Source organism: Listeria grayi DSM 20601 (assembly GCF_000148995.1).
Taxonomy (GTDB): domain Bacteria; phylum Bacillota; class Bacilli; order Lactobacillales; family Listeriaceae; genus Listeria; species Listeria grayi.
This window is the reverse complement of sequence record NZ_GL538353.1, coordinates 922,747-980,417: the sequence shown is the minus strand read 5'-3', so window position 1 is coordinate 980,417 and position 57,671 is coordinate 922,747. Positions and strand designations below refer to the sequence as shown.

Genomic DNA, 57,671 nt, shown 5'->3' with positions numbered 1-57,671 from the left:
CGTAAGCACTCCGCTCGCTGGAACTTGTTTCACTTGGACTTTGTACGTGATCGTTTGTTTCGCGCCACTTGCGAGGCTCGCGATCGTAGCTTCATATTTCCCAGCTGCCCACGCATCATCGGAGACGGCTTGGCCGTTCACTTTCGTGCTGCCTGCCACATAGCTCAGTTCTGCTGGTAATTGGTCACGGATCGCGATATTGTTCCACTTACCTCCGCCAGCTTCGTTGCCCACTTCGATTTGATACTCATACGTATCCCCAAGCTTCGCTTCTTGCACACTCGCTGTTTTCTTCAAGCTTGGTGTCACAGGGACATCCACTTTCTGATTATCTTCTGGAGTCTCATCGTTCCCCGGTACTTTTCCGGTCGCGATGTTCGTGATCTCCCCGCTCGCTGCTTCGCTGACGGTTACTTCAAAGCTCACACTTACTGGATGGCCATGAGTCAGTTTCTCTAGCACGACCGATAGGTTGTTCCCATCGATACCGCCATTATACGCTACCGCGTTTCCAGCTTCATCTTCTACTTTCAGACTTGCTTTATCCACGGTGAGTTCTGACGCGATCGCATCTTCGATCGTGACACCGCTCAGTTCTGTTCCGGCGATCTGGTTCGTTGCGACGATCGTATAACGCATCTTGTCGCCAACTTGAACGGTCTTGCCGTTTAGCGATTCCCCGGTTGGTGTTTCGACTGTTTTCTTCACGCCGAAGGCTCCACTTGGGATCCCCGCCGTGACGTCTACACTCGCTGGCGTTGCCGCTACAGCTTTTCCGTCACTTTGTTCCCCGGCGGCGCTGACTTCATTCGTAAGCACTCCGCTCGCTGGAACTTGTTTCACTTGGACTTTGTACGTGATCGTTTGTTTCGCGCCACTTGTGAGGCTCGCGATCGTAGCTTCATATTTCCCAGCTGCCCATGCATCATCAGAGACGGCTTGGCCGTTCACTTTCGTGCTGCCTGCCACATAGCTCAGTTCCGCTGGTAATTGGTCACGGATCGCGATATTGTTCCACTTACCTCCGCCGGCTTCGTTGCCCACTTCGATTTGATACTCATACGTATCTCCAAGCTTCGCTTCTTGGACACTCGCTATTTTCTTCAAGCTTGGTGTCACAGGGACATCCACTTTCTGATTATCTTCTGGAGTCTCATCGTTCCCCGGTACTTTCCCGGTCGCAATGTTCGTGATCTCCCCGCTCGCTGCTTCGCTGACGGTTACTTCAAAGCTCACACTTACTGGATGGCCATGAGCCAGTTTCTCTAACACGACCGATAGGTTGTTCCCATCGATACCGCCATCATACGCTACCGCGTTCCCAGCTTCATCTTCTACTTTCAGACTTGCTTTATCCACGGTAAGTTCTGACGCGATCGCATCTTCGATCGTGACGCCGCTCAGTTCTGTTCCGGCGATCTGGTTCGTTGCGACGATCGTATAACGCATCTTGTCGCCAACTTGAACGGTCTTGCCGTTTAGCGATTCTCCGGTTGGTGTTTCGACTGTTTTCTTCACGCCGAAGGCTCCACTTGGGATCCCCGCCGTGACGTCTACACTCGCTGGCGTTGCCGCTACAGCTTTTCCATCACTTTGTTCCCCGGCGGCGCTGACTTCATTCGTAAGCACTCCGCTCGCTGGAACTTGTTTCACTTGGACTTTGTACGTGATCGTTTGTTTCGCGCCACTTGCGAGGCTCGCGATCGTAGCTTCATATTTCCCAGCTGCCCATGCATCATCGGAGACGGCTTGGCCGTTCACTTTCGTGCTGCCTGCCACATAGCTCAGTTCCGCTGGTAATTGGTCACGGATCGCGATATTGTTCCACTTACCTCCGCCGGCTTCGTTGCCCACTTCGATTTGATACTCATACGTATCTCCAAGCTTCGCTTCTTGGACACTCGCTATTTTCTTCAAGCTTGGTGTCACAGGGACATCCACTTTCTGATTATCTTCTGGAGTCTCATCGTTCCCCGGTACTTTCCCGGTCGCGATGTTCGTGATCTCCCCGCTCGCTGCTTCGCTGACGGTTACTTCAAAGCTCACACTTACTGGATGGCCATGAGCCAGTTTCTCTAACACGACCGATAGGTTGTTCCCATCGATACCGCCATCATACGCTACCGCGTTTCCAGCTTCATCTTCTACTTTCAGACTTGCTTTATCCACGGTGAGTTCTGACGCGATCGCATCTTCGATCGTGACACCGCTCAGTTCTGTTCCGGCGATCTGGTTCGTTGCGACGATCGTATAACGCATCTTGTCGCCAACTTGAACGGTCTTGCCGTTTAGCGATTCTCCGGTTGGTGTTTCGACTGTTTTCTTCACAGTCAACGCGTTATCAGCCATTTCTGATTGAAGCGAAACTGTGTCTTCTACATTTTTATCTGTACCCCATGGATTTTTACCATTCATTACAGCTGTATTTTTTATTTCTCCATTGGTTGGTACGCGTTTTATTTTTGCCTTATAAACGATTTCAATATTGCTTCCACTGACTAATTCACTTGTCGTATACGTTAATATATTATCTTGGCTCCAAATATTATCTTTTACTTTTTGACCATTGATAGTTGTACTTCCTTTGACGTAATCTAAATCATTGGTTAGTTCATCACCTATATTTACTTCATTGAGTGGAGCCCCTTTTTCGTTGCTGGCAATGATTTTATAGGTGACGATATCGCCTAATTTATATTTAGCTGCTTTGTCTTCGATGCTTTTTGTTATTTTCGGAGTAGAATCGGATGCGACTTCTTGACTGTCCTCTTTAGAGAAATCTATTCCGTTATCTTTACCGTATGCTTCTGCTATGTTTGTCAGTGTTCCTTTTGCTTGATTCGTGACTTTCACGTCAAATTTCACTACATATTCAGAAGCTCCTGCAAGTTTATCAACGCGGTAGTCCAATTTTTGTCCATCGATATATTTATCTTCAATGGATTTGTCATTAACTTTTAAAGTACCCTTTACATATTCTAATCCTTGTGGAATTTCATCCGTGATTTGAATATCATCGACTTGTGAACCTGCAACTGGATTTTTTACTGTTAACTGATAAGTTAAAACATCATCAACATGGACATTCTGATTGTTGATATCTGTTCCATCTTTATCTAGGACATTTTTCTTCAGTTCAAAGTCCGCAAATGCAGTGATTCCCGCATTGATGTTATCTAAAACAAAATGGTCGGTCGTTAATTTTGAAGTTGCGGGTAGGACGTATGCATCTGTTAAATAATAGTCGCCTTCTTTATTGTTTTCATCAATTTTGCTGCTTGGGTCAGAGGCGTTGATCCCTTTTTTCGTGATGAAATAGTTTCCTGTATCTAGTTCTTTGGAAAGATCGAATCCAACTCGATAGTTTCCTTCATCTAAATGCTTGATAAGGTAGTTGCCATTTTCATCCGTTTTAAGAGAAGTAATATCATCGCCTTCTAGATTTTCTGTTATTTCTTCTAAGGAACCGTTATCGGATTCTTTGTACAACTTGATTGGAACATCTTTCAAGACGGTCTCACTAGCGCCTACTAAACCATCTTTATTCCCATCGATCCATGCTTTCCCTTGAATATCTCTATCGACAACTGCCGTCCGGCACATATTACCTTGTAGTTTAAGCCCATCGTCTGAGTTAGCTGTTACTGTATTTCGGTAAATATCACCGGAGGCATTCCCAGTAGGGGTGATATAAAATTCAATGAAGGCTTGTTGTCCACCTTGTTTGGAACTGCTGATCGGTCCTGGTATCGTATAGAAGACGGCGGTGGTTCCATCTGGGAGTTCTCCGCTTGTGTACTTCTTCCATCCATTTGCCTCACTTATATCAAGCTTATTAGGATCGGCATTCCGGTCGACTTTTTTATCTGTATAGAAAACTTCCATATCATCTGACGAGGTCTTGATTGCGGAAAGATGATAACTTCCGTTGATGACAGAGCCTAATTCTCCATTGCGCGGCAATACATCCAACACTTTAATATTCTTTTGTGGTTCATCTGTGCGAATATCTGTTGTTAATCGATAAACAAAGTTATCGCCTTGCTCTAATACTTTCTTGCTGACAGATTTCACGATTCCCCATTCTTTAAGGAGATCATCGCCGATTTCGACATAGCCATTTCCAGAGGCAGAAAATTTGGCTTGTGGAATATCGATAGAATTTCCGATACTGAATCTTGTGCTATCGCCGATCTCGTTTTCATCTAGCATTGCCGTGAATTTGAGAATGCTTCCTGAGCGATAATTTCCGAAGAGCTTTTCTGTCTGCTTATCGATGGTCCCTGTCCAAGTCAGGACCATTCTCCCATCTGTCAGTTCTTCCACCTTTGGTGTTTTGCTTGTCAGTTTAAGGAAGTCAGGAACTTTTACAGTGGACGCATCGTACGTCACTCCTTTTGGAAGCGTCGTTTTCAATACCACTGCTTTTTCCCCTATTTCGCCCGATTCCCAAGTCAAATACATTCCAACTGTAAAGGATTGATCGATTGTTTTTAATTTAAGTCCATTACTTGATGGCATTACACTATTTAAACTGATGTATCTCGGTTCTAGGAAAAAGTTTTTCTGGAAGGGGGCCTGCTTGCCGCCGGAAAAACCATTTGATACTCCGTCCCATTCATATGGAACTAACCCACTTGGTTTACTTGTATCGATTGCCTGTAACTTATTTCCTTGTTTATCATAAGAAAAACCAGAAGCAGCGACGGTGTATGGTTGGCCATCTTTTGATTTAGTACCACGTAAAAGGTCATCTTGAAATGTTCCTTTTATACCTATTGTAAATATTTTAGATCCTGAATCAGCGATCGTTACAGCTTTTCCTTTTGTATCATAGACAGCCATCACAGCTGATGCTCCTGTTGGTGAGCCGCTCCACTCATAGTCATCTTCTGTATAGGAATATACTTTTTCTGGCGAATAGTCATTCCCTTTTAATTTTCCGTATTTGAGTGTCGGGGTATAAATTGTACCATCTTCATCGACCAACTTAGTTGAATACTCTTGGGAAACACTCTTCCAATAGTCTTTTCCCGACATTTTGAATATAAAATGTGGGCTGATCCAGTTATTCATTAAAGAAGTATCTAAATACATGGTTTGCGTGTTTTCTCCATAGATGTAAGATAACCTCTCGGAAGTTCCTTTATTACTATTACTCATCACTCTGAAACGCTCAAATCTCAAGGGATCAACAGTGTCAAAGTCTATACGCTTTATCTGCCATGAGTCAATATATTTCCTTCCCACCGGTACATTCTTTTCTTCCCCTTGATAGCTAAAGCTAGCTTTAGTAGGAGCATATCGGAAAGTCATGATAGTATTGGGATCTGTTCCCTCTAGCGGGGAATAGATGATTGCCGTTGCCGTATTTATGACTGTATCCCCAAAATAACTGTTAAACTCAATATCTTTATAGTCCTTTATATCGTAGGTCACCAAAATATTTCCGTTGGGGAGATTCTCAATTTTGGGCATGCCATTTCCCTCGCGCTCGTTATACCCCATCTTTTTATATAAAATATCTGCCAAGTCATTTGCTTTATAGCTGTCAAAAGCTGTTGGCTGATCCAGCGAACCATTACGCATCAAACCATATCGATAAACATTCATTGCACTGCTGTTCTCCGGAACCTTAACCGTTCCCTTACTTCCAACCATGGAAGGGGTGAATTCTACTTTTACCTTACCAGTATCCGGCAGCGCATAACCAACACCCGACATGCTATTATTCGGTCCTGGTTTTGGTATAGCAGCAAAAACTGAGAAGCCCCCGATTTGCAAATATGCATTTGGCTTATCTTCCGTTTGGGTGATCGTGTTGAATTTTTCGCCGTCAGTGAATCGTGCATCTGCATACAGATTTGTAATAGGCTTAGCAGAAACCGTCAATTCTTTGTCAGTAGTTAGTTCTTTTGTATCCGGTTCAGCCACCGGAACACCATTTACTTTCATAATTTTGAGCTCTACTGTTGGTTTTGGCATTTTATGACCATTTGGCATAAAGCCAACGTTATAGCTAAAATCAAAGTACTTTGAACGACCTGTCTGGTCTAGTTTGATAGTTTGCTCATCTGTCACAAAATCTGTTTTCCCAGTTACAGCCGATTTATATGGTTTACCATTATTATCTACTACAGAGCCTAGGCCATTGATTTCTTCGACTGGCATTTTCAGTGTTGCTTTAACTTCGATATTATTATAGATTTCCCCATCATGCGAAGCAGTTGTGAGTGCGTAATGATAGGTTACTTTATCTCTACTACGAACAATGTCATTGTCTTTACTCGTATCTTCACCTGGATCGCCATCCTTACCGGTTGTGAATGGCGCTGTTCCGGATTCTACGCTCATTTCCTTTACATCAGAAAGATAGACCTGTTGTTCTTCAGCTGCTCGTGTTGAGATCTTTTTCTTTTTGTCTTTTTCTTCTTTTTTATCAGCAGTTTTATCTTCCTCTTTTGTATCTTTATCTTCTTTTTTTGCATCTTTTTCTTCGTCTTTAGATGCTTGTTCTTCTTTTTCTACAACTACTTGCACAGGGGCAGCTTCTTCTAGCGTGCCGTCATCTGCCTTGGTTGTAGCTTGGATTTCTCCTTTTTCTTCGTTCTCATTTACTTGTGCTTTTGCAGTAAGATTGATTTGTGCTTTTCTAGGAGTTGTGTCTTTTTCTTCAGTTTTCTCCTCTGCCTTTTCAGCTTCTGGCTTTTCAGCGGCTTGCCAAATAATCATCAGTTGATGATTTTCTTTCGCATATGCGATCGTCGCTTTATTCTGCACGTTATCTGCCTGCAGCTTTGCTTGATCTAATTCCACATTTTGCGGTAATTTGATAGTGACGGAACGATTTTTCGGATGGGTATCTTCAATCGCAACAGTGGTCTTTTCTGCTGCCTTTAAAGATAGATCCGTCAACTTTTGTCCGTTTTCGTTTTTCAATACCAATTCACTGGAGCGGCTATAATTATTTGCTTGCAATGTGGATTGGTTTTTAATAGTGTTTACTATTGACGTCAAACTTGGTTGAATAATATAAGCTATCATACCAAGCAACATAATCCATGTTACTACCTTTTTGTAATTCATTTTTGCATTTCCTCCTAGTCCAAAACAATACTTTACTTAAAGTACAAGTTATATATTTTATATTTTAGGGTCTTTTCAAGGACTAGGATGATGCACAAATTCAATTTTCCAGCGCATTTGTGACAAAATTATGTCTTTCATCACTAAAAAAGCAGTCGTTGCGAAATATATCCGCAACGACTGCCTTTTTTAGTTACTTATTCTGCATGTCTTCGTTCTTTTACTTCAAACATAGACTTCTGATAATTGAATCGAATACTCAGTATCACGCCTACTGCCATCATGTTTCCCAGCAAGGCAGAACCACCATAACTGATGAAAGGAAGTGGTATCCCTGTAATCGGCAACAGGCCGATGTTCATACCGACATTTTCCAATACGTGGAACATGATCATCATAACTACGCCTGTACAAATATAGGAGTAGAAAGGAACTTTGATGTCCAAGGCAACGCGAATAATTTGATAGATGAGCAAGAAATAGAGTGCTAGCAGAACGCTGGCACCAATGAAACCATAGTCGCCGCCGATCACTGTAAAAATAAAGTCATTGTGGTTTTCCGGGATTGCAATAGCATCATAGCCTGTTCCGTTCCCGCTGATCTGACCTGAACCGATCGCAGTCATTGCCCGCAACACTTGATACCCGCCGCCTTGCGGATCGTTTTCTGGATTGATCCAAGTGGTGATTCGTTCAAATTGATATGGCTTGAAACCTAGCCGCAAGAGCCAATCTTGGTGATTGATAACGATCCAGATCAATGTCGACCCAACCGCCAGTATGCTACCATAAAGCGGGACGATGATTTTCCATGTTATACCGGAAACCAAGATCATACCGCTCATAATGGCGATAAATACTAGTGCTGTACCTAAATCGGGTTGCAACATAATGAAAATCAAAGGAACAAGTGTAAAAATACCGATTTTAAGTAAAAGCCAACTATCGTAGGCAAATGTGTGTACTTGATACTTGCGGTTGTGGTCCCAGATGACTTTGGCGAGTACAATAATCAAAATTACTTTTACGATCTCAGAAGGTTGGATACTTCCTAGAAAAGGAATGATGATCCAACTTTTTGCTCCTTTTACTTCTTTACCAAATGCCAATACAAAGATTAATAGCAAAATGCCGAAACCATAAAAATAATATGCCCAGCCCAACAATCGTTCGTAATCTAGCTGCATCATGACAATGATGGCAAATGTACCAACCACGAACCACACGCCCTGTTTGATCACAAAGTTGGCATCGTATTGATTGTTTGTGATTTGCGCACTATAAATAGACACTAAACTAATGATTGCAAGCAACATCAGTGATAAGACCAGTCCATAGTCAATGCGTCCTGTTAATTTATTCTTTTCATCCATGATTTAACGCTCCTTACTGATGGGTTCTAACAACACATTTTCTCCCCAAACAGTTTCTAGATCCTGATCATTACAGCATTCATCTCTGAATTCACTCAAAAAAGATGAGCGAAACATTCTAATTGCAAAAATTCACACGCAATGCTTCTGTAAGTATACTTTTACATTATAATAGAGTTTCTATTGGATAGGAAGTATTTTCATCAATTTCTAATCTAGTTATTTCCAAAACGGGTAGAAGCAATTGGCTGGATAGATAATTTTCCTGCACGGGTACTTAGTTCCGCCGAAATGTGGAAAACTTCTTCTAATAAGGCTTCTGTAAATACTTCCTTTGGTGGTCCCACTTGCTTGATGGCTCCATCCTCACATACGATACAGTGATCACTGTATAATGCTGCTTGATTCAAATCATGCAACACAAGGATGATCGTAAGACCGTATTTCTCATTTAATTCTTTAAGGAGATCTAGAAGTTCTAGCTGATGAGCGATATCTAAGTAAGTAGTCGGTTCATCCAATAGGAGAATCGGTGTTTTTTGGGCAAGCGCCATGGCTAACCAAGCGCGCTGTCTTTCTCCCCCAGATAAGGTATGGATCGGACGATAAGCAAGCGCTCCGAGACGACAAACTTCAATCGCCCAGTCGATCGCATCTTCATCTTCTTTTTGCAAGCCACTCAAAAAAGAGCGATGGGGCACGCGTCCATAACTAACGAGATCGCGAACGACGACATCGATCATTCCTTCCGGCGATTGCGCTAGCATTGTCATTTTTTTGGCATATTCTTTAGCAGAAAAAGCAGTGATATTTTTATCGCCAAGCAGGATTTCTCCTTTATTTGGCGTCAATAAACGCATCAACAAACGAAGAAGCGTCGATTTGCCGGAACCGTTTGGACCGACTAGCGTTGTGATTTTGCCACTTGTTATTTGAAAAGAAATATCGTCCATGTGAAAATTATTTCTTCTTGAGAAGGATATATTCTTAAATGTGATCAAATCCATTAGGATACCACCCTTCCGCGTTTTAATAGGAATAAGAAGAATGGGGCACCGATGATCGCAAGCAGTATTCCCACTGGAAGTTCGATCGACCCAAACCAGCTTCTGGCTGCTGTATCGGCAAAACCGACTAAAACGGCTCCGCCAACTGCAGAGATCGGTAATAAGTAACGATAATCATTACCAATGATCAAACGGACGATGTGCGGTACGACAAGTCCGACGAAACCGATCAATCCCCCGACACTAACTGCCACGCCGCTTAGGAAAGCAGCCAGCATAATGATGAAAAAGCGGTGTTTTTCAACTGAATAGCCAAGTAACTTAGCAGCATCATCGCCCAAAAGCAGTACATTTGAGGAACGGATCGCAAAAATACTGAGTACAAATCCTACCAATAAATAAGGCAAAATAAGTTGAAAATGATACCAGCTTTTTCCAGATAATGTTCCAGTCAACCATGAAATCACGCTTTGTACACGATTGCTGTAAAGCACCATGATCCCGGAAGTCATTGCAGTGATAAAAGCATTGATCGCCACACCGGATAAAATGACTCGCAGCGGCGAGACGCCTCTATCCCAGGCCACTAGATAGATAAGTAGCGCCGTTCCAAATGCACCGATAAATGCTCCAAGTGGAACAAAACTACTAAAAGCCGGTACGACGATCGTCAGCACGATCGCAACCAGTCCTCCTCCTGCCGACACGCCGATCACACCTGGATCTGCCAACGGATTGCGCATGACTCCTTGCAGCAGACAACCGGAAATGGCCAAAGCTGCCCCTACTAAGAAAGCGATGAGCATCCGCGGCAACCGAAGATTCCAAATCAATTGATGCGAAAGATCCGAGCCGTTGCCGAAAATCGTTTTGACAGCATCAAGATAGCTGATTTTAACTGATCCGGTTGTCAATCCATAAAGAAAGACGACGACCAGTAAAAAGAGCACGGTGATCGCCGTGATGATTCTTCGTTTATGCCTCGGATCTTGTTTGCGGTCTAACGCCATTTCATTTTCCCACCTTATTGATTTCATTCTTCATCAGATCTAATGCTTCCGTGACACGAATTCCTGGGTTGGTACCAAATAAATCTGCTGGTAAAACAACGATATGATCATTTTTCACAGCTTTTGTTTGATTCCACGCTTTATTTTCTTTTAACTGCTTCCGAAATGCTTTTTCAGTATCTTTCGCATCGCCACCGTGGATCATCAGAAAAATAATTTCAGGATCGGCTGCAATGATTTTTTCTACATTAAGTGCAGCATATTGTGGAAAATTCTCTACCCCACGGAGATTTTTCGCAACATTTTCCCCGCCGGCCACTTCTAAGATATTGCCACTTAAAGAGGATGGCAATGCCGCATAATTGCTCCCCGGTGCGCCAAGGACCATTAACGCTTTTACATGTTTGCCAGCTTGTTCTTTTTTTACAGCCTCGACTTTTTTATCTAAGTCAGCTTGTAACTTTTTAGCTTCTGAGCGCTTAGCGATCAGTGATCCCAAAACACTGATTTGTTTGTCGATGTCTTGTAATGAATTTGCACCTGTTAAAATCACTTTCGTGCCGATTCCCTCTAAAGCCGGAACATCTTTCTGATTTTGCTCGGCACTTGCTACTACAACGTCACTATTCGTTGCCGCGATTCGTTCTAAATTGATATCATGCGTATTTCCGACTTCTTGCGCCTTTGCAGCTTTTTTCGGATGAACACCGCTAGCGTCTTGAGTTTGCCGACCAACGACAGTCCCTCCTAGTGCATAAATAATATTAAGATCACTATTTGTAAGGGCAACAATCCGTTTTGGCGGAGTGTCAAATGCAACATCTCTCCCTGTCATATCTTTTACAGTCAAAATAGCTTTTTGTGCGACTTCCTTTTTAGGAGAATCCGGCTTAGAAGTTTCCGTGCCAGTCGTTTTACCGCATGCTGTCAGTAAAACTGCTAAAACAGCCATTGTAAGCCAAATATAGCTTTGTCGCTTCATCACGTTCTCCTCACTTTCAGCAAAAATTCTTTCTTTATTATAACATGTCTAAATGAGAATTACTTTCATTTATTACAAAAAAAGAACTCACGCCAGGCGCAAGCTCTCCAAATCCAAAGTGTTTCGGCTCTGTTAATGTGTGAAGCCGTAAGTTCCTTGATTTTTATCTGCATGGTACAATACCCGTACATGTTCGAGGTTATGGATCGCTTCCTGGAAGTCTTTCGCAAACTCTTCAGCAACATTATACCCCAAATCAGCGCGGCAAACAAAACGTTGAACGATCGTATCAGATAAATTATCTGGAAGTGGGTAAGCAGGAACCTGCCAGCCTTTCATCAAAAGCTGATCCGCAAGATCGTATAATGTCCACTCCACATCCAGATCTGCTTTCATTTTATAACAAACGATCGGCAGATTAGCGCCTTCATGGATCACGTCGAAGTATCCTGTCTCTTTTACGATTTTTGCTAAGTAAAGTGCGGTATCACGTGTCCGTTCATGGATTTTTTTATAACCGGAAAAACCATAGCGCAGAAAATTATAATATTGACCAATGATTTGGCTGGCACTTCTAGAAAAATTGATCGCCATTGTCGGCATCGAACCACCCAAATAGCTAACATCAAAAACAAGTTCCCGCGGTAGGTATTCTTCTCCACGCCAGATGATCCAGCCTACTCCTGGATATACTAGCCCATATTTATGGCCGGAAGTATTGATGGAAACAACATTATCGAGCTGAAAGTCCCATTTCAGATCTGGTTCAACGAAAGGTGCGAACATTGCTCCGCTAGCACCATCGATATGGATCACTAATTCGTGATCATGTGTTTTATTGTAGCCAGCGACGATTTTATCCAATGCTTGGATATCATCAAACTCGCCTGTATACGTGATTCCGAGAATACCGACGATCCCGATCGTATACTCATCTACATAATCAAGCACCTTATCCGTATCTAGACGCAAATGTGCTTCATCCATCGGTACAACGCGCATATCGACATCCCAGTAGACACAGAATTTTTCCCAGCAGACTTGATAACCAGAGGAGATCACAAGATTTGGCCGTTGTTTCGCTATATCCAGACCTCGCTCCTCTGCTTTTTTCCGCCAGCGGAATTTCATTGCCAGACCGCCCAGCATACAAGCTTCGGAAGAGCCGACCGTGGAGGTGCCACTATATTTTTCCGCAGACGGTGCATGCCAGAGATCTGCTAAAATATTGACACATTTATTTTCTAATTCGGCCGTTTGCGGGTATTCGGATTTGTCGACAGCATTTTTCTCCAATGTTTCGGACATTAGCTTTGTAGCTTCCGGTTCCATATATGTTTGGCAAAATGTTGCTAGATTCTGCCTTGCATTCCCTTCATCCATCAATTCATCTTTGACCAACTGATAAGCGATCCTCGCTTCGATCGGTTCATCCTTCAACTTGTAGTTTGGGATGCGGATCTGCTCTTCTTCTGATGCGAAAAGCGGGACACGATAACTCTCCTTGCGCGTTTTATCTGATTCGCTATATAACATTGCCATACCTCCAGCCTAGTCTATATTTTCTTTACTAGATACCCTTTGGCTGAGGCATTAAACGGCTAGAACTGATCCGGCTCTTTCGTATCTCTTTCCATGACCCGGAAAATATGGATCGTTAGATAAACGCATTCATCACGGCTAAGCATCACTTGGTGCTGCGCCTCGAGATAATGATTGATTTTTTCCATACATTTAAAAGCCCGATTGTACTTGCGTTTCACATGTTCATACAAAAAATCATCTTGTGACTCTACCAATTCCCCGTTGATGATCCGCTGAGCTACGTATTGTAGATGCGTTACAAACCGAGTGTAATTCAAGGAGCTTTCATCTAAAACGACTCCATAGTGATATTTTACAATGCCTAAAATATCTTGGACGATATTGGTCATGACCACCGTTTGGTCGATTTGCTGCTTATCCACGCGGGCATTTACTAAATGGAGGGCGATAAAACCTGCTTCGTCTTCATCCAGCTCAACACCCGTTTCTTTTTGGATAAACGCCAATGCCTGTAGTCCGACATGAAACTCTTCGCGATAAAATCGTTTGATCTCCCACAATAGTGCATTTTTCAGATGAATCCCTTTTTTATATCTAGAAATAGCAAAATTAACGTGATCCGTGAGTGTCAGGTAGATATTTTCTTTCAGATCCGTTTCTAACTTTTCTTGAGCATACTGAACAATATCATCCGCCACTCGCAGATGCGCAAGCGGAATATCGCTCAATAGCTCCTTTAATTTCTCAGACAAGGCAGCCGTTTCCAAGATAAATGTTTTTTCGATCAGCTCCTCTTGAATAAAATCCCCCGTTTTTTTTTGAAATGCAATTCCTCGCCCCATTACAATCATTTCCTTTTGATCAGCAGTCTCAACGACGACAACATTGTTGTTCAATACTTTTTTAATTTGCATTCCGTACATTGCCTCCTTCAAAAGAAAAAAACCTAAACTGACCCAAAACAATGCGTCTTGGTTCAATCAAGGTTTTGCCTGCATAGCAGTAACAATCCTATTTGTGTTAGCATAGCATAAATAGAAAGCGGTTGCAATACTGTTTCTATTGCGAAAAAACTGCTTTTCAAGATATACTTATAAGCAAAAATAAAAAAAGGTGTGAATATCCATGAATATAGCTAGAAAACTGCTAGAAAATCGTCGCATTGAAGGGGAAAGAATAATTTTACGTCCGGTCACTTTTGCTGATGCAGAAGAAATGTATGCGTACGCTTCACACCCTGATACCACCAAATACATTTTTCCGCCTCATGAAGACCTAGAACGAACGATCGACGGGATCGCCGACTATTTCATGGCGGAACCACTTGGGAAATACGGAATCGAATTACGGGGAAACGGTGCCTTTATAGGGACGATCGATTTTCGTGTTAAAGAAAAAAGCCGTTCCGCTGAAATTGGATATGTCCTGCATCAAGATCATACTGGACATGGCTATGCAACAGAGGCAGGAAAGCTACTGCTTCGATTAGGATTTGAAATCCTTGGTCTTGAAAGGATCTATGGGCTTCATGATACAAGGAACAAGGCTTCTGAAAGAGTGCTCCAACGCTTGGGGATGACGCATGAAGGGATCTTGCGCAAAAATCGTTTTGAAAAAGACACTTTTGTGGATGATAGTTACTACTCTATTTTGAAAGAAGAATATGAAATCTAAAAAAGGCAGGAAAGAAAATCATGTGTTTTCTTTCTTGCCTTTTTCGAGTGAGAATGGATCTGTGATTTATTTTTATATAAAAATGCTAATCCATTTTTTACATTTTCCACGTATGGTTGATCGTGCTCATGGAAATAACATTGTTCACTGTAGATAACGTCTCGTTTCCTTGGTATTTCCATATCGAAAATACAATCAAATAAGCTACTACTAAAACCGCTACTACTAACAAAACCCTTTTCACCATCTTTATCGCCCCTTTTATCTGGTGACTCTCTCTAGCTTAGCAAACAAAAGTAAATAAAATGGAAAGAAAATGGAATTAATTATTAAGGTTATTTATGCATTATGATAAAATAAAGTGAACCACATCACAAAAAGGGAGAGGGAAAGAGATGATAACTTTAGTAATAATCGGGATGTTTATGTTTTTTATTGCCGGCATTTGGCTGATCGTCAATGCGATCCGGCACAGACCTAAGAAATGGCTAGTGATCTGCTTGCTTGCTGGTTTGTTATTTTCCACGATTGGATCCTTCAATGCTGCCAATGACGACCAGATTGTAGAAAAAGATCAGCAGATCGCAAAATTGACGAAGGAAAAGACCACGCTTCAAGCGGAATTGACAAGTACGAAAGAAGAAAATGCAGCACTTGTGGCGAAAGAAACAGCAAGGAAAGAAAAAAGCGAAGAAAAACAACGACAATTAGCAGAGAAAAAGCAAGCAGAGAAAGACAAGAAAGAAGCAAAAGAACTTGCAAAAGCCGAACGTGAGGCAAAGGCTATCGCAGCAAAAAAAGAAAAAGTAGCGAGAAAGCAAGTCCAGGCCGCAGAAAAAGAAAAACAAGAACAAGCTACCAAAGAAAAAGCAGCCGAAAAATCTGTAGCATCCTCCTCACAAAAGAGTACTTCTTCACCCAAGACGACTACTGCAACACCAGAAAAACACGGAGCGATCAAAGGAAGTGTTAATAAGATTTACCACGTTCCCGGAAGCACCTACTATGATCGTACTACAAATGTCGTACAATGGTTTAATACTGTAGAAGAAGCTGAAGCCGCAGGATATCGCGCTCCGAAACGATAATCAGCCGATTGTTTCTTTTTTAGTTTCATAATGATTATATCGAAAAAAGGAATCACATGAGAACACCATTTGAAAATGGAGTTTCAGTGATTCCTTTACTATTTCGACTTATATCTCAGACGCCAATGAATCCTCATTTATCACCGCAAACATAATACCAAGCGCGATCATGTTTCCAAGTACTGAACTCCCGCCGTAACTGATAAACGGTAATGGAATCCCTGTTAGCGGCATCAGCCCGATCACCATCGCGATATTTTCAAAAATATTGAAGGCGTACATAGTAGCAAAACCAGTCAGCACCAGCATGGAAAATGGTCGCTTCATCTGCATAGCTGCACTTACAATTTGCAAAAGAAATAGCATAAATATAAAAAGTAGCAAACTCACACCGATAAAGCCAAACTGGTTTCCGATCGTACTGAAAACCATATCTGTATGACTTTCGGGAATATACATAGTTGTTCCTGAAGCATGGTTCCCAGAGAGAGTTCCAGAGCCGATCGATTTTAACGAAAGATTGACCTGATAAGCGTCATTCGGATTATTTTCCGGATCCAACCACGCATAGATGCGGCGAAACTGATAAGGATGCAGTCCAACTTTTTCCAGCCAATCGACGTGCTTCAGTAGCACATAGCCAAATAGAAACACGCTGCTCAGCATTCCTATAATCAAGCCGCTGATCCACGTCGCAGATTTGATTGTAAAAAGCAGGATCACAAAAGCGGTAATTCCATATACGATAGTGGTTCCCAAATCCGGTTGTTTGAAAATCAGTAATAAAATGGGGATTCCTGCCAACAGCATGATCCCTTTCTGTTTCCATGACTGTTTTTCATATTTGATCGCGATATGAGCGAGTAGAAGAATAAAAAAGGATTTAAAGATTTCAGAAGGCTGGAGCGAAAAACCGGCAAACCGATACCACCTCCTCGCTCCATTGAGAACTGGAGCGAGCGGGTTCGGTATCAAAAGAATCAACAGAAAAAGCAGGACACCTCCATAAAAATACCAAATATTGCGGCGGATAAATGCGATCGAACATTTGGAAAATGCGATGCATACCACTGCGCCAATCACTAAGAACACAATTTGCATAAGCATAAAATTGGCACTGTATTGGTTGCTTTTTTCTGCTAAAGAAATGATATAACAGCTGATTAGAGCAAGTAAAACTGTCAGCATGATAAGATTTTGTTTGATTTTTTGGATTTTCGTCATTTAGTTGCCTCTTTCTACTATTCTGTCAGAGCCAATTATAGCAAATGACTAAGGGAAAAGATGTAGAGAAATATTGATGATTTTCATAAATTAAGGCAAAGAAAGGCTTAATATTTATTTAAGAACAACTGAATCAATTTAGGATTTCAATCTCATTCGCTATACTTTCAATTCCATTTACGATTTGTGAAACAGTTATCTGTGCTCCACGCACGGCATCATTCGGATTGATAGCTATAAAATAATATCCCGAAGCACTGGCATATGCACCATATTCTTTCCCGCCTATTTGAACGATCACATAAGCATTCGGACTGGCAATTCCAGAAACACTGTCTGCTCCTGCCCGAACTGTATTGATACTCGGTCTGCTAGGATACAATTGCACCGTTTTCTGCTCACTTCGTTTAGAAACTGGATCAATTGCGGTAACTAGGATGTTTTGCCCAGCCGAATATATACTTTCGATCGGAATAGCGAACAGACCGCTGCTATTTGCTTTGCCCTGATACAATCGGTCTTTGATCATGACCGTAACTGTAGCATTGGCAACTGTTCTACCACTGATTTCCCTATCTTTATCAGTAGCCATATTCACACCTAGCAAAAATTCTCCTTGAACAACCGAAGCATAAGCGGTTTCACTACGATCAGAACCCTTTACCGCATACACGGAGATATAAGTTCCTGCGGGATAGGTCTTATCCAGTCGAATCGTATATTCCCCCATGCTATTGCTATAACCTTCATAGTTATCCACGCCTATTTGGGCAATGATTTTCACATTTGCATCTGCTGTTCCTGTAACAACTCGGTCGGAACTAGAAACTGGCTGGATCGTGGGCTGCTTGATTTTTGCTTGGCTAGGGATGACTTTTACTGTCGTTTTCGAACTGCTAGTAGACCCACTTTGGCTGTACGCCTCCACTATCGTTCCTGCAGGGTAGGTCCTATTTAATCGGATATGAAAAGCACCCCGTCGAAGCATTTGGCAATGCTTGATAAACAGCTCCTTCGATCGTTACATACACAACCTCTGCATCTGGTGCGATCCCATCGATAGTGGTGTCTTTATCTGTGATCACCGAGAGTGTGGGAGCTACAAGTGTTTCTTTTTTTATCACCTTTGACTGTTCAAAAGCAGTCATCCTTGTTTCATTTTGACCAGCTACCTCGATATTACTTCCTACTCGATATTTTTTATTTAATTGAATGGTAAAATCGCCATCTTTATTAGGAAAACCCCAATAGAAATCACCATCGATCTTGAATTGTTCATGAGAAGCATTACCAGCACGCCCCCTTACAACTAGATCCTCATTCGTAACTGGCTGAATATAAGGTTTCTTCAGCGGATTCAAGTCTTTTTTTACATAAGTAGTGCTTGTTCGGTACCAAACCGAATCACAGGCAACGGTTATTTTAGCATTCACTCTCTCCTTCTGATCTAATGTAATGCCATAATAACCTGTGTTACTCGTTCGCGCACGATAGCTGCGATAGCTAGTTTGAATCGTGACGATACTGTTTGGTGCAGCATTTCCCAGTACAAAAACACTAGTGTCGTAAACCGTGTGGATCTCCACAGGATGAAAAGTACGGGGAGAAAGCTGCGCTGCTTTTGGTTCTGCTTGGAAAAGACTGATGACTAGCAAGAATGAGAAAAGAAAGATACAGACAAATAACCATTTTGGGTATTTTTTCATGAGAAACTCCTTTGTATGTATTTTATAATTAGTTACTTAAGTTCTTTTTTAAAATAGCATAAAAATATACAAACGGAGTTGGAGATTTATGATTCATGGATTTATTATGTGGCAAATCGGTGAAGAATTTTTTCAAAACTAATCATGAATACTCAAATAAAAAAGACAGGTTATCTTTTCGGAAACAGCTTTGTAAAGCCATTTCCGAAAAGATAACCTGTCTTGATCAAACCTAAAAGATGGAGACGGTGGGAGTCGAACCCACGTCCAGAAATATCGGCACTTGAGCATCTACGAGCGTAGTTGCCGTATTTGGATTTCGCATAGATGTCTGCCCGGCGACAGGCGTCTATCTAGCTAGTCTGATTATGCTCTTCTCGTTTGCCCCAGACGGAGACAAGCGAGCGTAACCCACTTAAAAGTGAGACCCTTACCGTAGCACATGGGTGATGCACGGAGGATCAGCTATTCAGACTGCTATTAGGCAGCGAAAGCTAAATTGTTGTTTTGTTTGCCAGTTATTATTGGCTTTGACGTTGATGACGGGGCCGATCCCCCCGGCTCGCAACTCAAGCTCGACCTATCCCTGTCGAATCCGTAACGTCCCCGTAGTAATAAAGTCGTACTATTCATTATATAAGAAAATGCCGAGAAATTCAATACTAGCCTATTTTTATTTAAAAGTTTCCAATCCATAATTAAAAGCAGTTGCGTTATGACGGCATCCATGCTATCATAAAGATAGAAACTGATAGCGAAAATGCTATCAAAAATACATCAGAAAGTGAAAACAACTTATATGGATAATAAAGTAAACTTCGACTATGTCACTCGAGCAGACGGGAGCAGTTACTTTGAAGAATTTCTTGCCAGTATTCCAGTAAAAGATCAGGCAAAACTATTAGCTACCATTCAGAATGTCCAACGCTTGGGACTGTATACGGCAGAACGAATGGAATGGATCAAAAAGCTGGATAAGAACGTGTATGAGATTCGTTCCAAAGTATCTTCTAACATTCAGCGCGCCATTTACTTCCAAGATGAAGGTACCTGTTATTTAATCACTCACGGCTTTACTAAAAAAGAAAACAAGACGCCTGCCCGGGAAATCATGAAAGCAAAGCGAATACGAAGAGAATATTATCTAAGTAGAAAATAATTTAAAGAAAAGGTCTGATCAATATGAGTAAGATTGATAAATTAATTGCGCAAAAAAGAAGAGAAAGTCCTGAATTTGATGGTGAATTCCAAAAAGAAATGGACCGTATGATCTCAGCGGTCGCTGTGAAAAGGTTGCGAGATGACTTGCACCTCACCCAAAGGGAATTTGCTAGTTTAGTAGGCAAACCGCAGTCCACGATTGCTAGGATCGAAAGTGGTGCTACGGAAGCTTCTATGGCGACGCTGCGGGAGATCGCAGAGAAAACAGAGAAGAAAATCGAGATCTTGTTTGTATAAAAAGCGTGCGAATATAATTCGCACGCTTTTCTTATTTATCGTTGTCTTTCTTTAAACGCTCGTTCAATATCACGTTTTGCTTCTTTGCGTTTCAAATCTTCGCGTTTGTCATATTTTTTCTTCCCTTTAGCTACACCGATCAAGACTTTTGCAAATCCATCTTTGATATAGAGCTTTAGGGGGACGATCGAATAGCCAGCTTCTTTTGTTTCGCCAATCAGACGGCTGATTTGTTTTTTGTGCAATAACAATTTACGAGTTCGAAGTGGGTCATGATTGAATCTATTCCCTTGGTCGTAAGGGCTGATATGCATGTTGTGTAAAAAAATTTCTCCGCGTTCGATGCGGGCGTAAGAATCCTTTAAGTTCACTCGTGCATTACGAACGGATTTGATCTCTGTTCCTTGCAAGACAATGCCGGCTTCAAAAGTTTCTTCGATTGCAAAATCATGTCTGGCTTTTTTATTTTGCGCAATTAATTTTCCTTCACCTTTTGGCAATGGTCTTCTTCCTTTCTGAGTCTAATGACGTTTTTTCTTAGTCGGTTTGCCTTTTGCCACTCCTTGATAAAAGGGTTTTTTCTTTTTCTTCTTTTTGCCTGGTTTTGTCGACCATTCTTCTTTTGGTTTCTTTTGGCCGTCTTTACCTTTATTCGTGGCATTATTTTTCTTTCGACCACTACCTCGACGACTGTCAAAAGTTTTGACATCTCTCTTTTTCGCCGAAGCGTCAATTTTCCCACTGCTGCGTAGGGCAAAATCGATCTCGCGAGCATCTACGTCTACCTTGGTGACTTCAACTTCTACTTCGTCACCGATACGGTAAACTTGTGCCGTTCTCTCGCCGATCATTGCCAGCTGGTTAGGTTGGAATTTGAAATAGTCGCCTTTCATAGCACTCACGTGGACAAGGCCTTCGATCGTATTCGGCAGTTCGATAAACATTCCGAAATTTGTTACGGAACTGATGATTCCTAGGAACCGTTCGCCTACTTTATCGACCATGTACTCGGTTTTCTTGAGTTCATCTGTTTCGCGTTCGGCTTCTACAGCACGTCGTTCCATCTTCGAGCTATGATCTGCTATTTCCGGTAATTGTTCTGCTTCTTTTGCGATCGTAGCGTCGGAAACATCACCTTCGATCAAGTATTTGCGGATCAGACGGTGAACAATCAAGTCTGGATAACGGCGGATCGGTGATGTGAAGTGTGTATAGAATTCCGTTGATAAGCCAAAGTGACCTACACTTGCTGTGTCATATTTTGCCTGTTGCATGGAGCGAAGCATGATTGTGGAAACAACCATTTCTTCAGGCTTACCGCGTACTTCATCCAACACTTGCTGAAGCGCTGCTGGATGGATATCATTGGCGGTTCCTTTGACGATCAAACCAAAGTTAGTAATGAATTCAAAGAATCGGGCTAACTTATCTTCTTTTGGATTTTCGTGGATACGATAGATAAATGGTACGTCCATCCAGTGGAAGTGTTCTGCTACCGTTTCATTGGCTGCTAGCATGAATTCTTCAATCAGATGTTCTGCTACAGAGCGTTCACGCATCACGACTTCTTGCGGTTGCCCTTTTTCATCAACAAGAACCCGCGCTTCTTTGAAATCGAAATCGATCGCGCCGCGTTTTTCGCGTTTTTGGCGCAGTGTTTCAGCTAATTTACCCATTTCTTCTAGCATTGGCACGATAACAGCATATCGGTCACGCAATTCTAAGTTATCCGTTGTCAAAATCTCATTGACATCCGTATATGTCATTCTTTCCGTTGTTTTGATGACACTTTCAAAAATCTCATGATTAACGACGGTTCCTGTTTCATCGATCTCCATTTCACAGCTTAATGTGAAACGGTCGACATGTGGATTTAGCGAACAGATCCCATTCGACAACTTATGAGGTAGCATAGGGATAACGCGGTCCACGAGATATACACTCGTTCCTCTATCCGCAGCTTCTTTGTCGATTTCCGAACCTTCTGTCACATAATGTGAAACATCAGCAATGTGAACGCCTAGCTTCCAATTGCCGTTTTCCAGTTTTGTTACCGTGACAGCATCATCTAAGTCTTTGGCATCCGCGCCATCGATCGTGATAATAATTTGGTCGCGTAGATCTCTGCGATTGCCGATTTCGGCATTTTCAAGCGAGCTTGGTACTTTTTCGGTTTCTTTCAGCACTTCTTCCGGGAAAGATAGTGGAATGCCGTGTTTGTGGATGATCGACACGATATCAACACCTGGATCGTTGCGGTGTCCAATAATAGAGGACACAATTCCTTGGGTGCGTTTGTTTCCGTGTGCATATTCCGTTATTTGGACGATCACTTTATGACCATCTACAGGCTTCAATCCTTTTTCCAAAGAAACTTCGACCTCGCCAAATAGACGTTTATCATCTGGAACTACTAGCGGTGTTCCTACTTCATCTTCCATATAGGTACCCACGATCTGGGTCGTTTTGCGTTCTACGATTCGTTTGATTGTTCCTTCTGCAAGGTTGTCGCCTTTACGTTTTGTAATAAACGCGAATACGATATCGCCGTTCATAGCGTCGCTTACTTCTGTTGGGGGAATAAAAATATCGTCTAAGTCCTTATTTTCTGGAATGACGAAGCCGTAGCCGCGTTCATGTGCGCGGAAAGTTCCTTTGATGAGATCCATTTTCCCTGGCAGTGCATAGCGGTTTTTGCGGGAACGTACGATTGTTCCTGCCTCTTCCATGTTTACTAATGCCTTTACCATTTCTTTGAATGCCTCTGCATCTTGCGGGGCGATCTGCGCTTCTAATTCATCCAACGAAAAAGTATCGTCTGGTTTTGCGGTCAATAAGGCATGGATGTTTTCTTCCATTTGTTTTTGTTTCATATTTCCCCTCCTCTCTTCGTTTTGGTTTCTTATTTTTCCCAGTCAAGCCGGTTTAAAAAGTCTAAAATATCTTGGTTCAGTTCTTTTCTTTCTTTATCCAAGGTAATGACATGCCCGGATTTTTCATACCAATGTAGTTCTTTAATGTCTGATTCTACTTTGTTATATATGCGTTCTGCGCCTTCCACATCTACCATATCGTCTTTTTTGCCTTGGACGACCATAATTGGCGCATAGATCATGTCGATCTCACTGTTTACCTCGTTGATTTCATCTTTCAGTTTTGCGATAGTGTTCATTGGGGCGTCTTTGTAAGCTTCCATTTCCTGATCGATCTCTTCGGGAGTTTTACCTTCCAGCTTTTTATAATTGCGGACGTAATCGTGAAAGCCGGCAATGATGGGTGATGAGCTGTCCATTTTTGTTGGTGTGCTCATAGCTACAATTCCCTTAACTGGTCTTGAAAAACCTAATTTCAGTGAAAACAAGCCGCCTAATGATAATCCAGCTACGGCGATCTCCTCATAGCCTAAGTTTTTTAAATGTGTATAGGCATCTAAAACATCTTGCCACCAGTCAGCTGGACCAGTTTGAAGCAGAATGTCTGGGGTAACGCCGTGTCCCTTATATTGCGGGGCATAAGCCGTATATGCATTCTCCTGTAAAAATCGCCCTAAGATCCTTACATCGGCGGAACTGCCGGTGAAGCCATGTAATAGTAAAACGGCGCGTTTGCCACCTTCAAATAGAAATGGCTGCGGGGGTGTTATTTTCATCTTTTTTTCGCTCCTTGTTACGCAATCAATTGATTCTTCTTCCAGTTTAAAATATCACCCGGATAATCTCAAGCCACACGGCTGCCCTTTTAATCAAAAAAAAACCACCCAAAAACACTTAGGTGGTTGTCATTTCAGTATTACATAAAAAATGCTAAAGCAATTAGCAATCCGAAGAAAATTATCGAAAGGACAATGGTCGTCCGATGTAGGATCAACTCAAGACCTCTAACTTTTTGCTTTCCAAATAACTGTTCTGCTCCGCCAGAGATAGCGCCGGATAGACCGTTGCTTTTACCTGGTTGCAATATAATGACTGTGATCAACAGCACCGCTGAAATGATGAGTAAGACTGTTAAAACTGTACTCATTGTTCTTCCTCCTAAAACCGTTCATTTTGACTAACTACTATTTTAGCATATTATATTTTATTCGTAAAGTGTGCTTAGACTGCTGCCTCTGATACCCAGTTAAGGTCATCGAGGAAATAAACGACGTCTTCTCCCAGTATATCTTTTTCACAGTCATTGACAATGTCATGTCCGCTGCCTGCATAGAAGCACAATTGTTTTTCATCTGTATGGATCTTTTTGAAAATATAATTAGCATTGTCTGCATCGATCTCTTCGTCTTGGCAGCCTTGGCCGATCATTGTTGGTACATGGATCTTTTCGATTTGCCCAGAAACTTCTTTATAGAACGCAGCACGGGCAGTCGCCATTTTTTCGATTTCGGATTGGTAGCTGGCAAGCATATCATCCGCCTCTGTTTCAACGATTCCGTCTGCTTTTAATTGTTTTTTCAAATAAGCTTCTACTGGTATATAGCGCATATTCCGGTTGACGTTTGCACATAATGGAATAATTGCTTTCGGTGCAAATTTTTGAGCCATTTTTAGCGCAAATACGCCGCCCATCGCTACACCTAGGATGACGATCTCGTGGTAGCCTGCATCTTGTAATTTTTTATAGCCATTCACAGCATCTTCATACCACATTTCTGGTGTGGTCGCGAGAAAATTCTCCGGATTCTCTCCATGTCCGCGATAATTAGGAGCATATACGGTATAGCCGTTTTCGGCAATATATTCTCCTAGTTCTCTCATATCTGATGTCGTTCCAGCAAAACCATGTAAAAGCAGTACAGCACGATTTCCTGCTTCGATCATAAAGCTACGATCTACTTTCATTTTAAGCAGTCCTCCTAAATCTTTTATACCCTAAAAATTACTCTCTGGAAAGATGATCCGCATGAAAAAAACTGCCGCGTATTTCGCTTAAACAGTCATTTTCTTACAAGAGTATTTCTAAACAATAGACATATCATAACGCTTGTTTAGTGGAATGTCAACAGGCTGATTTATAGCTTTAGCGGGGAATCAAAAACCACTTCTGATTGTCCAGATTTTTAAGGGAATACAGCTGGATAGCCGTCTTATTTTTCGTGCTAGCGCCTTTCACATCCAAGCCGTATTTGGTGCTACTGAGCGCTGCGATCGTGACACTGCCATCTGATTGGAATTTAAAGGTAAAATGCTGGCCTTTCGTATTTTTCTGTGTCTGCATACTAAGTTTCGTGCGTTTCGCCATTTTATTGCCGGCGATCTCTAGTGCATATTTGGGATTGGCTTTAGAAACGATCTGGATGCCTTTGCTGTCTTTTTTCAAAATGAACTGCTGAGAAATACTGTTTTTAGAGGTGTTTTGATATAGTTTTGCCCCTGCCAGCTTGCTCGTACTACTTATTTCTAATGCTTTCCCACTTTTCTTGGAAATAAGATTATACGTTTTTCCGCTTTGGATCGCTACTGGTTTGAACTCCCATTGTTCGGAAAGGGATTCTTGGTTTCGTTTGGCTAAGATCGCGCTTTTACTGGCTTTCGTATTGCCGGACACACCAGCGACATTGGTCTGTTTTTTCCAGCTTTCGATGCTGTAGCGGCCGTTAGCTATTTTGCTCAGGTAAAACTGCTGTGCATTGTTTTTCGTATTTTTCTTATTGATCTGAAGAACGGTATTTGGATTTTTGCTGTTGTTTTTAAGCTGTAAAACTTTGCCTAGGCGAGATTGCAGATAGACGCTACCATTGCTATTTTTGACGATTTTCCATTGCTCGCCTGCTTTTCCATTCATACCTGATTGCCAAAGTGCCGTGTTTTCCTTGCTTGAATTTCCTTTTACGTTCATATATAATCCGCTGCCAACGGAACGAATATAATAATAACGGTCCGACGTAAGCGTATCAGGCGAGAATGCTTTGTAGGCATCCAGCAAGCCTCCTGTCGTCATTTTTCCGTTTAGGGCAGATAATTTATGGACATTTTTTAAAATGCGTGATTTGATCTGTACGGCGCTGTCGCTCGTATACTTACCTTCTAATAATGCTGCTATCCCAGTAACTTGCGGCGCAGCCATAGATGTGCCTGTTTTATAGCCGTATTTGCCGTTTGGCAGGGTGCTGTAGATGTTGGTTCCCGGTGCTGCAAGATCGACGGAAGTTTTTCCGTAGTTGCTGCTTTCTTCTAAGAAACCATTTTGTTTGAGATTAGCAACACTGATGATGTTGGGCGAATCGAAAGACGCTGGATAGAGTGGCGTCATCAAATTGACGTTGGTTCCGCCGGCTTCTTTATCGTTATTCCCGCCATTATTTCCTGCTGCTGCAATAAACAGCACGTTTTTAGCTTTATCGATCGTTTTTTTCATTTCTTGGCTTTTAAAAGGAGTGATCAATGATAGATTCACGATCGCGGCTTTGTTTTTCACCGCGTAATCCATCGCTGCGATAATATCGGAAACGTAGATGTTTCCGTCAGATCGTTCTACTTTTAGCGGCATGATCTCTACATTGGTATCCAGTCCGATGCCGTTAGCCCCAGCGATCGTTCCGGCTACATGGGTACCGTGCGAGTCTTTATCCATAGGATCATTGTCATTATCGCCAAAATCTCGGCCATTGACGGCGCCGCTTTTTGTTTTCGAGATCACGTTTTTTAATGCCGGATGATTATAGTCGATACCGGTGTCTACTACGGCGATCTTTATCTTTTTCTTACTTTGTGCTGGATCGATCTTATTATAGTTAATGTCGAATTCCGGATAACTGCTATTGTTTTTTGCCCAAAGTTTTTTATCCGTGCTGCTGCTTGAAATCGTTGCTTTATAGTTTGGTTCGGCAATGGAGATATGTGTTCTGTCTGCCAGCAACTGTTTAATGAGCGTTTCTAATGTACCTGCTGATTTTTTGATTTTAAATAGGTAAGTATCTGTTTTTATCATTTCTGCTTGGACAAGCGGATAATTTTCTTCTATATAAGCAGGGGTTGTGTCTTTTAATGTGACGATGACCCGCTGGTCTTGATAGTCCTCTTTTTCTGCGGTCTGTACCGTTTGGATGATTTGTTTGCTTTCGGCTGTCATTGCCTGGTTGGGTTCTGCTTGGGCAGTAGCCGGAGTTACTAATATTCCAATGCTGAGGATCATACTACAGAAAAGTGCATAACCTTTTTTCATTTTACAGCTCCTTACTTGAATTATCGCAGTTTTATTTATTTTAGCACATTGGGGTTCCAAGCGGACAGCTGTATAAGGGTTTATTTACTAAAATAGGGACTATTGGCACATTTTTGTCAAAAATTGCCCATAAAAAAAGTGCCAGCACTTAGATGTGCTGGCACTTTATAACTAGCTTATTTTTTCAAGTTGTAGAATGCATTGATTCCGCGGTATTCCGCAAGATCTTGCAAGTTGTCTTCGATGCGTAGTAATTGGTTGTATTTAGCAACACGGTCAGTACGAACTGGAGCACCAGTTTTGATTTGACCAGCATTTGTAGCAACTGCAATGTCAGCGATCGTGGAATCTTCAGTTTCACCAGAACGGTGAGAAACTACTGCTGTGTAACCAGCTTGTTTAGCCATTTCGATAGCATCTAATGTTTCAGTCAATGTGCCGATTTGGTTAACTTTGATTAGGATCGAGTTAGCGATACCTTTTTCGATACCTTGTGCTAATTTTTCAGTGTTTGTTACGAACAAGTCGTCCCCAACAAGTTGTACTTTGCTACCGATACGATCTGTTAATAGTTTGAAACCATCCCAGTCGTTTTCGTCTAAGCCATCTTCAATCGAGATGATTGGGTATTTGCCTGTCATTTCTTCGTACCAAGCAACCATTTCTTCAGAAGTACGAGTTACGCCTTCACCTTTAAGTTCATAGTTACCAGTTTCGCGGTTGTAGAATTCAGAAGATGCAGCATCCATTGCGATACGAACTTCTTCACCTGGTTTGTAGCCAGCTGCTTCGATTGCTTCGATGATTGCTTCGATTGCTTCTTCATTTGATTTAAGGTTAGGAGCGAAACCACCTTCATCACCAACACCAGTGTTTAGGCCTTTACCTTTAAGTACGCCTTTAAGTGCGTGAACGATTTCAGCACCCATGCGTAGTGCTTCTTTGAAGTTAGGAGCGCCAACAGGCATTACCATGAATTCTTGGATGTCTACGTTGTTATCAGCGTGTTCGCCACCGTTTAAGATGTTCATCATTGGTACTGGCAATACTTTGGAGTTTGTTCCGCCAATGTATTCGTATAAATGAACGCCTAGTTCGTCAGCTGCTGCACGTGCTGCTGCTAAAGAAACACCTAGGATAGCGTTAGCACCTAATTTACCTTTGTTTGGAGTACCGTCTAAGTCGATCATTGCTTTGTCGATACCGATTTGATCAGTTACGTCAAAACCGATAATTTTGTCAGAGATAACGTCGTTTACGTTTTCTACTGCTTTCAAAACGCCTTTTCCTAGGTAACGAGCTTTGTCGCCGTCACGTAGTTCTACTGCTTCGTATTCACCAGTAGATGCACCACTTGGAACTAATGCGCGTCCGAATGCGCCTGCTTCTGTGTAAACTTCTACCTCTACAGTTGGGTTTCCGCGAGAATCTAGAACTTCGCGAGCATAAACTTCAGTAATAATTGACATTTATATTCTCTCCTTTGTTGGGATTGTGCGAGTAAAGCGAGCTACGAGCCCAATATACATGTGAGCAAAGCGAACATGTAATCCACTGACTGTATGATCGACAGCCAGTTGCTGTACAATCTCCACTAGTAATCTACCATTCCTTGCCCTACAGATACATCGGGTGCAACATTTACTCTCGTCCCAAATTCAATTCATTTATATTGTACCTTTAACCAAACATAATGGAAAGCAAAACCTTATTTTTCGATCAAACTTTCTCCAGTCATTTCTGCTGGTTTTTCAACGCCTAATAAATCAAGCATGGTTGGTGCAACATCCGCCAAGCGTCCGCCTGAACGAAGAGTTACGCCTTTTTTCGTTACGATCACTGGAACTGGAACGGTCGTATGTGCCGTATGCGGGTTACCATCCGGAGTCGTCATCGTTTCAGAATTACCGTGGTCAGCGAAGATTACCGCTGCGCCGCCTTTTTCCAAGACCAAATCAACAATGCGTCCTAGATTTTCATCTACTGCTTCGATTGCTTTGATTGTTGGTTCCAACATTCCGGAGTGACCAACCATATCCGGATTAGCGAAGTTCAAAATGATTGCATCGTGCTTATCATTTTGGATGTCTTCTACTAATGCGTCAGTTACTTCATAAGCACTCATTTCCGGCTGCAAGTCATAGGTTTCTACTTTTGGAGAATTGATCAAGATACGATCTTCACCAGGAAACTCTTCATTGCGTCCGCCGTTCATGAAGAAAGTAACATGCGGATATTTTTCTGTTTCTGCAATGCGCAGTTGTTTCAAGCCTTTGTCGGAAAGCACTTCGCCGATCACATTTTTCATTTCGATCGGTGCGAAGGCAACTTCTGCGTCAATGCTTGGGTTGTATAATGTCATGGTTACAAATTTGATGTTTTTCGGATGTGCTTCCCCGCGATCAAAATGTTCCCATTCTTTATCCGTGAAAGCATTCGACAATTGAATAGCGCGGTCAGGACGGAAGTTGAAGAAGATGACTGCATCATTGTCGTTTACCGTTGCTACTGGTTTGCCGCCTTTTGTGATGACAGTTGGTAGGACGAATTCATCCATTTTACCAGCGTCATAGGAAGCTTTTACGGCAGCTGCAGGGCTTTCAGCTTGTTCACCTTCGCCAGCTGTGATCGCTTTGTAGGCTTTTTCTACGCGTTCCCAACGTTTGTCGCGGTCCATTGCATAAAAACGGCCAGAGATAGTTGCGATTTCGCCGTAGCCAAGTTTCGCAATTTCGTTTTGCAATTTTTCCACGTAAGCTGGTGCGGAGTCAGGCGCTACATCGCGTCCGTCAAGAAAAGCATGGATGTAAGTGTTTTTTACGCCGTTTGCTTTTGCAGTTTCTAATAAAGCAATCAAATGATTGATATGGCTGTGTACACCACCGTCAGAAAGCAAACCAAACAAATGCAGGTTGGAATCATGTTCTTTTGTATAGTCAAATGCATTGTTCAAAGGCTTGTTTTTTTGAAATTCGCCTTCTTCGATCGCTTTGTCGATACGTGTTAGACTTTGATAAACAATGCGGCCAGCGCCGATATTGGTATGTCCAACTTCAGAGTTCCCCATTTGACCGTCTGGAAGTCCGACATCAAGTCCGCTTGCTTTTAATTCGCTGTGCGGAAATGTTTCGTAATAACGGTCAAAGTTTGGTTTCTTCGCTTGGGCAACAGCATTGCCAACTGTTTCTGCACGCTTACCAAATCCATCAAGGATAATGATTGCTACAGGTGATTTACTCATTTATTTTACTGCCTCCAATAAGCTCAAGAAAGATTTTGGTTCAAGGCTTGCTCCGCCTACTAAAGCACCGTCGATATCGGATTCAGCCAAGTAGTCTGCAATGTTTTCAGGTTTTACACTACCGCCGTATTGGATGCGAACAGCGTCAGCAGCTTTTTCGGAAACTGCTTCTGCAACTGTTTTACGGATAACCGCACAAGTGTCGTTAGCATCTTTACTAGTGGAAGATTTGCCTGTACCGATTGCCCAAATTGGTTCATAAGCAATGATAGATTTTGCAACTTGTTCTTCTGTAAGTCCAGCAAGTGCATTTTTAACTTGGCCAGAGACCCATTCGTTTGTTTTGCCGGCTTCGCGTTGTTCTAATGTTTCACCGCAACAAATGATAGGAGTCATGCCGTGTTTGAAAATAGCATGTGCTTTTTTGTTTACATCTTCGTCTGTTTCATGGAAGTATTCACGGCGTTCAGAGTGGCCGATAACCACATAGGAAACGCCCATGTCAGCTAGGGCAAAGGGGCTGATCTCGCCTGTGAAGGCACCTTCGTCTTCAAAATAGCTGTTTTGTGCAGAAATGTGAAGATTCGATCCTTCTGTTAAACGAACTAATTCTTGTAAAAAGATTGCTGGAGCTGCAACGATGGAGTCCACAGCATCTTTTGAAGGAACATTCGCTTTCACTTCTTCTACAAATTCGGCAGCTTTAGCAGCCGTTTTGTTCATTTTCCAGTTACCTGCAATAATTGGTTTACGCATTTGGATGAACATCCTCTCGTTTTTGATTATTTTTCGCTGATTGAAGCAACGCCTGGTAATTCTTTACCTTCTAGGTATTCTAGAGAAGCTCCGCCACCAGTAGAGATATGTGTGAATTTATCTGCATAGCCAAGTTGCATTGCTGCTGCTGCAGAATCTCCGCCACCAATAATCGTTGTTGCATCTTTCAAATTAGCGATTGCTTCACATACGCCGATTGTTCCTTTGGCAAAGTTACTCATTTCGAATACACCCATTGGACCGTTCCAAATAACTGTTTTCGCGCCTTGTAGTTCTTTGCTGAATAGTTCAATCGTTTTTTCGCCGATATCAAGACCTTCTTCATCCGCAGGGATTTCGTCAGATGATACAGTGTGGAAAGGAACGTCATTGCTGAATTCTTTTGCTACTACTGTGTCGACTGGTAAGATCAATTTATCGCCGGCTTTGTCTAAAATTTCTTTCGCTAGGTCGACTTTATCTTTCTCAAGTAAAGAGATACCTACTTCTTTACCTTGGGCAACCATGAAAGTATAAGCCATTCCGCCACCGATCAAAATTTTGTCTGCTTTTTTAAGTAGGTTTTCAATTACACCGATTTTGTCAGAAACTTTCGCGCCGCCAAGAATTGCTACAAATGGACGAACAGGTTCGTCAACTGCGCCGCCGATGAATTTGATTTCTTTATCCATCAAGAAGCCTGCTGCTGATTCCAAGTTAGAAGCGATCCCTACGTTAGAAGCGTGAGAGCGATGAGCTGTTCCGAAAGCGTCATTTACGAACACGTCACCAAGACTTGCCCAGTATTTGCCAAGTTCTGGATCGTTTTTGCTTTCTTTTTTACCATCGATATCTTCAAAACGAGTGTTTTCAAAGAGTAAAACTTCGCCGTCTTTTAGTTCGTCAATTGCTTTTTCAAGTTCTGGACCGCGTGTTACTGGAACGAATTCTACTTCTTTTTCTAGTAATTCGCTTAAACGTTCTGCAACTGGACGAAGTGTTTTGTCAGCTTTGTCTTCTTCTGTTTTGACTTTACCTAAGTGAGAGAAGAGAATTGCTTTTCCGCCTTGTTCTAAAATGTACTTGATCGTTGGCAAAGCAGCTACGATTCGGTTATCGTTTGTGATTTTGCCGTCTTTCATTGGTACATTGAAGTCTACACGTACTAAGACTTTCTTTCCTTTTAGATCTAAATCAGTTACTACTTTTTTAGCCATTTTATTATTCCTCCATGTGTTAAAGGATGATGTTTCAAAAAACAAGCGGAAACAGGATCGTTTCCGCTTATTCATCTTATTTGTAAATGCGTCTCGATTTGCCGCTATCTGCTATTATTTAGCGATTTTAGCAAAGTATTCTAAAGTACGAACTAATTGAGCAGTGTAGCTCATTTCGTTGTCATACCAAGCAACTGTTTTAACTAATTGTTTGTCGCCAACAGAAAGTACTTTTGTTTGTGTTTCGTCAAATAATGAACCGAAAGTCATACCTTTGATGTCAGAAGATACGATTTGGTCAGAAGTATAACCATAAGTTTCTGGATCGCTAGCTTCTTTCATTGCTGCGTTTACTTCATCAGCAGAAACTTTCTTATCAAGAACTGTTACTAATTCAGTAAGGGAACCAGTTGGAACTGGAACACGTTGAGCAGCTCCGTCTAATTTACCTTTAAGGCTTGGTAATACTTCACCGATTGCTTTAGCAGCACCAGTAGTGTTTGGAATGATGTTTTCAGCTGCAGCGCGAGCACGACGGAAGTCGCCTTTAGGGTGCGGGCCGTCAAGTGTCATTTGGTCACCTGTGTAAGCGTGGATAGTAGTCATAAGACCTTCTACGATACCAAATTTCTCATCCAAAACTTTTGCCATTGGAGCAAGACAGTTAGTAGTACAGCTTGCGCCGGAGATAACTGTTTCTGATCCGTCTAAAGTTTCGTGGTTAACGTTGTATACGATTGTTTTCATGTCGCCTGTTGCTGGAGCAGAGATAACAACTTTTTTAGCTCCTGCTTTCAAGTGAAGTTCTGCTTTTTCTTGAGTAGTGAAGAAACCAGTACATTCTAATACGATTTCAACCCCTAGGTCGCCCCATGGTAATTCTTCTGGGTTACGGTTAGCTAATACTTTAACTTCTTTACCGTCAACTTTAAAGAAACCATCATGTACTTCGATGTCGCCACCAAATGTACCTTGAGTAGTGTCATATTTCAATAAGTGTGCTAACATTTTAGCGTCTGTCAAGTCGTTGATCGCAACCACTTCGATACCTTCCACATCTTGAATACGACGGAATGCTAGACGACCGATACGTCCAAATCCATTAATACCAACTTTAACTGTCATGAGTCAATTTCCTCCTTGAAAATATTGTTTTTTTATTTCAAAAGGGGTTGCCCTTTTAAAAGCGATTCAGCTGCTCCGGCGTCCGTGATCAAAATCGTATTTCTTGGAGCGGTCTTCATATACGATTTGATTGCTTTAGCTTTTGACTCGCCACCGGCTACGGCAATGATATGAGGTATCTTGGTCAGCTCTTCGAATTGTAGTCCGAATGTCGAAACCTTATGTACTACCTCGCCTTGTTCATTGAAATAATAGCCGAATGCTTCGCCAACTGCTTTTCGCTGAGTGATCTTATCGACCACGGCTGGACTTGCATGTCTTCTGGATGCCATTGTCATTGCGTCGCCGATCCCATGAATGATAGCATTCGCAGATTGGACTAAACGCAGACCTTCTTGGATGGATGGTTCTTTGAGTAGGGAACGATAGGCTTCTTCTCCCAATTGTTCGGGCACATACAGTACGCGATGTTTGGTGCGTGTCTTCGTTGCTAGCTTGTCGCAGATCGTATTGGCTTGATTATCCAAGTCTTCTCCAAGTCCTCCACGTCCAGGCACGAATAATAATTCTCTGCCTTTCGCAAAATCCGGAGTCATCATTTCTGCAACTGTGGCCATTGTAAAGCCGCCCATCACAGCAATGACGTTCTTCTTCTCAGTAAGTGCCATATCGAGTTGCTGGATAGCGGTCCGTCCCATTTCTTCTTGTACCCATGGGGTCTCGTCGCTATTACCTTGCACGATCAAGCATTTTCTGATTTGAAGTTTTTCCTGCAGTGCTTGTTCCATAGAATGAAGGCCAGATAGTTGATTCATGATGCTTTCTAATTCTCTAAAAACGTTCAATCCTTCTGTGGTAACTTTCATCCCAGAAGAAGCGATGTCGATCAGATTCTGTGCTTTCAAGAATTCCACTTCACTGCGGAGCACTCGTTCACTCATGCCAAGCATACTGGCAAGGGTCCGTCTGCCTACAGGTTCAGAAAAATAAATGGAGCGAAGTATTTGATAACGTTTCTGCATCACTTTTAAAACGTCGGGAATTAGTTTTTTTTGTAAGTTAACAATATCTGACATTTTTATTAGCTCCTCACTTAGTGGACAGTTAACGACCCGGTTAGACCTTTAACGTCCCGATAGTTCTAAAAAAAGTAGAGATGAGGCGTGCCGACTTTCATTATCAGATTTTTTCCAATGGCTTGGTTCAATCTACATAAATGACGCTTTGACTTGCCTTTCTCTTTTTGAGTGCTGCTCAGAAACTACCTATCAACTTCTTTCACCCTACAAATACATTCTAACAGTATTGAAGAGATACTTCAAGTATTAAGTGGGACATTTACGAAAAAACAATGGAATCTTCACTTGCTGTCAATAGTATGTTTTTAAAGAAAAAGCCTTTATACACCTATGTTTCCACTAATCATATATTCTAAACATCCTTTTCGATTTCAAAAAAACACAATAAGACGTTTTGTGTCCCACTTTAACTCTTGGCGGGATACAAAACGTCTTAGGCGTCGAACCGTTTTCGTTTGGATGACGATGGGATATTGAGTTCTAAACGATATTTTGCGATCGCTCTTCGTGAAACTTGAATCGCTTCCTCTGCCAAGAGGTCAACGATTTTTTGGTCGGAGAGCGGTTTAGATTTGTCTTCTTCTTCGATCAATTTTTGCAACTGTTGTTTGATCGCACTACTTGCGACCTCTTCGGCATCACCTTGGCCGGATGACTGCTGTAATCCTGCTGAAAAGAAGCGCTTCAATTCATAAACGCCTTGGGAGGTCTCCATGTACTTGCCATTCACTGCACGACTCACCGTCGATTCATGTACACCGATCTCCTCAGATATTTCGCGTAATGTCAATGGTTTCAGTCGGCTGGCTTCTTGGTGTAAAAAGAACTCTTGCTGGTGTTTAACGATCGCTTCCCCGACTAGCTGCAAGGTGCTTTCCCGCTGCTCTAGACTTTTGCGGATCCAATCATATTCGCCAGTTTTTTCTTTCAAGAAGCGTAGTACTTCTTTTTCTTTTGTCGCTTCCATTGTCTGGTAGTAGCTTTCTTGAAAACGGATTTGCGGCAAAAATTGTTTGGCGAGCGACAGATGTAATGTCCCGGCTTTTTCTTCCAAAATCAATTCCGGTACGATATATTGGACGGTTTCCTGAGTGAATGCCATTCCCGGTCTCGGGCTCAATGTTTGGATAAAATCGGCTACTTCTTGGATCTCTGTCAAGCTGACATCCATTTCTGCAGTGATCTTCTTCCATTTTTTGTCGGCAAATTCCATGAAATAATCTTGGATCAAATCGTAAGCGATATAGGGCGCTTTGGCCGAACGTTCGATCTGCAGCAAAATACATTCCTGCATATTTCGAGCCCCGATACCAGCCGGCTCCATGTTCTGCAAAATCTCTAAACCGGCTAAAATTGCTTCTTCACTCATTAAAAGCTGTGCAGCGATCAGGTCAGTATCTTGCGTTAGGTATCCTGCCTCATCTAAGCTTTCGATCAGAAACAAAACGATGATCCGCTGCGATTGCGGCAGTTTCAGCATTTGTAGCTGTTCTTTCAGCACATCTCCAAGTGACTGCGTGTTGTCAGCGATTTGTTCCAGCCAATCGTTATTATCTGCCCTATTTCGGCTGCTTGTTTTATAAGGGATATCTGCTGCCGGTTCTGTTCCTGGGACTACTTCTATCAATGGGTTTTCCAATGCCTTTTCTTCTAAAAACGAGGTCAATTCAGGGGTAGCAAATTGGAGCATGGCAATCGATTGAGTCAACTGCTGTGTCATATTCAATTTTAAAGATTGGGATTGTTGTTGCTTTTGCGCAAAACCTGATTCCAGCCGCATGCTACTCTCCTCCATCATTTAATTCTTCTATATGGTTAGTATACCACCTTATTTCCGAAAAACCACCTGTCTGTCCAAATGAAAAACGCTGAAAAAATCCCAGCGCTTTTCGATATGTTATTTTGGCAAGTGTGCCAAGAAGTTTTGGGAAGCAAACCCTGCGATTTCTTCGTGCGAGAAATGCTTTTGCAAAGCTGCTAAGAAAGTCGGATATTCTCCAGCATGCGAGATCCCCTCGATATGGTGCTGGATGCCATCAAAGTCGGAACCAAAACCAATGTTGCGGATCCCGCCCAATTCCGCGATGTGATCAATATGACGAATCAGATCTTCTATTTTCGAATCTGAAACAGCTTCATTTGTAAAACGCGGATTGAAAATAACATGGATCATCGCATCTTTCTCGATCATAGCTTTGATTTGGTCGTCATCAAGGTTGCGCTGGTGTCCATAAACGGCTTTCGCGTTAGAGTGGCTGGCGATCGGATAATCAGCGAGCTCCATCACATCCCAGAAACTTTTGATGCTTAGATGCGAAACGTCGGTGAAAACTTTATGTTCGTTTAGCTTGGAGACGATCTCTTTTCCAAAAGTGGTCAGCCCCGCTGCTCGTTTTTCTTCGACGCCATCAGCAGCCAGATTGGCATTATTCCAAGTAAGTCCTACGGAAAGCACGCCCGCTGTGATCAGCTGTTCCAGACGTTCGATACTTTGGCCGATCGGTTCAACACCTTCTAAAGTAAGCACCGCGCCAATTTTACCTTCCGGCAGTTCTTCCAAATCGCTCCACTTTTTGAGCGGATGAATAATCCCACCCCGGTGAAGCACATGCTGTTTGAAGATATTTACCTGTTCGACCGCTTTTTTCCATTTATGTTCAACAGGGATCTCCGGATCTAAAAAGATCGCAAACGCCTGCATCATAAAGTCCCCTTCAATCAATCGTTCAAAATTAACGTCGAGTTCCGGCGAATCTTGAAAATTCCATTTCCCTTTGCTTGCTTGCAATTTGTATAACGCATCGCAATGCATATCGATTACTTTCATTCCTCTACACTCCTTATTTCTACGAAAAAGCTAATTCTTTTTGGATAAGTTTCAGTAATGTTTGTTTATGCCATTTCTTTGCCAGCACGGTTTTGCTTACTTGATATGTCGCTTCTTCGATTTGGCCTTCTTCGTTTTCTGCTCGCAAAGTCAATTGATAGACCAGCCGTTTTTTCTCCAATAATACTTGTTTGATGGTGTCTTTTTGTAAATAATGCATTTCTGCTTCGTTTAGTCGAAAAACAAAAGTAAAGATTCCGGCGTCGGTAAAGGCAAGTATTAAACTATGCCTGCTCCGCATCGTTGGCCCTGCGTATAAAAAATCCATTTTTGTTATCAGCAGCCCATTTTCTTCCGCATAAGCTTTCACTTCTCGCTTGAGCTTTTCTTGCAAGGACATACCCACGTGACATCGCTCCTTCTCTTATAGTGTATCAAAAAATGCGTGAAGAAAAAATGGAAATTTATTTTTCAGGAAATGATTATTGATTTGCGCGAGGGTTTTGTGACTTTATTGAGGCGATGTTGAATGGCCGCGTTATCATTTTCAAGAAAAAACAGGTGGACAAGCGGCAGTTTCAGACGCAAAGAAACGAAGACAATAATTTAATAATTGTCTTCGTTTTTTTGATGCCTTTTCATGAAAAATCTAAATCCAATATTTAGTATCACCAAGCATAGTACTGAAGAAGAGAAGACCCAAGATGCTATCCAGTCCAAAGCAAACGAGATTATTAGGACTACTGCCAATATAGTGTAGATTACATAAAAAATTATGGTCTTATTCATGTTATGCCCCCTACTAATGTCAAGCGTTGCTTTATGGTCATATATTTTTCCGTGTCAAAAAAGCTCGCTTATATTACTAGGCTACTTTATAAAAATCAACACGTCAATTGCATTTATCATTTGGCTTCCTATTATGTACTACAAAAAGAAAAGGCGCTATAAAACGAGCGCCTTCTCTCCCTACTATTTACTTTCTCAAAAACCCTTTAACCGTTTCCTCGATTCGATCTGCGCTAAGTCCAAATGTTTCTTGCAAATATTCTGGCGTTCCAACTTGGCCGAACGCTTCATCTACACCGATACGCTTGACCGGGATAGCTGCGCCGTTTTCTGCGATTACTTCTGCTACGGCTGATCCCAATCCGCCAGTGATCGAATGGTTTTCGATCGTGATGATGAATGACTTGCCTTTGCTTTCTTTGAGCAGCAGTTCGCGGTCGATCGGTTTGATCGTGAACATGTCGATGACGGTCACGGAGGTTCCAGAATTGGCTAAGCGTTCTGCTACGTCAAGTGCTTCATAGACTAATTGACCAGCTGCTACGATCAGTCCGTCTGTTCCTTCGCGAAGGACTTTGCCTTTTCCGATCTCAAAAGTGGTTCCTGCTGCGTAGATATTATGAACAGCTTTACGATTGCCACGAACATAATGGATGCCTTCCCGCTTAGCAAATTCTTGAATGATCCGATCCATCTGCACAGCGTCTGAAGCGTCGCAGACAATTGAATTCGGGATACTTCTCATCAGTGCGACATCTTCAAAAGTCGTGTGGGTCCCGCCGTTTGGCCCGACGGTGAAGCCTGGATCTGATCCATAGATATTGATAGTCGTTTTGGCATAGCCGCCGGAAAGATATAATTGATCGAAAACGCGGCGTGTGGCAAATGGTCCGAATGTATGAATGAATGGAGTATAGCCAGTGATGCTGAGTCCAGATGCCATACCGACCATATTTGCCTCTGATACACCTACATTGATAAAACGGCTAGGGTGGCTTTTGCCTAGACGATTCCAATTACTTGCAGCGCTTAGATCAGCGTCTAGCGCGATCACACGGGTATCCTTTTCCATCAACTTTTCTATCCTGCTGGCGACGACATTTCTAAGTTCAACGCCTAATTCATTATTTACTGCTAATTCAGTACTCATTCGGTTGCTCCCTTCTTCCTTTATTTATTTGCTTCCTTTTCCAATAAACGGATGGCTTTTTCGGTTGCTTCGATAACTTCCGGGCCGTTGAATTTAACGGAATGATTACCGGCGAATGTTTCAAAGAACGGGACGCCCTGTCCTTTTATTGTGTCTAGTACAATACAGTTAGCTTGAGCTTTTTGTTTTTTGGCTGTGGTAATAGCTTCGTCGATCGCTTCTACATCGCGGCCATTCACTTTTTGGGTAAAAAAGCCGAATGCTTCCATTTTCGCTTGCAGGTCGAAATGAGTGACGATTTCTTCACTTTTTCCGTCGTTTTGTCCTTTATTTTCATCGATACATACGATGCAGTTTGCTAGTTTGGCATGTGCCAGATATTGGAAAGCTTCCCAGCACTGGCCTTCGTTCAACTCGCCATCGCCGACGATCAGATAAACATATTGATCGCCGCCTTTTCGTGCAAGTCCTGCAGCAATGCCGGTCGCGATCGAAGTTCCTTGTCCGAGCGAACCGGTCGTTGCATCTACGCCGGGAGTTTTGTTGCGGTCTAAGTGAGATGGCAGGTTTGTTCCGCCATCATTGAGCGTGTAGAGCCAATCTTTTGGAAAAAAGCCGCTGTTTGCAAGGGCGCTGTAAACGCCGGGGCCTGAATGTCCTTTAGAAAGCACCAAATAATCTCTGTCTTCCCACTCCGGCTCATCAGCACGATAATTCAACTGTTTTCCGTAAAGAACTGCTAACAATTCTACGATCGACAGCGAGCCGCCGACATGCCCATATCCTCTGTGAAGCAGCATTTTCAAAACATCGCGTCTGATTGATGCTGCAAATGGAACTAGCGCTTGGTTCGTTTCTTCTTTTATCACATTCACACACTCCTTTTATTTTTCAGCACTTACTACTGTTTTGCGGCCTTTTATAGTCAAAGCGATCAAGATACCGAAGATAACAAGTAAGGTTGCAATAATAGCCCATTGTCCACCGATTTTCGAAACGTTACCTAGTAAAATACCAGTTACGCCGTAATCTGTATCAGAGAAGGTGGAGCCAGCAAAGCCGATACCGCGCATGATCGGCAGAAGGAAGATCGGCATAAAGCTGATGATGATTCCTTGGACGAACGAGCCTACAACAGCGCCTTTTACTCCGCCTGTAGCGTTTCCATAAACACCGGATGTCGCTCCGCAGAAGAAATGAGGTACAACACCAGGGATAACAACGGTAGTGCCCATCAAGATCATTAAACCTAAACTTACGATCCCACCGACAAAGCTTGATAAGAAACCGATAAGAACGGCATTTGGTGCATACGGAAATACGATCGGACAATCTAATGCTGGTTTGGAATTAGGTACAAGACGTTCCGAAATACCTTTGAAGGCTGGAACGATCTCTGCCAAGATCAAACGTACCCCAGCTAAGATCACGAATACCCCTGCTGCAAAACTACCAGCTTGTTGCAAGGCGTAAACGATGTAGTTGGTTCCGCCGCTGAGCTTTGAAACATATTGACTACCGGCAAATAGTGTAACTAGCACATAGAATAGTCCCATGGTGATCGTGATGCTTACAGTCGAATCACGCAAGAAAGCAAGTCCTTTAGGGAATTTGATGTCTTCCGTCGATCTTGATTTTCCGCCGATCCATTTACCAACAAGTCCGCTCACTGCGTAACCGAAGTTCCCAGTATGCCCAAGTGCGACTTTGTCGTTTTTCGTGATTTGACGTGTAAATGGCTGTGCAATGGCGGGGAATATCGTGTTGGCGAGACCCAATGCGAAACCGCCGACAATAATAGCTAATACTTCATTCATATCGATAGCGCTTACAATTACTGCTAACATACATGCCATGTATAGGGTCGCATGTCCAGTAAGATAAATGTATTTATAACGAGTGACACGAGCGATCAGGATATTACATGCCATCCCGATCAGCATGATCAAAGCTGTTTTCGTTCCAAATGTCGTCAGCGCAACGGCTACGATTGCTTCATTATTAGGAACGACACCTGTTACATGAAAGGCGTGCTGGAACATTTTCCCAAATGGTTCTAAAGAGCTTTGGACAACGCCGGCTCCTGCTGTAACAACAAGAAAGCCGACAAATGTTTTAATACCACCACGAATAATATCGGAAAAATGCTTTTTTTGCAGTGCCAGACCCAAGATAGCGATCAGCGCTACTAAAATTGCCGGGGTACTTGCGACATCAATGATTACCTTTAGAAATCCTGACATTTTGTTTCCTCCTTTTTATAGCAATCCTTTTTCTTTACAAACTTTTTCTACCTTATCTCGCAGTTCATCTAAGTCGATAATGCTGTCTAAAACGACTACTTCGCCTAAATGCGCTGCGCTGTCTTCTAAATCTTTTGCAACGAAAAACACATCTGCAAGGTCTGGCGAAGCACTCCCCATGTCATAGTGAGATACTTCCACGTCATCCACACCTAGATCACTTAATACTGTATTGATATTCATTTCTACCATAAAACTGGAACCCAATCCGGAACCACAAACTGCTGCAAATTTCATTATTTTTCCTCTCCTTCTTTTTCTTTCATTATTTGGATGATCTCGTTAGCATCTTTTGCAGCTAACAATTTTTCTAAACTTGCTTTATCGGATAATAGTTTGGTCAGACTTGCGAGTGCACGTAAATGTGACTCATTGTCGACTGCTGCTAAACAGATGAAAATCGAGATTGGATGGCCCGGATCATCTAACAACAGGACTGGTTTCGCTACTTTCAGCATCGACATGCCGAGTTTTTTCACGCCGTCCTCTGGTCTGGCGTGCGGCAGGGCGATTCCTTTGCCGATATTGATAAACGCGCCGTAGTCTTTCACTTTCTGGATCATCGCTTCGACGTAATCCGCGTTGATATATTCTGTCTCTAATGGTTCGGCTGCTTTATGGATCGCTGCCTCCCAGTCTAGCTCGTCTTGCTCGAATTGAATAAATGGTTTGGTTAATAGTTCTGTCAACATTGGTCTTCGATCCTCCTTCTTATTCATTGTCCTCATCATTTTGCGGCTGAGTATTTTTAATAGTTTCTCAGACGTAACACCTTCTTTTAGCTGAAGATAAGGAAGAATCGATTGTAAAACTTCCTCAGGGGTCACAAGGAGCACTCCAGGAATCAAAAATTGCTCTTGCACTTTCTTTACTAAATGGTTTTTCTCAGTTTGTTCCATAATTGGTCGAATCAGGAAAAGTGGTTTCGCAGAGTCGAATGCTACGCTAGAAAAAATCAAATCGTAAGAGTCTAACGATACTCGCTCCATTTCTGATAAAGCATAATGTGTATGGAAAATGATGGTTGGAAATAGGCGCTTGAGTTCAGCTTCCATGATCATGGAGGTGCTGATACCATTTGGACAGACGATCAATGCGTGTAGCTGTTCTGTTTTTTCTTTTTCCTGCTGATTTTTGATCGCTGCTCCGAATAATAGCGTGAAATAAGCTTTTTCGCCTTTGGAAATCGGTTTGCCTACGAGCTTTTCTAAAGGTGATAATGCTGCTTCGGTGATGGCAGATATTTCTGGATAATCACGCTCGATGGTTGTCAAAAACGGCTGTTCGATCTCTAAGTCGTAGTAGATTCGGAAATAGGCTGGCACTAAATGGTTGAACACATCTAAAAGCAGTTTGCGATAATCTTCAAATTGGATCGCCGAACGACGCTCCAGTTCTTGGATCATCTGACTGGCGCAATGCAAGAGAAAGTCGAATGCCGGTTCTTCGATCTGACCTTGTGTCAATGTTAAAAGTAAGATCGTGATAAATGCGGCTTCTTTTTGGCAGATCGATTCCGCCAAGCCAGTGCTCGCAAGCAAATCTTCTGCAATTTGATGAATATGCGTGGACATCACTCGTCCTAGATAATGCTCCTGCTCGATCGAAAGCGGCGATTCTGCCATGCGCTCGATGATCAAACACATGTAGCCGTAGAAACCTTCCAGTCGTCCAGGGATCATATTGATCGCTTTGTTATCCATCGCTGTTTCGATTTGAGTGCGAATCGTCGTATAGCGGTTAAAGTCATGCGCATGGATCCATTTTGACAGCTGCCACGTTCCTGCTGTAGTTTCCACTAACTTGTTTATCCAGTGAAAACCAAGCCGCCTGATCGTCCATTCATCGCCGCTAAGGAAAAAGCCTTCTTTCCTACCGTATTCCAGTTTCACCTCATATGCCGCCAGTTCTCTTCGCAAATTCTTGATGTCTGATAAAATCGTGTTTTTACTGACATTTAAGAAGCTTTGATAATGAAAAACGGATAGTTCTTTATAGCGCGAAAATGTCAGCAGATAAATCAGCATGATGCGTTCCTTCTCGTCAAAATAAGCGGCTTCTTCTTGAGGTTGGAAGAGAAAATCCGGGAAATGCTGTTTCGCTAGTTTAGGCAATGAAAAAGTTTGTTCATTGATCCAAAGTGATTCTCTTGGAAAATAGCGTTGAAACGTCTGAAGATATTGTTTCAGCTGCGCTTCCGTTAATCCTGTTTTTTCCATTCCTTCTTGGAGTGTCATTTTCCTAGCGTCATCTAATGGGATGATTCGACTCATTTTATAACGTGACATTTTGTCTACCTCCTACTTACAGTATAATGAGCAAGCGCTTTCTTAGCACCCCTTCTTTGGTACAAATGCTTGTTGAAAATAAAAAATCATTGTACCGAAGTCTGGCTATATCGATAAAAAAGACTGGAAAGATGCGGTATCCTTCCAGTCTTATGTCTATGCAAAATAGTGTGACGCTATTTTATCATAAACTACTATTCTATTGCACCTGCTTTTTTCCACGTAGATAGATTCCTGCTGCCAAAAAAGCTAGTCCAAGTAGTGCAGCGCCGTCTGCTTTATCTCCGGTAGCCGGTAGTTTTGCAACGGGACTATTACTATTTCCTCCCGCTACATCATCTTGGCTTGGCGCTTCATCGGTGGGATCTTGCACAGTTGGGTCCGTATGATGATCGTTTTTCTCAGGAACGGTTGGCACTTGCTGATTTACCTGTTCTATTCGTATGTCCGCTACTTTAGCGGTATGCTCGCCAGTTTCCGAAAATGCTTCGATTTGTAAATGCTGGACGCCTGCTTTATCCGGGTCGATACTAGTAGCAAAATCGGTTTCGATGTGATCGATGTTCTCACCATGAATACCGATAGCCGCAAGTAATGCTTGTTCGGTCAGCCGCTTTCCTTGTTTCCATGTAAGGGACGGATTATCTAACGTTAAAACTGGTTGTCTGCTGTCGACCACTAATGTGATCGGTACCGAATCCGCTGCATTTCCCTGCGCATCTATAGCTTCTAATTTCACTTTATACGTCGCTGCTTTTGAAAAGTCTACCGTCTGTAGATCAGTTTGGATCGCCGCTCCTTCAGCCTTTGCACCAATCGCTTGTAAAAAGTCTTTCTCAGTTGGCTTCTGGTTCAACAAATAGTGAATCGTTTGTTTTTCCACTGTGATCACAGGCTTTTCCGGTTCCGCTGGCGGTGGTGTGTCTAAAATGCTGGTATTGCTCGCTTGCAAGATCGGCTGCTGGGCGACCATTGCCCACGCAGTCGCTAATTTATCTTTTTGATCCGCGATTTTATCTGGCTCGAATTTGTTCATTAATCCTAATTGGCTCGCTTGGATGCCGTATTGATCGGTAATCGTCTGTTTGAACAGCTGTTGGAGTGCTTCATCTCCATCGATCAATTTCGCCAAGATCTCATTTGCTCGGTCAAGCGCTGTCTGATAGCTGGCTAAATCCTTGAAATCCAAGTCATCGAACGCTTTTGTTTCTGTCAAAAATTCACCCCAATAAAATTCCGCAAACGGAACAGACATCGCGTCTTTATCGATTACCGATTTTCGCATAAAATAATTCAAGCTCCGAAAAGGATCGTTGATAAATTGTTCACTGCCCATTTGTTTGGGCAGCCGTTCCGGATCGATCGTTTGGTAGCGGTGAGTTTGCAGATTGAATGCTTTGGGATAATACTGATTGTTTGCTGCCATTTTTTGCCAAAAAGCAGCACCGCTCAAATCGCTGTAATCACCCACCACGGTGATATTGACTTTATCACTACCGCTACCTGTAATAGCTTTCGTCAGTAAATAACTGTTTGCGCCATGATGACCGTCGATCGCATAATACTGCTGATCTGGACCAATGACCACCGTTACAGCCGGTGTACTTACATCAGGATCGACAACTGCCTGCAATGTATCTCGAAGGTCAGCTGTTTTATATTTCGCCTTGTCTTGTAATTTTTCCGTTCCATCTGGAGATAGGTATTTGCCTTTTTTATAGCCGTTATCATCGTTAAAATCGGCAAAGTAGTCCTCCGTCAATTGTCCATTTTCGTTTATGTAAGTTGTCAGCTTATATGCCATCTGTACCTTTCCTAAATCTGCTTGTGTCGGATGGATCGATTGAATCGGTACATCATAGCGAACCGAAGTAGTCGTTTCTGCGGCGTTTACAGAAGTTAACGAGATGAAGGATAATGTAAAGATAAGTATGATTCCCCATAAAAGTCCTAGCGTTTTTTTCAAAATTTTACCCCTTTCTTTTCCATACTAGTTACAGTATAAGAAAGGTATATAAAGCTAGAATGAAGGGGATGTAAATAATGTGTTAACATCAAAAAAAGCGGCCGCTTGGACCGCTCTCTTAGATCAATTAACTTTATTTACTTTGAAAGCTTCCCATGCCCCGCCGATGAGGTTTTGGGTAGCAAACAATTGACCGCCGTTATTTAAATTTGCACTGACGAATTTATTGTTTGCCGCGCTTTGAATCCCATAATCGCCATTCCCTGTTGGAACAAAGCGGAATTTTTCCCAGTCCCCGATCGTTGATGCACGCGCCAATAGCTGGCTTTGTTCATCTAAAACCGCAGTTACGTATTTTCCGTTTGCTTCTGATTGGAAAGAAACTGTGCCGTCACTATTATTTTTCACTAACAGCGTTTCCCAAGCACCGCCGTAGTTGTCGCGGTTTGCCGCCAGTGTTTTATTACCAGCATCTTCTGCGGTAACTACTTTATTATTAGCACTCGATACAAGATAGTATTTCCCATCTTGAATGGTCGCTACGCCACCTTGAAAGCCCTCTTTGATCACGTTATATAACGATTGATTCACTGCGCCTTGTTCCGTGCGCACATTCGACCATTTTTGCTTGATAACCTCTTTGGAATCATTATAAATATCGACTTTTGCTGGATTGTGATTGTAGATACCCCAATTGTTGTTGGTCCCTGTCACTTTATAAGACCAACTTGTCCAGCTCCATCTATTCGTATTGAATGTATTTAAGGCATACTTCCAACCGTCAGTAAGTCCAAAGACATTGAACTCGCCGATAAATGTTGGAACATTGTAGTTCGCTTGATTGATATCAACTACTTTGCTGTCAAAATATTTCTTTTGTGCCGCTAGATCTTTTTCTGCACTCCATGGGTAATAATGATATTCATAAACGATGTTTGTCCAGTTATAAGTTTGCGGCCTTGGTAAATCTTTTGCATCCCAGCACGATTCCATGATAACGATGTGCTCTTTGTCCTTATTTCGGATTTTTTTATAGATCTCGTCATAAAAATCCCATTGGACTTTGTTTGTTGCCGCTGCTTTGATCCCTGGTTCGTTGATCGTATCATAGCCTGCGACCGCTGGATTACCATTGTAATGCTCAGCGATCTTTTCCCATAACCAAAGTGTTTTCGCACGATTAGCCGGATTGTCATAAAGCTGTTTCCCATCATTGATCTCACCTGAATGATCCATGCCGTTTTGCGATCCAAAGGCCCCGTGCATATCAAGAATCACGTACATACCACGCTTAGCACTATTATCGATAAACCAGTCCAGCCGATTCCATGCATCCGCTTTCAAATTACCGTTGTCATCTACCAGATTCATGTAAGTGAACGGCAGCCGCAAAACATTCGCCCCCATATTCTGGACATTGTCAAAATCTTTGGTCGTCCAATAATTATCCTCATATACCTTGATCAATTCATCCCGACCCGCTGCGCCAAATCTGTTTTTAAAAGTATCCATCATTGTTTTCTGATCTTTTGCATTGGTCGGGTTCATCCATTCTTCTTGGACCAGCCATCCGCCGGCATTCACCCCACGAAGTTGCACTTCCTGTCCCTTTGCATTTTTGATCAACGTTCGGTCTGTTTTCAAGAAGTCTTGACCTTCCAATGCTTTTGCTTCTGTTTTGTTCCCGCCAAAACCAACAACTAAGCTAATGATCCCAAGTAAAACAGCTGTTATCAGCCATTTCCCCATAAGACCCCGTTTTTCTGATTTCCCTATCATTCATCTTCCATCCTCTCTACAAATAAGATATCGCGCTTTAAATGTCTGTTTTCACAAAGCTGATCTATCTTTTGTAAATTCTAAGAAGGAGCCATTCTCTTTTTTCTTGTCCTCCTTTCCCGCCTCATCATAACATAATTAAAAATGTAAGGCCTTACATTTTTGTTTACAATGTATGAAACAAATTTCTAATTTTGCTGCGCGGTTTGTGAAGGTAGTTATAGAGCTGTTTACTTATAAAAAGCGTGGATGATAGTAATACTATCATCCACGCTTAGGAGTTGTTATATGAATGCCCTCGGAGGGAATCGAACCCCCATTTTAAGAACCGGAATCTTACGTGCTATCCGTTGCACCACGAGGGCACTATGTAAGTGCCGTACGAATAGTAATTATATCGGAAAATGTATGAAGTAGCAAGTTCTATTTCTGCTTGAAAAACTATTTTTCTTCCGAAGAACCTTTTATTTGACCTACTTTGACCATTCGTGTATAGTAAAGTTATCGCTTAAGAAACCTATTTTCTTAAACTAAAATTGAAATGAATGAGGAGGAATATAACAATGAATTTAATTCCAACAGTTATTGAACAAACTAGCCGTGGCGAACGCGCTTACGACATTTATTCCCGTCTATTAAAAGATCGTATCATCATGTTAGGTTCTGCTATCGATGATAATGTAGCCAATTCGATCGTTGCCCAATTACTATTTTTAGATTCTCAAGATCCGGATAAAGATATCTACTTGTACATCAACTCTCCAGGAGGAAGCATTTCTGCCGGGATGGCGATCTACGATACAATGAATCTTGTGAAAGCTGACGTACAAACGATCGGCATGGGTATGGCTGCTTCTATGGGTTCATTCTTACTTGCAGCTGGTGCAGACGGTAAACGTTTTGCATTGCCGAATTCCGAGATCATGATTCACCAACCACTTGGCGGTGCGCAAGGACAAGCGACTGAAATCGAAATCGCTGCTCGTCATATTTTGAAAATCAAAGAACGCATGAACCGCATTCTTTCTGAAAAAACTGGTCAACCGATCGAAGTGATCGCTCGTGATACAGATCGTGATAATTTCATGACTGCAGACGAAGCAAAAGAATACGGCTTGATCGACGATATTATTTCTAGTAAAAACGCTTTGAAATAAGGTATTTGATCGCTAAAAAGCACATCCCTTTTTATAGGGACGTGCTTTTTTTATTGCTGTTCTTCCCATTCCTTGACGATCGCGATCCCACTGCTTGTTCCAAGGCGTTCCGCACCAGCTTCGATCATCAGCATTGCTGTTTGCAGATCGCGAATTCCTCCGGCAGCTTTCACTTTTACCTTATCTCCCACCGTTTCCTTCATCAATCGTACATCTGAAGCCGTTGCGCCACTTGTTCCAAATCCGGTCGAAGTCTTAATGAAATCTGGCTCTACTTTCTTTGCGATCTCAGCCATTTTTATTTTTTCGGATTCTGTTAAATAGCAATTTTCGAAGATCACTTTGGAAATCACCTGATATTTTCGGCAGATCGCCACGATTGCTTCCATTTCCTGCTCCAGATATGCATATTTTTTCTCTTTCAATGCCCCGATATTAATTACATAATCGATTTCATCCGCGCCTTTTGCGATCGCATCTTTTGTTTCAAAAAGTTTACAATCCAGCGTTGTTTGGCCTAAAGGAAAGCCGATTGCCGCCCCGACATGAACAGGACTATTTTCTAAAAAGGCGGCGCAAACTTCCGTCGCTGCAGGATTGATCGCGACCATTTTAAATTGGTACTCGTCCGCTTCCTCGCATAGTTTTTTGAAGTCGCTTGTTTCTGCATACGGTTTCAAATTTGTATGATCGATCATTTGCTTCAAGTCAATCAGTTTCAATTTCTCTTCCTCCTCAACTTCGAATTCTCACTATGATTATACCACTTTTGATTTAAAGCTAAAAAATAAAGGTCAATTTACTTGACCTTTTAAATTTTCAGGCGTATATTAGAGTCATAATAACGAGGAGGAATTTTTCATGTATACAGTAGGTCAATATTTGGTCGACCGTTTAGAAGAAATTGGCATTGACAAAGTATTTGGTGTGCCCGGCGACTATAATTTAACTTTCTTAGACTATATCCAAAACCACGAAGGGCTTAGCTGGCAAGGGAATACCAACGAATTAAATGCCGCTTATGCTGCAGATGGTTATGCCCGCGAACGTGGTGTGAGTGCTTTAGTTACCACATTTGGTGTTGGTGAATTAAGTGCGATCAATGGCACAGCGGGAAGCTTTGCCGAACAAGTTCCTGTCATCCATATCGTCGGATCTCCAACTATGAATGTGCAATCCAATAAAAAATTAGTACATCACTCGCTAGGAATGGGAAACTTCCATAATTTTTCCGAAATGGCAAAGGAAGTCACTGCTGCAACAACGATGCTGACAGAGGAAAACGCCGCGTCAGAGATCGACCGTGTGCTTGAAACGGCATTGCTTGAAAAGCGTCCTGTTTATATCAATCTGCCAATCGACATCGCTCATAAGGCGATTGTAAAACCTGCTAAAGCCTTGCAAACAGAAAAATCAAGCGGCGAACGTGAAGCTCAATTAGCAGAAATCATTCTATCTCATTTGGAAAAAGCGGCGCAACCGATCGTTATTGCCGGTCACGAGATCGCTCGTTTCCAAATTCGTGAACGTTTTGAAAACTGGATCAATCAAACAAAATTACCCGTAACTAATCTTGCTTATGGTAAAGGTTCTTTTAATGAAGAAAATGAGCACTTTATCGGTACGTATTACCCCGCATTCAGCGATAAAAATGTTTTAGATTATGTGGATAACAGCGATTTTGTCTTGCATTTTGGCGGGAAGATCATCGACAACTCGACTTCTTCATTCAGCCAAGGTTTTAAAACAGAAAACACACTGACTGCTGCAAACGACATTATCATGCTACCGGATGGCAGTACGTATAGTGGGATTTCTTTAAATGGATTGCTAGCAGAATTAGAAAAACTGAACTTTACTTTTGCTGATACTGCCGCAAAACAAGCTGAACTAGCTGTTTTTGAACCGCAAGCAGAAACACCACTGAAACAAGATCGTTTCCATCAAGCTGTGATGAACTTCTTACAAGCAGATGATGTTTTAGTTACTGAACAAGGAACTTCTTCGTTCGGTCTGATGCTGGCGCCACTTAAAAAAGGGATGAATTTGATTTCGCAAACACTATGGGGATCGATTGGCTACACGCTTCCGGCAATGATCGGCAGCCAGATCGCCGCACCTGAGCGCCGCCATATTTTAAGTATCGGCGACGGATCTTTCCAATTGACAGCGCAAGAAATGAGCACGATCTTCCGCGAAAAATTAACACCGGTCATTTTCATTATCAACAATGATGGCTATACGGTAGAACGCGCGATCCACGGCGAAGATGAAAGCTATAATGATATTCCAACTTGGAATCTGCAATTGGTAGCTGAAACGTTTGGTGGCGATGCGGAAACAGTCGACACACATAATGTGTTCACAGAAACTGATTTTGCCAACACACTTGCAGCCATCGATGCTACTCCGCAAAAAGCACATGTTGTTGAAGTACACATGGAGCAAATGGATATGCCGGAATCATTACGTCAGATCGGACTTGCGTTGAGCAAACAAAATAGCTGATTTATCTTGGCCCCTTATGCCTTAGAGACAAGGTGTAAGGGGTTTTTTAAGTTGTCCCACTCAATTGACAGCATTCCCGTAAAATGCTAGACTTTAAATCGTAATCATTCCTATTAAAAACATTCTCTTTTCCCAGAGAATCTAGTACAGGATAAGGTCGTGGATAAATGAAAAAATTAGTACTTCTAGCTAGCGTATTTGTTATCATACTTCTCCTACTTAACAATTATTCGCCCAAATACGATATTGCCCGTGTCAATCATACAAAAATTTTAAAAGAAAATACCGTTACTGACACTATGAAAAATAAAGATACGATTTATCAGCAGCAAGTTATTGGAACGTTGACTACTGGTAAATATAAAGGTTCTAAAATCGAACTCTTTCATAAATATTCAGCTTCTAGTGCTTTCGATTATAAAATCAGCAAACCTAGCAAGATCTTCGTTAAGGTCAATAAAGCTTCCAAAGACAAACTATTGACTGGCAGTATTAAAGGAATCAAGCGTGATACTACTATTATTTTGCTCTTCTTTGTATTTATTTTTCTCATGCTTTTCATTGGGAAACGCCAAGGGCTTCTCTCTCTTTTAGCTTTAGCAAGCAATATATGTATCATTTTAGCGGCGATCTCGCTCTATTTAAATACGGCTCTTAAAAATCTGGGCTTCGTTAATGTCTTTTTGATTGTCATTTTACTATGTATTACATCCTTCTTATTGATTTTGAATGGTATCCACAAAAAAACATTTTATCTGATTGCTTTGACCTTATTATCGATTGGTTTAACGGCTTTGGTCGTTTACATAACAATGCGTGCAACTAACGAAAAAGGAATCTATTATGAATCGTTGGAATTCGTCACGCTGCCCCCGAAAAACATGTTTTTCGTTGAGATTCTTCTTGGTTCTGTAGGCGCTGTCGTGGATATCGTGATTACGATCTTCACTTCTATGCTAGAAATCTCAGCAAAAAATCCCAATATGAAGATCCAAGTCTTGCGAAAAAGTGGTTTTGAGATCGGCAAAGATATTATGGGGGCAATGACAAATATCTTACTATTTGTTTATCTAGTAGGCTCCATTCCGATGATATTATTGTTGCTGCGTAATGGGTTAGATATTAGTTTTGCTTTTCAACTAAATCTATCACTTGAATTGATACGTGCGCTCACCGGTGGGATCGCCGTCGTCATTTCGATTCCACTGACCATATATATAAGCGCTTGGATCTTAGATAGGGAGGGAAATAAGCTATGACGACTTTTTGGGCACTGAGTTTTATCTTATCTCTATTGATGCTCCTCATTGGTGGAAAACGCGGTGCAAAGTCGTTTTTCGCCCTTTATGTCAATATCTTGATCCTGATCATTACAGTCTTCCTGCTCTATTTCAAGGTAAATCCGATCCTACTTGCTTTGATTGTAAGCATCCTTATCAGCGCTTTTAACCTTTATTTCATCAATGGCATCCATTTAAAAACCAACGCTTCCTTTCTTTCTATATCGTTAGTAATGTGCCTATTGTTCCTACTAACCCTTCTTTTCACGATGCACTTGGGGCTACAGGGCTTTTCAGAAGAGGAATGGGAAGAAATCGGCGTCTACTCGCTTCATATCGGGATCAATTTTTACCAGATCGCTGTCTTTACTACAATCATTGCTGCTGTTGGTGCTATTTTAGATACAACGATTTCCGTTGCTTCTTCGATTTATGAATATTATACGCACTTCAAGGAAGCGACATTCAAGGAACTTTATGCCAATGGACTGGCGGTTGGTAAAGGAATTTTATCCGCAACTAGCACTACACTGTTCTTTGCTTATTTAGGCAGTTATTTGACATTGATCATCTGGCTGATCACACTCCACTATTCCTTGCTAGATACCTTAAACAGTAAAGTCTTCGGTCTGGAAATAATCGCTACTTTAATAGGAGGAATCGGCGTGATCGTTGCTGTTCCTGTGACCGCTTATATCACTTCCTATTTGATCAAAAAGCAGCGTTGAAAGGGACTTGCTCATAGAAATACAAACGATTTGTTTTGTGTAATAATCTTTTTTCTGTTTTAAAAAAATCTATTAATATCGCTCTTTTTATTCGTTAGAGGATAGGCAACATAATTTCATGGGATTTGCATCTATTTTTGCTCAGGAGCTTACTTGTTTTTTCCCAGATTCACTTAATCCGATTTATTGTCCCTCAACTAATCTTGTTAAAAAGACTTTATCGGATACTGGCTGTTTCTGCAGTTAGCAATCAATTTTGCGCTTCGGTTTGCTAACTTAGGGATATCCAGTTTTCATTTTGCACAACTTTATTGTCCACTTATAAAGTGAAGCTTATTAGTATGTTATGTTTTTGGCGATAATGTATACCTTAATGCGCATTGGAATTTATCCAATTTTATAATGGATCACGTTTAGAAATATTAATCGTAAAATTACGGACAGACGTAAAAAAACTAGCCCCTTAATTTAATAGAGTACTAGCTTATATATTAATCTTCTTTTTATCTTTTACCTAAATAATCCTACCCTGTTGAAGTTGAACCATCGCTCGTATTTATTTTTTTTCTTTAATACATACTGCATTAGATCATCTAGTTCTTTTGGATGGAATTTATCTTTTTCTGATGCTTCAGAGACTATAAAAGGATATAATTTGACAGCGATTAATCCCAACTCTTCTTTGTTCTCAATAGAACTGGCCGCTTTAACTAAATTACTTTTTAAATCAGCTCCTAAATCTTCATGGTGATTATTGTATAAAGATTTTATTAACTCTAAAAATAGTTCTGCATCTTTTTTTTTAAACATATTATCCCATCCTATTATCTAAAATAAGTCGAACCACCAGAAATCGTATTCATCCAGCCATTGACAACTACATTTTGAACATGTGTTGAAAATGCAGTAACTTGAACCATTTTCCACTTTTTCTTTTTAGTATGAAAATAAAATTTATATGGTTGCGCCGTATATTTATATACCCATTTCCCTTTACCTCTTAACATAAAATCGCGGTTAGTTACTGTACTATTTAATTCTAAAGCTGCTTCTGGAATATCAATATCTGTTAAAATAACTTCCGTAGCTCCTGATTCAAGCGCTTCTGACAATGGCATTTGGGGTAAATCACTATCATTCATCTCGATGTCTTGCGGAAGATTAATCTTGTTTTCTTTCGTTACTTCTTCTGCATTCGCATTATTAGGTAACAATACATTAGATGTGCCTAATATAGTCGTTCCCAATATCATAATTGTAATACCTTTTTTAAAATTATTCGGAAAATTCATTCAAATCAATCTCCTTGTTGTCATGTATTTATGATGCTGTTAGTAAGAAATACTAAATTTATTTAGTTTAGTGCTTACCTTTTAGGAGTATAGCACATTCGAAATTTAAAAAGTACGAACAAATTTCGAACTTTTTGTGACATTTTAGAAAGATACTATATATATATTAGGTTTTCGTTTATTTATTAAATATAATTTAGATTTTTTGATATAAACTAAATTTCAGACAAAATCAAGCACTTTTAGAGACTTAAAACTTGCATTCGTTCGTCGGCACAAAAAGAGTCTAGAAATTATAATTTCTAGACTCTCCTATATAATTACATTTTCGGAAATTTCAATGTTACAAGTTTACTACGCTTCTTATTTTTCTTTTTAGCGGAAGCTTGGAAATTATATTTTCCATAATCAGCTTGTCGTATTTTTACATATATCGTATATTCCTTGGAATTTTTCTTTGTCCAAAATTGTTTGAGCAATTTTCCTTTAAACCGAATATTGATCTTGGCGTTTTTTGGTGCATCACCAATTAATTTAACTTTGGTTACTTTGTTATCATCCATCGACCCTCCAGCAATAATCTTATCGGGAGATGCTGTTAAATATCGTTGTGCAGGTACTTTTTTAATTTTACTTTTAAAAAAACCACGTTCTTTTACATATACACGCAACGTATCACTTTTTTTGATTTTAATACGGATTCGATAACTCCCAGTCTTGCGATTAGCTTTTTTTGTGACATGTTTATTTTTATAGCATAGAGTTACACTTGCACCTTTTTCAGCTTTACCTTTTACCGTTACTTTCTTCGTCTTAAAATTATATGTCACTTGTTTGGTTGTTGGTTGTTTACTAGTGGGCGCCAATGTTTTAGCTTCATAATTTGCCGGGAAACACATACCTACCATTATAAAAGCTACTAAAATAGTAAATAATCTTTTTTTCATCATATCCATGCACTCCTTATTTGATTTCATTTGGGAAATACCGTTTATTGGTAGAAATTTGTTGATACATATTAGCAAGCATACTATTAGCATTTTTCTTAGGTTTTATAAAAATAGACGTTCCTTCATTAATTAAATGATAATTATTTTTGGAGTCGTATCTTAATACTACTCGCACTCGCTGCCCCTTTTTGAAATAATACTTTCTTCTAGATTCACCTTACTATTGCCGAGTTGTAGGATCTGGATATGCTTGTGAGCAAAGTAAATAGTAAAACAAGACTTTTTATTAATGTTAGCATACTTCCCATATGTATAATAAATCCATCCTAGAAAGTTGGTTTTTCATCTTGAATAGGTATTGACACACTCGTTTTAGGTTGGTTTTTAAGATCTCTTAAATATTGATCACATAATGAGGTTCAGATATTTTCATTTATGCATAATTTTTAAAAAAAGACACATAATCTTCTTATTTTGGAGCTTATTCATCCTAATATTGATGTCATATTATGTAGATAGCAAATTTCCCCATTTTATCAGTGTATGTTTATTCATATTATTCTTTCTACTTGATGATTATCCATCCAAGTCTGCTCCCGGTTTGACCTCTTTTGCAATATAGTTCGGATATTGTAATAAGGTAACGTGATTGTTATTATCGAAAAGCCTTTTCAAATTATCGTGCATGATGATGGCTTCGCACTTTTTCCGGTTACATTGGTCTTGATTGTATAAAACGCTGCTATTGGGGGAAAATGTACTCTATTTCAATTCTAACTCTTTATATTTGCGTCTATGTTTCTATGTACTTAATGCCGTTCTTCACCTTAAATTAAAGATTACGGCAAAAAGGGATTGTTTGAAAACGCCATTTTTAAAAATAGCATCCAAGCAATCCCTACTTTTTTCAACTTATATCTACCTTATATAAACATCTGTTCCAACTGGAATGTGTTCATTTATCCATTTGGCATCGGGGATCGTCAGTCGAAAACAGCCGTGCGAGGCTTCTTTTCCTAATTTCATGGCTTCTTTTACTTTCACGTTTCCGCTAGCATCCATGGGAACGCTGTGGAACAGGAACTCGCCATGATTTTTCCAGGATGTCCAATATTTGGCGCCTTCTTGATATTTGGGGGAATAGAACCATTTACCGCGCTCATTCTCGATTTTGTAATGGCCTCTTGGAGTGCTTGTCGCCTTTGAACCGTCTACACCGGAAGAAGTCACCATCGTATAGATCACTTTATCATCCTGCATGATCTTCACTCGCTGAGCTGCCATCGAAACATAGATCGCGACTTTATTATTGGCTTTCAAATCAGGATACGCTCCGCCAGAAGGCTTCGTCCAATCGAAAGCGATATCTTTTATTACGACAGCACTGAGTTTCTTAGATAATAATTGTCCTTCTTTTTGGAAGCCAATGGATGCTGCTGTACTTTGGATTGGATACAGGCCACTGACCAATAATACGAAGGAAAAAGCGAACAGCCAAATTTTTTTATACAAGAAACGTCACCTTATTTCACTAAATTCTTTTTAAAACGCTATGATTCTAGTATACGCTTCCGGTATGAGGATAACAACTAAGCTTTTTTAGATAGATAAATAGATCGCGATCTCGCCGTTTGCTTCATATTTTTCAAAATCTGCTTGATATGTCCGTGGCAACGTATCATCTTGCGCCCAGATTTCCTGCCAAGTTTTAACGACGCCTTCCACGTTGTTGGGAACGACAGGTATCTTTAAATAATTGCCGGCCGGGATCGTGAAATTCGCTTTTTCTAGTGTATCTACTTTAACTGCCAGATAATAGTCATATTTCCCGGTGTGATCACTCTCGTAATTTGTATAAATCGAATAATATGGCAAAGGCTTATTTTCTTTTAAAAATGCCTCCCACATCTTGCCGATCGCTT

The 57,671-nt window shown here is 41.4% G+C and carries 47 protein-coding genes, 1 tRNA gene and 1 other RNA gene (2 of these 49 only partly in view); 8 read left to right on the top strand and 41 right to left on the bottom strand.

Annotation, left to right across the window (positions count from 1 at the left end):
• From HMPREF0556_RS12225 to licT, 7 genes are all read right to left on the bottom strand, one after another.
• The coding region annotated (locus HMPREF0556_RS12225; protein WP_003759068.1) for an isopeptide-forming domain-containing fimbrial protein crosses the window boundary (this coding region is incomplete at its 3' end): on the bottom strand, window positions 1-7,086 show 7,086 of its 8,886 nt. The annotated region extends 1,800 nt beyond the left edge of the window.
• Window positions 7,087-7,283: 197 nt separating this feature from the next.
• Window positions 7,284-8,459 (bottom strand): rod shape-determining protein RodA, encoded by a 1,176-nt coding sequence (gene rodA, locus HMPREF0556_RS12220; RefSeq protein ID WP_003759067.1) that lies wholly within the window; start codon window positions 8,457-8,459, stop codon window positions 7,284-7,286.
• A gap of 215 nt (window positions 8,460-8,674) precedes the next feature.
• Complete coding sequence (locus HMPREF0556_RS12215; protein WP_003759065.1) at window positions 8,675-9,466, bottom strand: ABC transporter ATP-binding protein; 792 nt, start codon at window positions 9,464-9,466, stop codon at window positions 8,675-8,677.
• A complete protein-coding gene (locus tag HMPREF0556_RS12210; protein ID WP_036105774.1) occupies window positions 9,466-10,476 on the bottom strand; it encodes a FecCD family ABC transporter permease in 1,011 nt (336 codons plus the stop codon). The genes HMPREF0556_RS12215 and HMPREF0556_RS12210 overlap by 1 nt, the downstream gene beginning before the upstream one ends.
• A gap of 1 nt (window position 10,477) precedes the next feature.
• Entirely contained in the window at window positions 10,478-11,458 is a 981-nt protein-coding gene (locus HMPREF0556_RS12205; RefSeq protein ID WP_003759062.1) for an ABC transporter substrate-binding protein, read from the bottom strand.
• 132 nt (window positions 11,459-11,590) lie between these two features.
• Window positions 11,591-12,994: a glutamate decarboxylase gene (gad, locus tag HMPREF0556_RS12200; RefSeq protein ID WP_040486809.1), complete on the bottom strand. Its 1,404-nt coding sequence runs from the start codon at window positions 12,992-12,994 to the stop codon at window positions 11,591-11,593.
• Window positions 12,995-13,059: 65 nt separating this feature from the next.
• Window positions 13,060-13,917, bottom strand: coding sequence for a BglG family transcription antiterminator LicT (gene licT, locus HMPREF0556_RS12195; protein WP_040486807.1), 858 nt, complete (start codon window positions 13,915-13,917; stop codon window positions 13,060-13,062).
• A 211-nt stretch (window positions 13,918-14,128) separates the two neighbouring features.
• Between licT and HMPREF0556_RS12190 the strand changes: the two genes are divergently transcribed.
• Entirely contained in the window at window positions 14,129-14,677 is a 549-nt protein-coding gene (locus tag HMPREF0556_RS12190) for a GNAT family N-acetyltransferase (protein ID WP_003759056.1), read from the top strand.
• A gap of 97 nt (window positions 14,678-14,774) precedes the next feature.
• Here the strand turns inward: HMPREF0556_RS12190 and HMPREF0556_RS13460 are convergent, their stop codons facing one another.
• Complete coding sequence (locus tag HMPREF0556_RS13460; protein ID WP_003759054.1) at window positions 14,775-14,924, bottom strand: hypothetical protein; 150 nt, start codon at window positions 14,922-14,924, stop codon at window positions 14,775-14,777.
• Window positions 14,925-15,072: 148 nt separating this feature from the next.
• Here HMPREF0556_RS13460 and HMPREF0556_RS12185 point away from each other — a divergent pair, with 148 nt between their 5' ends.
• Window positions 15,073-15,765 (top strand): sunset domain-containing protein, encoded by a 693-nt coding sequence (locus HMPREF0556_RS12185; protein ID WP_003759053.1) that lies wholly within the window; start codon window positions 15,073-15,075, stop codon window positions 15,763-15,765.
• A 108-nt stretch (window positions 15,766-15,873) separates the two neighbouring features.
• Here HMPREF0556_RS12185 and HMPREF0556_RS12180 read toward each other — a convergent pair whose 3' ends face one another.
• The 4 genes from HMPREF0556_RS12180 to ssrA form a co-directional block, all read right to left on the bottom strand.
• Complete coding sequence (locus HMPREF0556_RS12180) at window positions 15,874-16,989, bottom strand: FtsW/RodA/SpoVE family cell cycle protein (RefSeq protein WP_003759051.1); 1,116 nt, start codon at window positions 16,987-16,989, stop codon at window positions 15,874-15,876.
• Between the two features lie 133 nt (window positions 16,990-17,122).
• Entirely contained in the window at window positions 17,123-17,917 is a 795-nt protein-coding gene (locus HMPREF0556_RS12175) for an Ig-like domain-containing protein (RefSeq protein ID WP_003759049.1), read from the bottom strand.
• A 22-nt stretch (window positions 17,918-17,939) separates the two neighbouring features.
• A complete protein-coding gene (locus HMPREF0556_RS12170; RefSeq protein WP_003759047.1) occupies window positions 17,940-18,695 on the bottom strand; it encodes a hypothetical protein in 756 nt (251 codons plus the stop codon).
• A 237-nt stretch (window positions 18,696-18,932) separates the two neighbouring features.
• Window positions 18,933-19,303: a transfer-messenger RNA gene (ssrA, locus tag HMPREF0556_RS13235) on the bottom strand.
• Between the two features lie 191 nt (window positions 19,304-19,494).
• Here ssrA and HMPREF0556_RS12165 point away from each other — a divergent pair.
• Entirely contained in the window at window positions 19,495-19,854 is a 360-nt protein-coding gene (locus HMPREF0556_RS12165) for a type II toxin-antitoxin system RelE/ParE family toxin (protein WP_040486805.1), read from the top strand.
• A gap of 23 nt (window positions 19,855-19,877) precedes the next feature.
• Window positions 19,878-20,153: a helix-turn-helix transcriptional regulator gene (locus tag HMPREF0556_RS12160; protein WP_003759043.1), complete on the top strand. Its 276-nt coding sequence runs from the start codon at window positions 19,878-19,880 to the stop codon at window positions 20,151-20,153.
• Window positions 20,154-20,188: 35 nt separating this feature from the next.
• Here the strand turns inward: HMPREF0556_RS12160 and smpB are convergent, their stop codons facing one another.
• The 23 genes from smpB to HMPREF0556_RS12040 all read right to left on the bottom strand — a co-directional run bounded on the left by smpB (window position 20,189) and on the right by HMPREF0556_RS12040 (window position 48,199).
• The gene (gene smpB / locus HMPREF0556_RS12155; RefSeq protein WP_003759042.1) at window positions 20,189-20,653 is read right to left on the bottom strand and encodes an SsrA-binding protein SmpB; all 465 of its coding nucleotides are present in this window, start codon (window positions 20,651-20,653) and stop codon (window positions 20,189-20,191) included.
• 21 nt (window positions 20,654-20,674) lie between these two features.
• The gene (rnr, locus tag HMPREF0556_RS12150) at window positions 20,675-23,026 is read right to left on the bottom strand and encodes a ribonuclease R (protein WP_003759040.1); all 2,352 of its coding nucleotides are present in this window, start codon (window positions 23,024-23,026) and stop codon (window positions 20,675-20,677) included.
• A gap of 29 nt (window positions 23,027-23,055) precedes the next feature.
• Window positions 23,056-23,802 (bottom strand): alpha/beta hydrolase, encoded by a 747-nt coding sequence (locus HMPREF0556_RS12145; protein WP_003759038.1) that lies wholly within the window; start codon window positions 23,800-23,802, stop codon window positions 23,056-23,058.
• Between the two features lie 140 nt (window positions 23,803-23,942).
• Complete coding sequence (secG, locus tag HMPREF0556_RS12140; RefSeq protein WP_003759037.1) at window positions 23,943-24,173, bottom strand: preprotein translocase subunit SecG; 231 nt, start codon at window positions 24,171-24,173, stop codon at window positions 23,943-23,945.
• 74 nt (window positions 24,174-24,247) lie between these two features.
• Window positions 24,248-24,991, bottom strand: coding sequence for an alpha/beta hydrolase (locus HMPREF0556_RS12135; RefSeq protein ID WP_003759035.1), 744 nt, complete (start codon window positions 24,989-24,991; stop codon window positions 24,248-24,250).
• Between the two features lie 178 nt (window positions 24,992-25,169).
• A complete protein-coding gene (locus tag HMPREF0556_RS13095) occupies window positions 25,170-27,314 on the bottom strand; it encodes a S8 family serine peptidase (protein ID WP_003759033.1) in 2,145 nt (714 codons plus the stop codon).
• Between the two features lie 176 nt (window positions 27,315-27,490).
• Window positions 27,491-28,783 carry a phosphopyruvate hydratase gene (eno, locus tag HMPREF0556_RS12125; RefSeq protein ID WP_003759031.1) on the bottom strand — a complete coding sequence of 431 codons (1,293 nt, stop codon included), beginning with the start codon at window positions 28,781-28,783 and terminating at the stop codon, window positions 27,491-27,493.
• 239 nt (window positions 28,784-29,022) lie between these two features.
• On the bottom strand, window positions 29,023-30,555 hold the full coding sequence (gene gpmI / locus HMPREF0556_RS12120) for a 2,3-bisphosphoglycerate-independent phosphoglycerate mutase (RefSeq protein WP_003759028.1): 1,533 nt from the start codon (window positions 30,553-30,555) through the stop codon (window positions 29,023-29,025).
• Entirely contained in the window at window positions 30,556-31,311 is a 756-nt protein-coding gene (gene tpiA, locus HMPREF0556_RS12115) for a triose-phosphate isomerase (RefSeq protein WP_036105750.1), read from the bottom strand.
• A 26-nt stretch (window positions 31,312-31,337) separates the two neighbouring features.
• Complete coding sequence (locus HMPREF0556_RS12110) at window positions 31,338-32,528, bottom strand: phosphoglycerate kinase (protein WP_003759023.1); 1,191 nt, start codon at window positions 32,526-32,528, stop codon at window positions 31,338-31,340.
• A gap of 114 nt (window positions 32,529-32,642) precedes the next feature.
• On the bottom strand, window positions 32,643-33,653 hold the full coding sequence (gene gap / locus HMPREF0556_RS12105; RefSeq protein WP_003759021.1) for a type I glyceraldehyde-3-phosphate dehydrogenase: 1,011 nt from the start codon (window positions 33,651-33,653) through the stop codon (window positions 32,643-32,645).
• 32 nt (window positions 33,654-33,685) lie between these two features.
• A complete protein-coding gene (locus tag HMPREF0556_RS12100) occupies window positions 33,686-34,729 on the bottom strand; it encodes a sugar-binding transcriptional regulator (RefSeq protein WP_003759019.1) in 1,044 nt (347 codons plus the stop codon).
• Window positions 34,730-35,165: 436 nt separating this feature from the next.
• Complete coding sequence (rpoN, locus tag HMPREF0556_RS12095; protein WP_040486802.1) at window positions 35,166-36,512, bottom strand: RNA polymerase factor sigma-54; 1,347 nt, start codon at window positions 36,510-36,512, stop codon at window positions 35,166-35,168.
• Window positions 36,513-36,629: 117 nt separating this feature from the next.
• Window positions 36,630-37,559 carry a dipeptidase gene (locus HMPREF0556_RS12090; protein ID WP_003759015.1) on the bottom strand — a complete coding sequence of 310 codons (930 nt, stop codon included), beginning with the start codon at window positions 37,557-37,559 and terminating at the stop codon, window positions 36,630-36,632.
• A 19-nt stretch (window positions 37,560-37,578) separates the two neighbouring features.
• Window positions 37,579-37,965: a hypothetical protein gene (locus tag HMPREF0556_RS12085; RefSeq protein ID WP_115345936.1), complete on the bottom strand. Its 387-nt coding sequence runs from the start codon at window positions 37,963-37,965 to the stop codon at window positions 37,579-37,581.
• Between the two features lie 570 nt (window positions 37,966-38,535).
• On the bottom strand, window positions 38,536-39,498 hold the full coding sequence (locus tag HMPREF0556_RS12075) for a transketolase family protein (protein WP_003759008.1): 963 nt from the start codon (window positions 39,496-39,498) through the stop codon (window positions 38,536-38,538).
• Window positions 39,499-39,518: 20 nt separating this feature from the next.
• The gene (locus tag HMPREF0556_RS12070) at window positions 39,519-40,367 is read right to left on the bottom strand and encodes a transketolase (protein WP_222704124.1); all 849 of its coding nucleotides are present in this window, start codon (window positions 40,365-40,367) and stop codon (window positions 39,519-39,521) included.
• Between the two features lie 15 nt (window positions 40,368-40,382).
• On the bottom strand, window positions 40,383-41,741 hold the full coding sequence (locus HMPREF0556_RS12065; protein WP_003759005.1) for a PTS ascorbate transporter subunit IIC: 1,359 nt from the start codon (window positions 41,739-41,741) through the stop codon (window positions 40,383-40,385).
• Between the two features lie 15 nt (window positions 41,742-41,756).
• Window positions 41,757-42,038, bottom strand: a complete 282-nt coding sequence (locus HMPREF0556_RS12060; RefSeq protein WP_003759003.1) for a PTS sugar transporter subunit IIB — start codon at window positions 42,036-42,038, stop codon at window positions 41,757-41,759.
• Window positions 42,038-44,089: a BglG family transcription antiterminator gene (locus HMPREF0556_RS12055; RefSeq protein WP_003759001.1), complete on the bottom strand. Its 2,052-nt coding sequence runs from the start codon at window positions 44,087-44,089 to the stop codon at window positions 42,038-42,040. The genes HMPREF0556_RS12060 and HMPREF0556_RS12055 overlap by 1 nt, the downstream gene beginning before the upstream one ends.
• A gap of 199 nt (window positions 44,090-44,288) precedes the next feature.
• Window positions 44,289-46,055, bottom strand: coding sequence for a ParB-like protein (locus HMPREF0556_RS12050; RefSeq protein ID WP_003758999.1), 1,767 nt, complete (start codon window positions 46,053-46,055; stop codon window positions 44,289-44,291).
• Window positions 46,056-46,178: 123 nt separating this feature from the next.
• On the bottom strand, window positions 46,179-47,834 hold the full coding sequence (locus HMPREF0556_RS12045) for a cellulase family glycosylhydrolase (protein ID WP_003758998.1): 1,656 nt from the start codon (window positions 47,832-47,834) through the stop codon (window positions 46,179-46,181).
• Between the two features lie 293 nt (window positions 47,835-48,127).
• A tRNA-Arg gene (locus HMPREF0556_RS12040) sits at window positions 48,128-48,199 on the bottom strand.
• 198 nt (window positions 48,200-48,397) lie between these two features.
• Here HMPREF0556_RS12040 and clpP point away from each other — a divergent pair.
• The gene (gene clpP / locus HMPREF0556_RS12035; protein ID WP_036105730.1) at window positions 48,398-48,991 is read left to right on the top strand and encodes an ATP-dependent Clp endopeptidase proteolytic subunit ClpP; all 594 of its coding nucleotides are present in this window, start codon (window positions 48,398-48,400) and stop codon (window positions 48,989-48,991) included.
• Window positions 48,992-49,041: 50 nt separating this feature from the next.
• On the opposite strand, the gene deoC is transcribed toward clpP, so the two are convergent.
• The gene (deoC, locus tag HMPREF0556_RS12030) at window positions 49,042-49,713 is read right to left on the bottom strand and encodes a deoxyribose-phosphate aldolase (protein WP_003758995.1); all 672 of its coding nucleotides are present in this window, start codon (window positions 49,711-49,713) and stop codon (window positions 49,042-49,044) included.
• A gap of 139 nt (window positions 49,714-49,852) precedes the next feature.
• On the opposite strand from deoC, the gene HMPREF0556_RS12025 reads away from it, so the two are divergent.
• The 3 genes from HMPREF0556_RS12025 to HMPREF0556_RS12015 all read left to right on the top strand — a co-directional run bounded on the left by HMPREF0556_RS12025 (window position 49,853) and on the right by HMPREF0556_RS12015 (window position 53,507).
• Window positions 49,853-51,499 carry an alpha-keto acid decarboxylase family protein gene (locus HMPREF0556_RS12025; RefSeq protein ID WP_003758994.1) on the top strand — a complete coding sequence of 549 codons (1,647 nt, stop codon included), beginning with the start codon at window positions 49,853-49,855 and terminating at the stop codon, window positions 51,497-51,499.
• A gap of 167 nt (window positions 51,500-51,666) precedes the next feature.
• Window positions 51,667-52,758 (top strand): YibE/F family protein, encoded by a 1,092-nt coding sequence (locus HMPREF0556_RS12020; RefSeq protein ID WP_003758992.1) that lies wholly within the window; start codon window positions 51,667-51,669, stop codon window positions 52,756-52,758.
• Window positions 52,755-53,507 (top strand): YibE/F family protein, encoded by a 753-nt coding sequence (locus HMPREF0556_RS12015; RefSeq protein ID WP_003758990.1) that lies wholly within the window; start codon window positions 52,755-52,757, stop codon window positions 53,505-53,507. The genes HMPREF0556_RS12020 and HMPREF0556_RS12015 overlap by 4 nt, the downstream gene beginning before the upstream one ends.
• A gap of 510 nt (window positions 53,508-54,017) precedes the next feature.
• Here the strand turns inward: HMPREF0556_RS12015 and HMPREF0556_RS12010 are convergent.
• From HMPREF0556_RS12010 to HMPREF0556_RS11990, 5 genes are all read right to left on the bottom strand, one after another.
• Window positions 54,018-54,317 (bottom strand): hypothetical protein, encoded by a 300-nt coding sequence (locus HMPREF0556_RS12010; protein WP_003758989.1) that lies wholly within the window; start codon window positions 54,315-54,317, stop codon window positions 54,018-54,020.
• A gap of 14 nt (window positions 54,318-54,331) precedes the next feature.
• Complete coding sequence (locus tag HMPREF0556_RS12005) at window positions 54,332-54,799, bottom strand: hypothetical protein (protein ID WP_003758987.1); 468 nt, start codon at window positions 54,797-54,799, stop codon at window positions 54,332-54,334.
• Window positions 54,800-55,119: 320 nt separating this feature from the next.
• A complete protein-coding gene (locus tag HMPREF0556_RS12000; RefSeq protein ID WP_040486797.1) occupies window positions 55,120-55,749 on the bottom strand; it encodes a hypothetical protein in 630 nt (209 codons plus the stop codon).
• A 918-nt stretch (window positions 55,750-56,667) separates the two neighbouring features.
• Entirely contained in the window at window positions 56,668-57,261 is a 594-nt protein-coding gene (locus tag HMPREF0556_RS13635) for a L,D-transpeptidase (RefSeq protein ID WP_003758982.1), read from the bottom strand.
• An 87-nt stretch (window positions 57,262-57,348) separates the two neighbouring features.
• Window positions 57,349-57,671 carry the 3' portion of a GyrI-like domain-containing protein gene (locus HMPREF0556_RS11990; RefSeq protein WP_003758980.1) on the bottom strand. 79 nt of this gene lie beyond the right edge of the window, so the window shows 323 of its 402 coding nt (coding positions 80-402); the start codon falls outside the window, past its right edge; the stop codon is at window positions 57,349-57,351.

Bases quoted from the DNA above. Each gene is read 5' to 3' on its own strand.
- rodA (WP_003759067.1), bottom strand. From the start codon at position 8,459: ATGGATGAAAAGAATAAATTAACAGGACGCATTGACTATGGACTGGTC.
- HMPREF0556_RS12215 (WP_003759065.1), bottom strand. From the start codon at position 9,466: ATGGATTTGATCACATTTAAGAATATATCCTTCTCAAGAAGAAATAAT.
- HMPREF0556_RS12210 (WP_036105774.1), bottom strand. From the start codon at position 10,476: ATGGCGTTAGACCGCAAACAAGATCCGAGGCATAAACGAAGAATCATC.
- HMPREF0556_RS12205 (WP_003759062.1), bottom strand. From the start codon at position 11,458: ATGAAGCGACAAAGCTATATTTGGCTTACAATGGCTGTTTTAGCAGTT.
- gad (WP_040486809.1), bottom strand. From the start codon at position 12,994: ATGTTATATAGCGAATCAGATAAAACGCGCAAGGAGAGTTATCGTGTC.
- licT (WP_040486807.1), bottom strand. From the start codon at position 13,917: ATGCAAATTAAAAAAGTATTGAACAACAATGTTGTCGTCGTTGAGACT.
- HMPREF0556_RS12190 (WP_003759056.1), top strand. From the start codon at position 14,129: ATGAATATAGCTAGAAAACTGCTAGAAAATCGTCGCATTGAAGGGGAA.
- HMPREF0556_RS13460 (WP_003759054.1), bottom strand. From the start codon at position 14,924: ATGGTGAAAAGGGTTTTGTTAGTAGTAGCGGTTTTAGTAGTAGCTTAT.
- HMPREF0556_RS12185 (WP_003759053.1), top strand. From the start codon at position 15,073: ATGATAACTTTAGTAATAATCGGGATGTTTATGTTTTTTATTGCCGGC.
- HMPREF0556_RS12180 (WP_003759051.1), bottom strand. From the start codon at position 16,989: ATGACGAAAATCCAAAAAATCAAACAAAATCTTATCATGCTGACAGTT.
- HMPREF0556_RS12170 (WP_003759047.1), bottom strand. From the start codon at position 18,695: ATGAAAAAATACCCAAAATGGTTATTTGTCTGTATCTTTCTTTTCTCA.
- HMPREF0556_RS12165 (WP_040486805.1), top strand. From the start codon at position 19,495: ATGGATAATAAAGTAAACTTCGACTATGTCACTCGAGCAGACGGGAGC.
- HMPREF0556_RS12160 (WP_003759043.1), top strand. From the start codon at position 19,878: ATGAGTAAGATTGATAAATTAATTGCGCAAAAAAGAAGAGAAAGTCCT.
- rnr (WP_003759040.1), bottom strand. From the start codon at position 23,026: ATGAAACAAAAACAAATGGAAGAAAACATCCATGCCTTATTGACCGCA.
- HMPREF0556_RS12145 (WP_003759038.1), bottom strand. From the start codon at position 23,802: ATGAAAATAACACCCCCGCAGCCATTTCTATTTGAAGGTGGCAAACGC.
- secG (WP_003759037.1), bottom strand. From the start codon at position 24,173: ATGAGTACAGTTTTAACAGTCTTACTCATCATTTCAGCGGTGCTGTTG.
- HMPREF0556_RS12135 (WP_003759035.1), bottom strand. From the start codon at position 24,991: ATGAAAGTAGATCGTAGCTTTATGATCGAAGCAGGAAATCGTGCTGTA.
- HMPREF0556_RS13095 (WP_003759033.1), bottom strand. From the start codon at position 27,314: ATGAAAAAAGGTTATGCACTTTTCTGTAGTATGATCCTCAGCATTGGA.
- eno (WP_003759031.1), bottom strand. From the start codon at position 28,783: ATGTCAATTATTACTGAAGTTTATGCTCGCGAAGTTCTAGATTCTCGC.
- gpmI (WP_003759028.1), bottom strand. From the start codon at position 30,555: ATGAGTAAATCACCTGTAGCAATCATTATCCTTGATGGATTTGGTAAG.
- tpiA (WP_036105750.1), bottom strand. From the start codon at position 31,311: ATGCGTAAACCAATTATTGCAGGTAACTGGAAAATGAACAAAACGGCT.
- HMPREF0556_RS12110 (WP_003759023.1), bottom strand. From the start codon at position 32,528: ATGGCTAAAAAAGTAGTAACTGATTTAGATCTAAAAGGAAAGAAAGTC.
- gap (WP_003759021.1), bottom strand. From the start codon at position 33,653: ATGACAGTTAAAGTTGGTATTAATGGATTTGGACGTATCGGTCGTCTA.
- HMPREF0556_RS12100 (WP_003759019.1), bottom strand. From the start codon at position 34,729: ATGTCAGATATTGTTAACTTACAAAAAAAACTAATTCCCGACGTTTTA.
- rpoN (WP_040486802.1), bottom strand. From the start codon at position 36,512: ATGCGGCTGGAATCAGGTTTTGCGCAAAAGCAACAACAATCCCAATCT.
- HMPREF0556_RS12090 (WP_003759015.1), bottom strand. From the start codon at position 37,559: ATGAAAGTAATCGATATGCATTGCGATGCGTTATACAAATTGCAAGCA.
- HMPREF0556_RS12075 (WP_003759008.1), bottom strand. From the start codon at position 39,498: ATGAGTACTGAATTAGCAGTAAATAATGAATTAGGCGTTGAACTTAGA.
- HMPREF0556_RS12065 (WP_003759005.1), bottom strand. From the start codon at position 41,741: ATGTCAGGATTTCTAAAGGTAATCATTGATGTCGCAAGTACCCCGGCA.
- HMPREF0556_RS12060 (WP_003759003.1), bottom strand. From the start codon at position 42,038: ATGAAATTTGCAGCAGTTTGTGGTTCCGGATTGGGTTCCAGTTTTATG.
- HMPREF0556_RS12055 (WP_003759001.1), bottom strand. From the start codon at position 44,089: ATGTCACGTTATAAAATGAGTCGAATCATCCCATTAGATGACGCTAGG.
- HMPREF0556_RS12045 (WP_003758998.1), bottom strand. From the start codon at position 47,834: ATGATAGGGAAATCAGAAAAACGGGGTCTTATGGGGAAATGGCTGATA.
- clpP (WP_036105730.1), top strand. From the start codon at position 48,398: ATGAATTTAATTCCAACAGTTATTGAACAAACTAGCCGTGGCGAACGC.
- HMPREF0556_RS12025 (WP_003758994.1), top strand. From the start codon at position 49,853: ATGTATACAGTAGGTCAATATTTGGTCGACCGTTTAGAAGAAATTGGC.
- HMPREF0556_RS12020 (WP_003758992.1), top strand. From the start codon at position 51,667: ATGAAAAAATTAGTACTTCTAGCTAGCGTATTTGTTATCATACTTCTC.
- HMPREF0556_RS12015 (WP_003758990.1), top strand. From the start codon at position 52,755: ATGACGACTTTTTGGGCACTGAGTTTTATCTTATCTCTATTGATGCTC.
- HMPREF0556_RS12010 (WP_003758989.1), bottom strand. From the start codon at position 54,317: ATGTTTAAAAAAAAAGATGCAGAACTATTTTTAGAGTTAATAAAATCT.
- HMPREF0556_RS12005 (WP_003758987.1), bottom strand. From the start codon at position 54,799: ATGAATTTTCCGAATAATTTTAAAAAAGGTATTACAATTATGATATTG.
- HMPREF0556_RS12000 (WP_040486797.1), bottom strand. From the start codon at position 55,749: ATGATGAAAAAAAGATTATTTACTATTTTAGTAGCTTTTATAATGGTA.